The 54,901-nt window shown below is 65.1% G+C and carries 62 protein-coding genes (2 of these 62 only partly in view); 31 read left to right on the top strand and 31 right to left on the bottom strand.

From position 1 onward, the window contains the following. Nucleotides 1-279 carry the 5' portion of a DUF2690 domain-containing protein gene (locus tag CH294_RS26850; protein WP_141214649.1) on the bottom strand. 150 nt of this gene lie to the left of the window's left edge, so 279 of the gene's 429 nt are visible here — the first part of the coding sequence; it begins with the start codon at nucleotides 277-279; the stop codon falls past the left edge of the window. Between the two features lie 154 nt (nucleotides 280-433). Here CH294_RS26850 and CH294_RS26845 point away from each other — a divergent pair, with 154 nt between their 5' ends. After that, on the top strand, nucleotides 434-1,222 hold the full coding sequence (locus CH294_RS26845; RefSeq protein WP_094629900.1) for an NBR1-Ig-like domain-containing protein: 789 nt from the start codon (nucleotides 434-436) through the stop codon (nucleotides 1,220-1,222). 154 nt (nucleotides 1,223-1,376) lie between these two features. After that, the gene (locus tag CH294_RS26840; RefSeq protein WP_094629901.1) at nucleotides 1,377-2,120 is read left to right on the top strand and encodes an Abi family protein; all 744 of its coding nucleotides are present in this window, start codon (nucleotides 1,377-1,379) and stop codon (nucleotides 2,118-2,120) included. Between the two features lie 22 nt (nucleotides 2,121-2,142). On the opposite strand, the gene CH294_RS26835 is transcribed toward CH294_RS26840, so the two are convergent. Continuing rightward, complete coding sequence (locus tag CH294_RS26835) at nucleotides 2,143-3,396, bottom strand: hypothetical protein (protein WP_141214650.1); 1,254 nt, start codon at nucleotides 3,394-3,396, stop codon at nucleotides 2,143-2,145. A 173-nt stretch (nucleotides 3,397-3,569) separates the two neighbouring features. On the opposite strand from CH294_RS26835, the gene CH294_RS27330 reads away from it, so the two are divergent. Continuing rightward, the gene (locus CH294_RS27330; RefSeq protein WP_141214651.1) at nucleotides 3,570-3,761 is read left to right on the top strand and encodes a hypothetical protein; all 192 of its coding nucleotides are present in this window, start codon (nucleotides 3,570-3,572) and stop codon (nucleotides 3,759-3,761) included. A gap of 84 nt (nucleotides 3,762-3,845) precedes the next feature. Here CH294_RS27330 and mobF read toward each other — a convergent pair whose 3' ends face one another. Further along, nucleotides 3,846-8,408, bottom strand: a complete 4,563-nt coding sequence (gene mobF / locus CH294_RS26830; protein WP_094629903.1) for a MobF family relaxase — start codon at nucleotides 8,406-8,408, stop codon at nucleotides 3,846-3,848. Nucleotides 8,409-8,622: 214 nt separating this feature from the next. Between mobF and CH294_RS26825 the strand changes: the two genes are divergently transcribed. The 6 genes from CH294_RS26825 (at nucleotide 8,623) to CH294_RS26800 (ending at nucleotide 11,470) form a co-directional block, all read left to right on the top strand. After that, nucleotides 8,623-8,925, top strand: a complete 303-nt coding sequence (locus tag CH294_RS26825) for a hypothetical protein (RefSeq protein WP_094629904.1) — start codon at nucleotides 8,623-8,625, stop codon at nucleotides 8,923-8,925. Nucleotides 8,926-9,347: 422 nt separating this feature from the next. Beyond that, nucleotides 9,348-9,866, top strand: a complete 519-nt coding sequence (locus tag CH294_RS26820) for a hypothetical protein (RefSeq protein ID WP_094629905.1) — start codon at nucleotides 9,348-9,350, stop codon at nucleotides 9,864-9,866. Then, on the top strand, nucleotides 9,863-10,198 hold the full coding sequence (locus CH294_RS26815) for a hypothetical protein (protein WP_094629906.1): 336 nt from the start codon (nucleotides 9,863-9,865) through the stop codon (nucleotides 10,196-10,198). Before CH294_RS26820 ends, CH294_RS26815 begins: the two co-directional genes overlap by 4 nt. Further along, nucleotides 10,195-10,575, top strand: coding sequence for a hypothetical protein (locus tag CH294_RS26810; protein WP_094629907.1), 381 nt, complete (start codon nucleotides 10,195-10,197; stop codon nucleotides 10,573-10,575). Before CH294_RS26815 ends, CH294_RS26810 begins: the two co-directional genes overlap by 4 nt. A 19-nt stretch (nucleotides 10,576-10,594) precedes the next feature. Beyond that, nucleotides 10,595-11,107, top strand: coding sequence for a hypothetical protein (locus tag CH294_RS26805; protein ID WP_094629908.1), 513 nt, complete (start codon nucleotides 10,595-10,597; stop codon nucleotides 11,105-11,107). Nucleotides 11,108-11,257: 150 nt separating this feature from the next. Further along, complete coding sequence (locus tag CH294_RS26800; protein WP_094629909.1) at nucleotides 11,258-11,470, top strand: hypothetical protein; 213 nt, start codon at nucleotides 11,258-11,260, stop codon at nucleotides 11,468-11,470. Between the two features lie 84 nt (nucleotides 11,471-11,554). On the opposite strand, the gene CH294_RS26795 is transcribed toward CH294_RS26800, so the two are convergent. From CH294_RS26795 to CH294_RS26785, 4 genes are all read right to left on the bottom strand, one after another. Beyond that, entirely contained in the window at nucleotides 11,555-12,412 is an 858-nt protein-coding gene (locus CH294_RS26795) for a hypothetical protein (protein WP_094629910.1), read from the bottom strand. 85 nt (nucleotides 12,413-12,497) lie between these two features. Next, complete coding sequence (locus tag CH294_RS26790; RefSeq protein WP_094629911.1) at nucleotides 12,498-13,094, bottom strand: DnaB-like helicase N-terminal domain-containing protein; 597 nt, start codon at nucleotides 13,092-13,094, stop codon at nucleotides 12,498-12,500. 90 nt (nucleotides 13,095-13,184) lie between these two features. Continuing rightward, nucleotides 13,185-13,316 (bottom strand): hypothetical protein, encoded by a 132-nt coding sequence (locus CH294_RS28045; RefSeq protein WP_254924082.1) that lies wholly within the window; start codon nucleotides 13,314-13,316, stop codon nucleotides 13,185-13,187. 27 nt (nucleotides 13,317-13,343) lie between these two features. Then, entirely contained in the window at nucleotides 13,344-13,586 is a 243-nt protein-coding gene (locus CH294_RS26785; protein ID WP_008719967.1) for a glutaredoxin domain-containing protein, read from the bottom strand. Between the two features lie 481 nt (nucleotides 13,587-14,067). Between CH294_RS26785 and CH294_RS27680 the strand changes: the two genes are divergently transcribed. Further along, the gene (locus tag CH294_RS27680) at nucleotides 14,068-14,238 is read left to right on the top strand and encodes a hypothetical protein (protein WP_170944875.1); all 171 of its coding nucleotides are present in this window, start codon (nucleotides 14,068-14,070) and stop codon (nucleotides 14,236-14,238) included. A 183-nt stretch (nucleotides 14,239-14,421) separates the two neighbouring features. Here CH294_RS27680 and CH294_RS26780 read toward each other — a convergent pair whose 3' ends face one another. Both CH294_RS26780 and CH294_RS27675 read right to left on the bottom strand, forming a co-directional pair. After that, the gene (locus CH294_RS26780; protein ID WP_094629912.1) at nucleotides 14,422-15,432 is read right to left on the bottom strand and encodes a DUF4192 domain-containing protein; all 1,011 of its coding nucleotides are present in this window, start codon (nucleotides 15,430-15,432) and stop codon (nucleotides 14,422-14,424) included. 48 nt (nucleotides 15,433-15,480) lie between these two features. Further along, on the bottom strand, nucleotides 15,481-15,621 hold the full coding sequence (locus CH294_RS27675; RefSeq protein WP_155289314.1) for a hypothetical protein: 141 nt from the start codon (nucleotides 15,619-15,621) through the stop codon (nucleotides 15,481-15,483). A 555-nt stretch (nucleotides 15,622-16,176) separates the two neighbouring features. On the opposite strand from CH294_RS27675, the gene CH294_RS26775 reads away from it, so the two are divergent. After that, nucleotides 16,177-18,102, top strand: a complete 1,926-nt coding sequence (locus tag CH294_RS26775; protein WP_094629913.1) for an AAA family ATPase — start codon at nucleotides 16,177-16,179, stop codon at nucleotides 18,100-18,102. A gap of 118 nt (nucleotides 18,103-18,220) precedes the next feature. Here CH294_RS26775 and CH294_RS27670 read toward each other — a convergent pair whose 3' ends face one another. From CH294_RS27670 to CH294_RS26750, 6 genes are all read right to left on the bottom strand, one after another. Beyond that, nucleotides 18,221-18,385: a hypothetical protein gene (locus CH294_RS27670; protein WP_155289017.1), complete on the bottom strand. Its 165-nt coding sequence runs from the start codon at nucleotides 18,383-18,385 to the stop codon at nucleotides 18,221-18,223. A gap of 85 nt (nucleotides 18,386-18,470) precedes the next feature. Beyond that, complete coding sequence (locus CH294_RS26770) at nucleotides 18,471-18,815, bottom strand: hypothetical protein (protein ID WP_094629914.1); 345 nt, start codon at nucleotides 18,813-18,815, stop codon at nucleotides 18,471-18,473. Beyond that, nucleotides 18,812-19,663: a hypothetical protein gene (locus CH294_RS26765; RefSeq protein ID WP_094629915.1), complete on the bottom strand. Its 852-nt coding sequence runs from the start codon at nucleotides 19,661-19,663 to the stop codon at nucleotides 18,812-18,814. Before CH294_RS26765 ends, CH294_RS26770 begins: the two co-directional genes overlap by 4 nt. Before the next feature lie 86 nt (nucleotides 19,664-19,749). Continuing rightward, a complete protein-coding gene (locus CH294_RS27665) occupies nucleotides 19,750-19,914 on the bottom strand; it encodes a hypothetical protein (protein WP_157226197.1) in 165 nt (54 codons plus the stop codon). A 355-nt stretch (nucleotides 19,915-20,269) separates the two neighbouring features. Beyond that, nucleotides 20,270-20,527, bottom strand: a complete 258-nt coding sequence (locus CH294_RS26760) for a hypothetical protein (RefSeq protein WP_042940230.1) — start codon at nucleotides 20,525-20,527, stop codon at nucleotides 20,270-20,272. Between the two features lie 697 nt (nucleotides 20,528-21,224). Then, entirely contained in the window at nucleotides 21,225-22,067 is an 843-nt protein-coding gene (locus CH294_RS26750; protein WP_094739382.1) for an IclR family transcriptional regulator C-terminal domain-containing protein, read from the bottom strand. A gap of 365 nt (nucleotides 22,068-22,432) precedes the next feature. Between CH294_RS26750 and CH294_RS26745 the strand changes: the two genes are divergently transcribed. From CH294_RS26745 to CH294_RS26705, 9 genes are all read left to right on the top strand, one after another. Further along, the gene (locus tag CH294_RS26745; protein ID WP_170944874.1) at nucleotides 22,433-24,055 is read left to right on the top strand and encodes a bifunctional 3-(3-hydroxy-phenyl)propionate/3-hydroxycinnamic acid hydroxylase; all 1,623 of its coding nucleotides are present in this window, start codon (nucleotides 22,433-22,435) and stop codon (nucleotides 24,053-24,055) included. Between the two features lies 1 nt (nucleotide 24,056). Beyond that, nucleotides 24,057-25,193, top strand: coding sequence for an alpha/beta fold hydrolase (locus CH294_RS26740; protein WP_094739380.1), 1,137 nt, complete (start codon nucleotides 24,057-24,059; stop codon nucleotides 25,191-25,193). Beyond that, on the top strand, nucleotides 25,190-26,557 hold the full coding sequence (locus CH294_RS26735) for an amidohydrolase family protein (RefSeq protein ID WP_094739379.1): 1,368 nt from the start codon (nucleotides 25,190-25,192) through the stop codon (nucleotides 26,555-26,557). Before CH294_RS26740 ends, CH294_RS26735 begins: the two co-directional genes overlap by 4 nt. A 49-nt stretch (nucleotides 26,558-26,606) precedes the next feature. Then, nucleotides 26,607-27,809: a CaiB/BaiF CoA-transferase family protein gene (locus CH294_RS26730; protein WP_094739378.1), complete on the top strand. Its 1,203-nt coding sequence runs from the start codon at nucleotides 26,607-26,609 to the stop codon at nucleotides 27,807-27,809. Then, a complete protein-coding gene (locus tag CH294_RS26725) occupies nucleotides 27,806-28,657 on the top strand; it encodes a citryl-CoA lyase (RefSeq protein WP_094739377.1) in 852 nt (283 codons plus the stop codon). The genes CH294_RS26730 and CH294_RS26725 overlap by 4 nt, the downstream gene beginning before the upstream one ends. 48 nt (nucleotides 28,658-28,705) lie before the next feature. Continuing rightward, entirely contained in the window at nucleotides 28,706-29,566 is an 861-nt protein-coding gene (locus CH294_RS26720; protein ID WP_094739376.1) for an extradiol ring-cleavage dioxygenase, read from the top strand. Further along, nucleotides 29,563-29,928: a hypothetical protein gene (locus tag CH294_RS26715; protein WP_094739375.1), complete on the top strand. Its 366-nt coding sequence runs from the start codon at nucleotides 29,563-29,565 to the stop codon at nucleotides 29,926-29,928. The genes CH294_RS26720 and CH294_RS26715 overlap by 4 nt, the downstream gene beginning before the upstream one ends. 124 nt (nucleotides 29,929-30,052) lie before the next feature. Then, nucleotides 30,053-30,643 carry a 3-isopropylmalate dehydratase small subunit gene (leuD, locus tag CH294_RS26710; RefSeq protein WP_094739374.1) on the top strand — a complete coding sequence of 197 codons (591 nt, stop codon included), beginning with the start codon at nucleotides 30,053-30,055 and terminating at the stop codon, nucleotides 30,641-30,643. Nucleotides 30,644-30,662: 19 nt separating this feature from the next. Beyond that, the gene (locus CH294_RS26705; protein ID WP_094739373.1) at nucleotides 30,663-31,973 is read left to right on the top strand and encodes a helix-turn-helix domain-containing protein; all 1,311 of its coding nucleotides are present in this window, start codon (nucleotides 30,663-30,665) and stop codon (nucleotides 31,971-31,973) included. 70 nt (nucleotides 31,974-32,043) lie between these two features. On the opposite strand, the gene CH294_RS26700 is transcribed toward CH294_RS26705, so the two are convergent. Next, nucleotides 32,044-33,258, bottom strand: a complete 1,215-nt coding sequence (locus CH294_RS26700; protein ID WP_094739372.1) for an acyl-CoA dehydrogenase family protein — start codon at nucleotides 33,256-33,258, stop codon at nucleotides 32,044-32,046. Between the two features lie 268 nt (nucleotides 33,259-33,526). Here CH294_RS26700 and CH294_RS26695 point away from each other — a divergent pair, with 268 nt between their 5' ends. Further along, entirely contained in the window at nucleotides 33,527-34,072 is a 546-nt protein-coding gene (locus tag CH294_RS26695; protein ID WP_170944873.1) for a flavin reductase family protein, read from the top strand. Beyond that, the gene (locus CH294_RS26690) at nucleotides 34,069-34,476 is read left to right on the top strand and encodes a nuclear transport factor 2 family protein (protein WP_170944872.1); all 408 of its coding nucleotides are present in this window, start codon (nucleotides 34,069-34,071) and stop codon (nucleotides 34,474-34,476) included. Before CH294_RS26695 ends, CH294_RS26690 begins: the two co-directional genes overlap by 4 nt. Before the next feature lie 100 nt (nucleotides 34,477-34,576). Here the strand turns inward: CH294_RS26690 and CH294_RS26685 are convergent, their stop codons facing one another. Next, nucleotides 34,577-35,809: an IS110 family transposase gene (locus CH294_RS26685; RefSeq protein WP_094739400.1), complete on the bottom strand. Its 1,233-nt coding sequence runs from the start codon at nucleotides 35,807-35,809 to the stop codon at nucleotides 34,577-34,579. A gap of 770 nt (nucleotides 35,810-36,579) precedes the next feature. On the opposite strand from CH294_RS26685, the gene CH294_RS26680 reads away from it, so the two are divergent. Together CH294_RS26680 and CH294_RS26675 are read left to right on the top strand one after the other, a co-directional pair. Then, complete coding sequence (locus tag CH294_RS26680) at nucleotides 36,580-37,014, top strand: DUF6153 family protein (RefSeq protein ID WP_094626844.1); 435 nt, start codon at nucleotides 36,580-36,582, stop codon at nucleotides 37,012-37,014. 85 nt (nucleotides 37,015-37,099) lie between these two features. Then, on the top strand, nucleotides 37,100-37,726 hold the full coding sequence (locus CH294_RS26675) for a DUF305 domain-containing protein (protein WP_094626845.1): 627 nt from the start codon (nucleotides 37,100-37,102) through the stop codon (nucleotides 37,724-37,726). A gap of 106 nt (nucleotides 37,727-37,832) precedes the next feature. Here CH294_RS26675 and CH294_RS26670 read toward each other — a convergent pair whose 3' ends face one another. From CH294_RS26670 to CH294_RS26650, 5 genes are all read right to left on the bottom strand, one after another. After that, nucleotides 37,833-40,016 carry a heavy metal translocating P-type ATPase gene (locus CH294_RS26670; RefSeq protein WP_094739369.1) on the bottom strand — a complete coding sequence of 728 codons (2,184 nt, stop codon included), beginning with the start codon at nucleotides 40,014-40,016 and terminating at the stop codon, nucleotides 37,833-37,835. 34 nt (nucleotides 40,017-40,050) lie between these two features. Next, entirely contained in the window at nucleotides 40,051-40,281 is a 231-nt protein-coding gene (locus CH294_RS26665) for a heavy-metal-associated domain-containing protein (RefSeq protein WP_027494143.1), read from the bottom strand. 156 nt (nucleotides 40,282-40,437) lie between these two features. Then, nucleotides 40,438-41,370: a hypothetical protein gene (locus tag CH294_RS26660; protein WP_141216334.1), complete on the bottom strand. Its 933-nt coding sequence runs from the start codon at nucleotides 41,368-41,370 to the stop codon at nucleotides 40,438-40,440. Continuing rightward, on the bottom strand, nucleotides 41,370-41,702 hold the full coding sequence (locus CH294_RS26655) for a helix-turn-helix transcriptional regulator (RefSeq protein WP_170944871.1): 333 nt from the start codon (nucleotides 41,700-41,702) through the stop codon (nucleotides 41,370-41,372). The genes CH294_RS26660 and CH294_RS26655 overlap by 1 nt, the downstream gene beginning before the upstream one ends. Nucleotides 41,703-41,705: 3 nt before the next feature. After that, nucleotides 41,706-42,863, bottom strand: coding sequence for a site-specific integrase (locus tag CH294_RS26650; RefSeq protein ID WP_212709835.1), 1,158 nt, complete (start codon nucleotides 42,861-42,863; stop codon nucleotides 41,706-41,708). A gap of 100 nt (nucleotides 42,864-42,963) precedes the next feature. Here CH294_RS26650 and ligD point away from each other — a divergent pair, with 100 nt between their 5' ends. From ligD to CH294_RS27660, 3 genes are all read left to right on the top strand, one after another. Beyond that, nucleotides 42,964-43,890 (top strand): non-homologous end-joining DNA ligase, encoded by a 927-nt coding sequence (gene ligD, locus CH294_RS26645; RefSeq protein ID WP_048320467.1) that lies wholly within the window; start codon nucleotides 42,964-42,966, stop codon nucleotides 43,888-43,890. A gap of 87 nt (nucleotides 43,891-43,977) precedes the next feature. Beyond that, the gene (locus CH294_RS26640) at nucleotides 43,978-44,346 is read left to right on the top strand and encodes an Lsr2 family protein (protein WP_037174614.1); all 369 of its coding nucleotides are present in this window, start codon (nucleotides 43,978-43,980) and stop codon (nucleotides 44,344-44,346) included. Between the two features lie 6 nt (nucleotides 44,347-44,352). Then, nucleotides 44,353-44,493 (top strand): hypothetical protein, encoded by a 141-nt coding sequence (locus tag CH294_RS27660; RefSeq protein WP_170944870.1) that lies wholly within the window; start codon nucleotides 44,353-44,355, stop codon nucleotides 44,491-44,493. A 40-nt stretch (nucleotides 44,494-44,533) separates the two neighbouring features. Here CH294_RS27660 and CH294_RS26635 read toward each other — a convergent pair whose 3' ends face one another. Both CH294_RS26635 and CH294_RS26630 read right to left on the bottom strand, forming a co-directional pair. After that, entirely contained in the window at nucleotides 44,534-46,258 is a 1,725-nt protein-coding gene (locus tag CH294_RS26635; RefSeq protein WP_094739368.1) for a ParB N-terminal domain-containing protein, read from the bottom strand. 99 nt (nucleotides 46,259-46,357) lie between these two features. Next, nucleotides 46,358-46,645 (bottom strand): hypothetical protein, encoded by a 288-nt coding sequence (locus CH294_RS26630; protein WP_094739367.1) that lies wholly within the window; start codon nucleotides 46,643-46,645, stop codon nucleotides 46,358-46,360. A 532-nt stretch (nucleotides 46,646-47,177) separates the two neighbouring features. Here CH294_RS26630 and CH294_RS26625 point away from each other — a divergent pair. Beyond that, the gene (locus CH294_RS26625; RefSeq protein ID WP_125833447.1) at nucleotides 47,178-47,957 is read left to right on the top strand and encodes a hypothetical protein; all 780 of its coding nucleotides are present in this window, start codon (nucleotides 47,178-47,180) and stop codon (nucleotides 47,955-47,957) included. 389 nt (nucleotides 47,958-48,346) lie between these two features. On the opposite strand, the gene CH294_RS27655 is transcribed toward CH294_RS26625, so the two are convergent. The 5 genes from CH294_RS27655 to CH294_RS26600 form a co-directional block, all read right to left on the bottom strand. Beyond that, on the bottom strand, nucleotides 48,347-48,511 hold the full coding sequence (locus CH294_RS27655; RefSeq protein ID WP_155288773.1) for a hypothetical protein: 165 nt from the start codon (nucleotides 48,509-48,511) through the stop codon (nucleotides 48,347-48,349). Beyond that, a complete protein-coding gene (locus CH294_RS26615) occupies nucleotides 48,508-48,837 on the bottom strand; it encodes a hypothetical protein (protein WP_094739366.1) in 330 nt (109 codons plus the stop codon). The genes CH294_RS27655 and CH294_RS26615 overlap by 4 nt, the downstream gene beginning before the upstream one ends. Before the next feature lie 67 nt (nucleotides 48,838-48,904). After that, the gene (locus CH294_RS26610; RefSeq protein ID WP_048320401.1) at nucleotides 48,905-49,204 is read right to left on the bottom strand and encodes a hypothetical protein; all 300 of its coding nucleotides are present in this window, start codon (nucleotides 49,202-49,204) and stop codon (nucleotides 48,905-48,907) included. Nucleotides 49,205-49,256: 52 nt separating this feature from the next. Then, entirely contained in the window at nucleotides 49,257-49,493 is a 237-nt protein-coding gene (locus CH294_RS26605) for a hypothetical protein (protein ID WP_053068851.1), read from the bottom strand. Between the two features lie 370 nt (nucleotides 49,494-49,863). Then, nucleotides 49,864-50,613 (bottom strand): ArdC-like ssDNA-binding domain-containing protein, encoded by a 750-nt coding sequence (locus CH294_RS26600; RefSeq protein WP_230678344.1) that lies wholly within the window; start codon nucleotides 50,611-50,613, stop codon nucleotides 49,864-49,866. A 149-nt stretch (nucleotides 50,614-50,762) separates the two neighbouring features. On the opposite strand from CH294_RS26600, the gene CH294_RS26595 reads away from it, so the two are divergent. Together CH294_RS26595 and CH294_RS26590 are read left to right on the top strand one after the other, a co-directional pair. After that, nucleotides 50,763-51,086: a hypothetical protein gene (locus CH294_RS26595; RefSeq protein WP_048320402.1), complete on the top strand. Its 324-nt coding sequence runs from the start codon at nucleotides 50,763-50,765 to the stop codon at nucleotides 51,084-51,086. A gap of 148 nt (nucleotides 51,087-51,234) precedes the next feature. Then, complete coding sequence (locus CH294_RS26590) at nucleotides 51,235-51,699, top strand: VOC family protein (protein WP_212709834.1); 465 nt, start codon at nucleotides 51,235-51,237, stop codon at nucleotides 51,697-51,699. Between the two features lie 1,082 nt (nucleotides 51,700-52,781). On the opposite strand, the gene CH294_RS26585 is transcribed toward CH294_RS26590, so the two are convergent. After that, entirely contained in the window at nucleotides 52,782-53,618 is an 837-nt protein-coding gene (locus CH294_RS26585; protein WP_048320404.1) for a hypothetical protein, read from the bottom strand. Between the two features lie 262 nt (nucleotides 53,619-53,880). Between CH294_RS26585 and CH294_RS26580 the strand changes: the two genes are divergently transcribed. Further along, entirely contained in the window at nucleotides 53,881-54,672 is a 792-nt protein-coding gene (locus CH294_RS26580) for a hypothetical protein (RefSeq protein ID WP_141216548.1), read from the top strand. Between the two features lie 105 nt (nucleotides 54,673-54,777). On the opposite strand, the gene CH294_RS26575 is transcribed toward CH294_RS26580, so the two are convergent. Beyond that, nucleotides 54,778-54,901, bottom strand: partial view of a hypothetical protein gene (locus CH294_RS26575; protein ID WP_094739364.1) — the 3' end only. Its footprint extends 1,025 nt past the window's final position; only the last 124 of its 1,149 coding nucleotides appear in the window; its start codon lies beyond the right edge, outside the window; its stop codon occupies nucleotides 54,778-54,780.

The raw sequence follows: 54,901 nt of genomic DNA, 5'->3' as shown, positions 1-54,901 counted from the left end.
CCAACCCGAAGCCTGCGAGGCAATGCCGGCTTCGCTCTGCCGGCCGGCGGCGCCCGTGACGCGGACCCAGTTCGTACCGCAACTGGGGCTGTACCGAACCTCGACCTTTCCGGAGCCGAAATACGTGTTCTCCCAGATCGTCTGGGCACCGTTCGCGCACCCGGTCGAGAGCGGATCTCCGCTCGGGGCTGCCTGCGCCGTACCAGCCGCGCCGACAGTCAGGGCTCCGGCTGCAGCTCCTGCCATGGCCAGGGCTGCGATGTTCCTCTTGAGTTTCACTGGACTCTCCTCATCCCGAGAACACTGTCGGCAAAAGGCTTTTCACCGTTTCCGATCCCGTGGGACAAGACTGCACCCGCACATATTTATGACGCACCCGCTAAATTAATGGATCGCCTCGCGCACTCGCGCGACGCCAGGGGGGAGCACCGTCATGGACGAGGGTAAGAGCACGCGTGGGCGGGGTCGGCCACCGAAGAAGCTCGATCCACCCACCGATGCGCTCGGACGCTTCGCCAATCACGTGCGATCGGGACGTGCGATCGCGGGCTTGAAGCAGACCGAGCTCGCGGAGCGGGTGGGGTGTACACCAGGAAGCCTCAGCCAGATCGAACGCGGCATCCTGCGTCCGAGCCCAGCGTTGGCCACGGCGCTCGATCAGGCTCTCGGCTGGAACGGCTTGCTGCTGTCTCTGTTTCGTGATGCCCAGGAGGAAAAGGACCGAAAGACCGCTGACCGCATCGGCCGCTCCCACGACCCGACGACCGGAGCGCTGTCGACCGAGCTCACGCCTGCGGATCTACACCTCGAGCCCGGGGATGTGTCTCTGTGGGTCGCCGACATCACGATTCCGGACGGGACACTGATGGCTCCCGGCGAACGCTTCACGAAGATCTGGCGCGTCCGAAACGGTGGATCGGTCCACTGGGAAGACCGCTACATCAAACGGATGGGCCCTCTCGGCGGTTCCAGCCAGGTCGCAACCCCCAGCCTCACGCCGATCCCCGACACCGCACCCGGTGAACTCTGCGACATCGCAGTGGAATGCAAAGCCCACGTGCTGCCCGGGAGCTCGCAAGCCAATTTCAAGATGAGTGACGCGCACGGCCGCCTGTACTACCCGAACACCACCCCGGAAGGCGTCTTGTTGGCGATCACGGTCGTAGAGGGACTCACTCCCCGCTCGGCCGCCGATGGGTCACGCGACGTTCGGGGACTGTGAACCGCCAATTGCACCGTTCGAAAGAACTCAACCCCGCCACAGAGTGGCGGGGTTGAGTATGTTCAAGGGTCACGCAACTGCGGACGATTACCACCTTTAAGATAACCGATGATCCGTCAGCCTTCGGCGGAAATGCTAGCAGGCAGGAGCACGGGTGACAAGCACGGCCGCAGGCGAGGTGAACCTGGACTTCGTCTTCGAGTCGATGCCCCACGCTCGGATGCAGAAATACCTGGACGCAGCGGGGCACCGCAAGGTCGAGGGTGCGCTCGATCTGTATCGATGGAACCTCAAGGCGTCCACAGCGTTGTGGGAGGTGATCTGTCACGCCGAGGTGACACTTCGCCATGCGATCGACATCTCGCTCAGCGAGCGGCACGAGCAGCTGCGCAGGGAAGACGATTGGGTCTTTTACGCGCTGGAAGTCCCTGAGGGTACATCGGAAATGGGCAGTTGCTTCGAGGACCTGTCCAAGGCGTACGGGAAGCTGAAGAAGCGGGTCGGCAAGGGCAAAGGCGGGTTCGAGAGAGTCGCGGACATCGGCGCGGATGACGTGATTGCTGCTGTGGACTTCGGGTTCTGGAAGTTCATGGTTTCGGGAGACAAGGAAATAAAGTTCGGGACTCGAATCAGGCGAGGCTTCGACAACGCGCCGCGCGGCAAAACTAGCAACGACATGGCGTTTCTGCGTCAGGTGGTCAACCCACTGCACACGGTGCGCAACAGGATTGCCCACCACGAGCCCATCTGCTTCGAATCGGGCAATTTCATCAAGAACAAGTTCGACAATGCCATCGCGCTGATCGGCTACTTCGACGACAACCTTCGTGACTGGGCGAGAGATCAGTCCGCCCTCGACCAGATCCTCGAAACAAAGCCGTACATGCGCCGGAGATGACCTGGACCGCCTCTGGACTTCCTCATTTCCCCAACAAACGTTCGGCCACGCGGTCGTCGACCGGCAGATCCTCCAGCCAGAGCGGCACGGGGTACGCAAGGCGACTCAGGACGACGTCGACGGCATCGGTTGCGAAGGGTGCCGTCACCGAGTCCGGCGGCGGTGGATAGATCACTCGGTAGGGCACTTGCTCGTCGGACTCTTCACCTGCCGGAATCAGATTCCGCGAGGGATTCAACTTTCCACGTCGGCGGTTCGGCATCGGGTCGAATACATCGATCAGCCCGAACTCGTCCAGAGCATGGATCGCTTCCAGGTAGGTGTCCTCGCTGAGTCCATAGCGTTCCCATCGAATCGTTTCTCCGAGGGCCACGCCGATGTCTTTTTTCGACGAGCGCGGCTGCCCCTCCATACGCTGGGTGAATTCGACGATTGCCAGGAAGGTGGCTATCTCGCCCGGTTCGAGGACGAGGTGCCAGCCGCGGGCGAAAAATGCGCGCGGTACGCGCACGGTCTCGGGACTGCGCCTTTCCGCCGGCACTGTGTACCGTCGACCGTTTCCGGCCTCGGAGTTCAGAATCCAGTTCTTGAACCTTCCCGCCACCGGGTCCGATCCGGTGTGCACCAGCCCGACATCGTGCAGCACGGACAGCGCCCGGTTCAGCGCCCGACCTCGTTCGCGATTGATTCGAGCAGGTGAAGTTGGTTTGACATGAAGACCACAAAGCTTCCACCACGCCGCGAGCTCCGGTTCGCCGAACACGTTGGGGTGCTTGTTGACGAACGTCTTGCCGGCCTCGAACTCGAGGTGCGCTACGTAAATCGCCGACATCAGAACCCTCAGTGCCGAGTTCTTACGGTTGATCAAGCGGGTGGACGCAGGTCGGGTGTCCAGATCTGTTGAGCGAACATACTTCTCGCCGGGGGCGCGAAGAGGGCGTTTCGGATCGAGTCGGACGAACGGAGTCCGGATTCTGACGTCCTCGAACCTGACGTCTTCGTATTGGCTGCCGAGGCCGAGCAGGCTGTATTCCTTGGTTGCTGCTTTCACCGCGTCCTTGCGAGCCAGCAGGGCCTCGCGACGAGCGGTCCTGCGCGCCTCCCATCCCTCGAACACTGCTTTGTTGTACTGCTCCTGACGCGCGAGTTTCGCCTGTTGCTCCGCGGTGAACTTTTGAGCGAACACCCGTTTGGGGATTGCCGACGGCTCCCCGGTGTCGGTAACGTCGCTGTTCTCGGGCTCGCCGAGATCCTCCGATTTCGCCATGTCAACCATCAGATCTCCTCGAATTAGTACCGATGTAGCCGGTGCTGCGGGAACCGGACATTGCAACGTTAAAGTAGATAAGAGTAACGGGGCTATGTCCGGCCAGCCTAGACCCGGTGACCGGCCACCACGGTACTCCGAGCGGCGTGCGTGCAGCTCCAGAGCCCGCCACAGTTGTCTGCATGAACAACACACCGAACGGATCGAACGACGATCCTGACCAGGCCGGACGGAACCTCTTTCCGTCACTGACGACTCCTGCCGCATTTGCAGTTGCGGGACTTATGGGTGCGACCGCTACGTACTTCTCGCGGGACCCATCCATTGGAGCAACGATCTTCGCCGCCGTACTGGGTGCTCTGACGAGAAAGTAGCCCACGGCGTGTATGAGGCCGTCCGCGTGGCGGGCGGCCTCACACGCGGTCTCACCGATGGCCACGAGTGCGACCGGCCCGCGCTTACAGCCGCGGGCCGCGCCGCTGGTGTCCGTGTTCGATGTTCTGCTGCGCGATGGTGTGGTGGTGCTCGATGTTCTCGGCCTCGCGCTGTAGTCGCTGCTGTTCTTCGTGCTCGTCGCGTCGTTGCTGCTCAATGTGGTCGTGCAGGGTGTCGATGTTCGTGTGGACGGTGTTGTACGGCGCGTGCTCGGCCCGGTTCTCGGGTCGGTCGCCGGCGATCGAGGTGGTGTCGGTGATCTGGTAGCGGTCTCGGTAGGCGGCGATCTCAGCGGCGGTGCGATTCCATTCGGCCGCGAGGGCGTCGTCGTCGGGCCGCTGTTCGAGGTGGCGGGTGAATTCGAGGTCCGGGGTCGAGGCCGGGTCGGGGACGGCGGCGATGCGGTCGACGGCGGCGGCGTGCTCGGCGGCGATGTCGTCGTATCGGTTGTCGAGTTGCTCGCCTAGGACGGGATCGACGAGGTGGGCGTCGAGGTCCGGTGACGGCACCCAGTGCGGTGCGTCCTGGTCGACCGGTGTCCGGTGTGTGGGCGCGATGTCGTCGAGTGCGTCGACGATGCCTCCGGCGAGGACGCCGGGGTGTGTGGCGGTGTGGATGTCGCGGCACAGCTCGTCGAGGTCGTAGCCGCCGTGTGCGGTCAGTTCCCGCATTCGGGCGATAGCGGTGTTCCACCGGGGGTCGTCGCTACGTGCTGCGGTGGCCATCGCGATCGGGAAGTGCTCGCGCATCGTGTCTTCGTGCTCGGCGAGCCACCTGGTGTTCGCGCGTTCGGCCGCGTCGGTGACGGCGGGTACGAGGTCTTTGATGAGGGCGCGGGCGGTGACGTCGTCGCCGCGTGTGGTCAGTTGCTGGGCGTGCCAGGCGAGAACGTTCTCCGGTGACAGTCCCGCCAGCGCTGCGGTGCGCAGGTGTCGGCCGAGTCGGTGCACGCCGGGTTCGGCGATGAGGCGTTCGGCGGTCGCGGGTTCGAACGCGGCCTGGATGGGGCGCTGGACTCGTGCAGCGTCGAGTTCGGCGTGGGCAGCGTCGTAGTCGCGGATCCGTCGGCCGATGCCATCGGTTTCGGCGGGTGCCGGCCGAACGGTGGTGTAGCGGTCGGCGACGAGTCGGGCGTAATCGTCGAGCTCTTTGTCGGTGCCGGGTGTGCGCGGCGGGAGCGGGGGCAGCTCGTGTTCCGGTCGCCCGGTAGCGCCGGCCACCGTGTCGGTGGTGTCGGTGGTGTCGGTGGAGCTGCGTGCCTCGATGATCCGTGAGTTGAGCACTCTCGCGACGTCGCGTGCGGTGTGGAGCTCGCCGGCGGCGAGTGCGTCGACGAGGACGTGGCGGGCGCTGTCGCCGCGGTCGTGGATCTCGGCGAGGGTCGCGCGCAGTGCTGCGAGGCTTCCGGGGTGTTCGGCTTGCGCGGTCGCCAGAAGCGCTGCCGGGAGTGCCCGGTCGAGGACGGTGTCGAGCCAGTGATCACGAAGCCGGGTGTGGGCGGCGAGGTATGCCTCGCGGAGCCGGTCGGGGCTGTTCGCGTGTTCGGCGGCGTCGCGTATCGCGGTGATGGCGGCCTTGTGGCCGTTGTCGTTGGCGAGGATGCCGGTGAGGACCTCGCGGGAGTTCGGGGTGTCGATCTCCGAGAGGTGCATTCCCTCGGTGTCGAGTGTGACGCCCGGTTCGACGGGCACGTACAGCTCGTTGTTGGTGCGCCCGCGGGTGGCCGCGACATAGAGCCCGGCCCGGTCTGTGGTGGGGCTGAGCGCGGTGTGGGAGGTGTCGACGGTGATGCCTTGGCTGCGGTGCACGGTGGCGGCGTAGCCGAGTTCGGTCAAGCCGGACACGTAGTCGGCCGGCAGGGTGACCGTGCCGTCGTGGGTTTTGCTGCGGACGGTCAGCGAGCCGTCTTTGCCGACTGCGGTGACGGTCCACAGGTCACCGTTGCGGACGAACATGTTCCGTCGCCGACCACCCTTGGTGCGCAGCCACCGTGCGTTCTTGCGGGTGAGGACGGTATCTCCGACCCCTGCGGTGAGCTCGTCCGACAGCTCGGCGGTGCGGCGGGACTTCACCGTTCCCTGGCTACGGAAGTGCTCTTGGATGGCGAGGTTGACGGTGCGGACGTCCTCGCCGGTGGAGAGCATGACGAGCGAGGACTTACCGGCTGCGATGTCGGCGAGGTACGCCCCGGCGGCGGCGTCCTTCATCTCCGCGGCAGTGCCGGTGTGGACCCATCCGCGTTGGTAGAACATCTCGAGACTGGCCGGGTCGCCGTGCCGCAGATCGAGCGAATTCTCGGCCTGTTCGGTGTCGCTGCCGAACCGCACAACGGTGGTCAGTTCGGGCGCGCGAGTCTCTTCGGCGAGCAGCCGCAACGCACCGCCCGTTTCGACGGCGTCGAGCTGGTTCGGGTCACCGAGCAAACGCACGACCGCGCCTTTGGCTGCAGCGATCTCGGTGATGGCGGCGAGGTCTTTGGTCGAAGCGAGGGAGGCTTCGTCGACGAGCAGCATCGCACCGGGGCGAATGTCGATCCGGTCGGACAGGGTCAGGGGTTCGTCGCCGTTCTTGCCTCGCCACGGGTAGGTCAGGGTGGCGAGAGTGTGCGCGGTGACCCCGATTTCCTCACCGAGGGTTTCCGCTGCGACGGCCGACGGTGCGAGTGCGATGACCTGATATCCGGCCTTCTTCCACGTGTCGGCGACGGCCTTCATGGCGGTGGTCTTGCCGGTGCCGGCCGGTCCGATACCGACCGCAACAAGGGTGCCGCTACCGACGAAATGTTCCGCGAGTTCACGTTGCCCGGCGTTGAGAGTGCGTCCGTCCTTGCCTTTCGCGGCGGCGGTGATGACCTTGTCGAGCGCGGCCTGCGGAGCGATGTAGGCGACCGGGGTCTGTGCGGCGTCGAGCAGGGAACGTTCTGCGGCGAGGACGGTGTGCGAGGTGTGCAGGGCGGTGCCGGGGCGGGTGAGGATGAACTCGCCGTCGCGGCGGCGCAGCGCCGTCGGAGCTTCGGGCAGCTCTGGGAGCGGCATGTGTACCGATGTTGCGAGGACACGGTCGATCACGGCGGCAGTGGCGGCGCGCCGTGCGGTGTCGTCGGTGAACGCGACGGCGGCGAAGTTCGCATCGACGGCGGAGTGGACGTGGGTGATCGCCCAGTTCGATCGCTTGTCTTCGAGGCGTTCGAGCACGCGCTCGACCTCCTCGTCGAGGGAATCGAGGGTGCGCATGTGCTCGCCGACCTCGCGCACACCGGAGGCGTGCTCTCGTTGGACCTGTTGCCACCCCGCGGCGAGGGCGTCGACCTCGCGTGGGGTGCCGAGGATCTGCGCGGACCGGGTGAGCCAGGCGTTCTGCATCTCGCGCAACGTCTGCGGTTCCTGCTTGCCGGCGCGGGTGTCGAGGTTCGCCTGTTGGTAGAGCGAGTACATCGCTTTCGGGGACGGCATCCGGCCGTGTTCGGCGCGGTACTCGGCGACGAGCTGGTCTCTGCGCGTTTCGATCTGACTGCGGCGTGAGGAGAACATCTCGCACAGCTCACGCGGGACCTGCTCGATTTCGACGACGTCCTGCCGGCCGTGACCGGTGGAGCGGGCAGCGAGGGAAAAACCGAGTTCGGTATGCAGCTTGGACATGATGGTGGCGTTGTAGCGCTGCGAGGCCGGCACCGCGTACCGGTGCAGGATCGACCCGTCGAGGGCCCGCCATTTACCGTCGGATTCGGTGCAGACCTTGATCGAGACGACGGCGTGGGTGTGCAGGTTCGGATCCCCGGCGCGGGAGTCGTAATGGTCGTAGAGGGTCGCGACCAGACCGGTGGTGTCCTGGACTTCCTGGCTGGTGTTGCCGGTACGGGTGAAGCACGCTTCCTTCTCGATCCAGCCGAGGGCGTCGGTGACGGTCTCTTTGTGGATGCGCTCGATTTCTCGGCGGGTCCCGTCGTCGGCGAGCGCCCACATCACCGACACGCTTTTCGGTGGGGTGAACACCAGGTCGTAGCCGGCCACGGGCTGGCGGACGCGGGACTTCTGCGCGCTGATCCACGAACGGAGCTCGCGCTGATCTTCCGGCGGGCGGCCGTGGCCGTCGGTGAACAACCGGGTACCGACCTCGTCCATGATCTGCTGCGACTGCGCTTTCGACGGCGCGTGCCCGTGCTCCCTACGGAACTCCCCCACCGCTGCCTTGTGCTCGCGGAGCAGTTCGATGTCGTTGGAGAATTCGGGGAACTTACGGCCCAGGCGGGCTGCTTTGAGCGCGGCCTTCTCGTTCGCGCCCTTGGTAATTGAATCTTCGATCAACGCCGAGGCGTTCGGATGCAGCCCGCTACCGAACAACGCTTTCATCTGCGGCTCGGACACCTGCCCACCGCCGGTGATCGACGGCCCCGCAGTCGGGTCGATCCCGGCCTGCATCTGCTCCAGATTGTCCAGGCCCGCACCGAACCAGACACCCGGCGGTGTGCCGTGCGCGGTGTAGTAATCGGTCAGATCTTGGCCGTGCTCCCGTTCGCGGTCAGCGGTGGCCACCTGCTTGGTCAGGTACTCGTAGCCATCGCCCGCGTGCAGTACGTGGAGCGTCATCACACCGCCACCCTAGACGCCGCAGGCGGGCAGGCGGAAGGCCGGAACCCCCCAAAGTCTGAAATTCAGCAAGAGGTGTGTAAATCACCTAGGCTTTTGGCAGGCGAAGCCTGTGCAGTAAGGCCAAGCCCTCAGATGTCTTCGGCCAGGCCACAGACTTGGGGCGGTCGGAGCTGGGGTCGCGGGGGTCAGGAGATCGAGAGGCAACGGGGTCATGGGGTCGACAGGAGATCGGGTAGCCGCCCGTGAGCGGGGATGGCAGAAGGCCACCCGCCAGGCGGGTACAGCGGTGCGGGAGCGCGAGAGGGCGGCGCGGCGATTCGTTGCAGCGCGGGCACAACGGGACGCCGCCGAACAGGTGATGGCTGCCGAGTTGGAACGGCTGTCGACGTCAGAGGGATCTGTGCCCCGTGCGGCGGAGCTAGTCGGCGTGGATCTGGTAGAGGCCGAGCGGCTGATGTCCGCACGTCAGATCGTCAGAGCTGTTCCTGAGAGCGATGACTCGACGTCGTCGTGAACACCCCACTGTCGGAACCTCGACGGGACCACCGGACGAGCCCTCGCCCGCCGGTCCCACGTGAGCACCGTATGGGTGCGATGTCCCCTATCTGTGTGTCCGGCCCCGATTGTGGGTGCCTGAGATCGAGCGGAGCGGTGGGAGGAATCTCGGGCATCCACATGAGGATGAAGGCCGGTGCACAGTTGGGGGCACCGCACCCGATCCCCTCCCTCGTCGATGACTCCCCCGCCGGGCCGTGCACCGGTCGGGCAGGTAGGTCGTCTCGTCCGTCCGCTGTCGTCTGCGACGCCTGGGCGGTAGAGTTTGCAGTGCGTTCTGGCGGTGCCGTGTGGGCCCTCCGCCGAACGTTGATCACGTGCACCCTCACCGACTCTCCCCGTGTCTGCGGGCGGTCGGTTCGACGAGAAAGGCCCACACACATGACTGTCACCCCGTTGGACAAGGACGCGATCCGCGCGGCCGCCGAAGCGGCGATCAACGAGCGCATCGCGAAGGTCGAGGCGATCACCGACGCACAGCAGAAGGTCGTCGAGGCCGAAGCAGACGACGCGAAAGCGCGTACGGCCGCCGACGCGGCGATCAAGGAAGCCCAGGCCGCGAAACGGTCCTCTGCCAAGTCCGTCGAGAAGGCCAAGGACGCGGTCACTACCGCGTTGCGGGCCGCGCTCGACGGTGGATGGACGGCGCAGCAGTTGCGGGAGATGGGGTTGACGGTGCCGACCTCTGTCATCGCGTCCCCGAAGCCGGCCTCGACAGGATCGGGACGCAAGAAGCGGCCGGTGCGCATCGGTGTTGCGAGCACCGCCACCGACGCGGACAAGCCCGGTTCGGGCGAGTCGCCCGACGCCGCTACTCCCCCGCATACCGACCCCGCACCGAACTCCGAGACACCGCCTGCGGCGCAGGAGTTCGCCTCCGCCGGGCAGGGTGCGCAGTGAGCGCCCTCGGCGCGCTCGGCGTCGTCGTCTCGAACTCCGTCGGGCCCGACCCGTCGACGTTCGCCGCGTCGATCGCCTACGCCGACAGTGCCGGTGAGCCGGGAGCACCGGTTGCGTACGGCGAGTTCTTCACCTTGCTCGACGCAACCCAGTTCGTCGTCACGCAATGCTGGGTACTGGCGATCACCCGCGAGCAGGAGCACCTCGCCGCGACGATCGTGCGCGGCGGTCCGGTCGACACCGGACTGCACCTGCTCGATTCGGCCGGGACGCCGACGGAGATCTCCGACGCCGTCGGACAGCTGTTGATGGATCAGGCGGGTGCGCGATGACCGGCAACCACCCTGAGACGGACCTGAGCGAGTCCGATGTGTTGGAGCTCGACATCCTTGCGCTGCTGCAAACCGCGGAGGCGAACGAGGCGTTCGACACCTACGGCCCTCTCATCACCACGCGGACCGCGCCGCAGTTCGCGGACCTGTTGCGGATGATCAACGCTCTCGCGGCCGGCGGCGACTTCGAGTCGGCGATCGACGCGGAAGTGTTCGCGGCCGTGCGCTCCCCCGTCGACATCTCGCGGTTGGAGAAGTTCGGAGTGTTCGACACCTCGGACCCAGTCCTCAAACTCACCGCCGTGCAGACGCTCCGGACGATCCACGACGCCGAGACAGAACCGGTAGAAGCACAGTCGCCGGGAGACGTTAGGTGATGGTCGGCGGGCCGGGTCGGTGCCGGAACCGTTAGGTATCGGCGGGGCAACAGAACTCACGCGGTTCGAGCGCTACATCGTGCGCGGCCCGCACGTTGATTCGTGTGCGATCTGGGTCGGCGCGGTAGCCGATGACGGGTACGGCCGGTTCTGGTTGATGCGCGATGGCCGGCAGCGGGTGGTGCGCCCGCACCGGTACGCGTTGGCGCGTGCGCTCGGTGTACCGCTCACCGACGAGGTGACGGCATTGCACCTGTGTGACAACCCGATCTGTGTACGAGTCACTCTCGACGAGGACACCCGCGTTGGCGGGGTGCGTCACGTCGTCGACGGGACGCAGTCACAGAACCTGCTCGATATGGGAGCCAAGGGCCGCGGGGGTGGCCGGCGTCAGCGCGGGCTTTGGTACGGGCCCGATCGGGTCGCGAGAGCGGCGCGGTCGCGGCGGCTGCGCGATGCGGTGCGCGGTGGGTGGGACGAGGGCGCTGTGCGTACTGCGTTGCTCGATGAGGCTTCCCCGACGCTGTTCTGACTCCCGAACGTGTGTGGGCGGTGATGGCCGGTCGGTTGTGGCACCGACTGTGTCGGTGGGTGGGTGTGTACTGACAGCCAATCGAAGACCGGTCGCGTCGAAACGTCTGCGCGAGTGAAGGACACGAGGAACGAAAGGGGTGGGCTGGAGATGGCTGTGTATCTCGTGGCCGCTGCGATCCTGGCGTACGTGGTGTTGCGGTCCGGACAGCGAGCGGACGGCACGTGGAAATTCGCGCCGTTGCGCGCGACGGGAATGCTCGCCAGTGGTGTGTTCCGGATCGTGGTGTTCGTGGCCGTGTTCGCGTTCGCGTTCGCGCTCGGTGCATTGTTCAGCTCCGGTCGCAGTACGTTCATGCCCTAGCCTGCGTCCTTCTCGGCGACAGCGACTGCCCGACAGATGAACCCCCGCCATATTGTGGTCGGGGGTTCGATCGTTCCAGGGGTTCTACTGGTGGGGCCAGCCGCGGACGAGCTTGTCGGTGCTCGCGTGCACGGCGTTGAAGGCGTCGACGAGGTACGTCAGCCACGACGCTGCGGTCTCCGGGTTCGGGACCAGTGTGGAGGGGACGGCGTTCTGTTCCTCGTCGGAGAGTTCGTTGAAGTCGGCGGGGTAGTCGGTGGTGTCACCGTCGACGATGTTCGGTGCGCCGTCGATCTCATAGGTGATCACGAATTCGAGCTCGTGCCGGTTCGGGGCGGTGAACTCGGCCGACAGTGCGAGCTCGCCCCACAGTCGCCGGTCGTAGGTGACGGCCCCGGAGTTGATCGCGGCCTGCAGCAGCCAGTGCGGAGTCCACAATGCCTGCGCGCTGCCCGGTTCGGGCCACTCGAAGTCGTCGTCGAGCACGTCGGCTTTGGCGAGGTCGAGGGTGAGCAGCGGCGCGGCGGCCGGCGCGCGGGTTCCGTCGGCGGTGGGTGCGGTCATGGCCGGTGCCTCCAGGGTGTCGGTGTGGGTGTGGGTGACGATGAGGACACCGAGGTCGGTGCCGATGTTCGCACTGTCTCCGAGAGCGTCGAGCAGCCGTTCGGCCAAGGTTGCGGCGTCAGCGGCGCGGTAGGTGCCCAGGGTGCTCCACGTCGCGGCGTCGTACGAGGTTTCTGATGCCGAGCACACCTGCACAGTCAGCGCGCCACTACCGGTGGGGACGCGCTCGAGGTCGCCGGACGCGTCGACGACAGCAGCGATCTGCTCGCGGACGTGGACGGGCAGACCCGCATCGACAGCGGCACCGGTCGGGGGTGCGTTCGTGCGGTCCGGCGCGCCCTGTGGCGGCCGTTCGGCGTGCTCACCTGTCTCTGTCACGGTCCTCGTCTTTCGGTTGTGGCCAGCTAGCACCGTAGTGCCCTCGGCGTCGTCGATGCGCCCACCGGTGCCCGCGCGGGTTCGTTCAGGATGTCGGTGGTTGCCGAAAGCTGTTGAGCCTTTTGAACGCTGCCCGCTGCCGGATGCCGAGTTCGACCATGTAGTCGAACAGGTCGGCTTCGGGTGCTTCTTCGGCGGCCTGAGCCAGTCGTTGGCCCGCGATGTGGAAGCTGCGGCGGTAGGACTGGGACAGGACGTTGTCGGCGTAGTGCACGGCCGCGACGGAGTGTGCGCCGGCGGTGACGATGCCCATGAGGCGTTTGCGTAGCGGGGCGTCTTTGGCTCCGTCGGCTCCGGATCGGATGAGCGCACCGGTGACGGAGGCGAAGTCGTGGGGTTGGCCGGCGGTGATGAGGTCGACGATGTGGCCGTACATACGCGCGTGCGCGGGATCCTCGAAGTCCGCCGCGGTGAGCGTCCTGGTGATCCGCTCGACGTCGCTTCCATCGGCACTCTGGTTGCGCACATCCATCAAGGCGCACAGGAGCATCGCTTCGGGGTCGGTGGCCGGGTCGTACCCGGGTTCGACCGCTGTGTCGAGGTCCTCGACGGGTGCGAGGTCCGCGCGTGCCTGCGCTGCCGGGTCGTCGCCGGGTGTGGGGACTGCGCGTAGTGCGTTCATCGTCGGGCCTCGCGTTCGTGTCGGTGTCGGGTCAGAAGTCGTCGTGAACGGATATGGGATTACTAGCGGCCACGCCTTCGGGGGTGGTGGTCACGATGCGACTTGCTCGGCGTCGCCGTATGGGGTGTCGTTCTGTTCGGTGTCGCGCTCTGCTGCGAGTTCGGCATCGATCTGGCGGTCGATGTAGTCGGCGTCGGGGATGTAGGCGGGGACGAGGTGCATGGCGGTTCTCCTGTGTCGGTGGGGGTGTCAGGCTGCGAGTGCGTCGAGTCGGCCGATTCGGAAACCGGACCAGTCTTCGCGGTCACCGTCGCTTCGGTCGACGACCACGACGGGCGCTTGGAGGTAGCCGAGCTCGGAGGTGACGAAGTGGCGGGCGGTGTCGTCTTCGGTGATGTCGACGATTCGGTATTGGAGACCGTGCTTGTCGAGCCGTCGTTTCGTTGCATCGCATTGGTCGCAATTCGGTTTCGTGTACACGGTGATCGACATGGTTGCCTCCTTCTCGGAATTGTTCTATTGGCTTTTATTCTACGTCAAAAATGCCGTTTGCACCAGGTGTAGATATAGTCATTTACGTTGCGCTATAACGTTTTTCGGTGTTTTTCACTTACCCATTTCGATACCCGATGGGCCCGTCGAAAACGGGTGCGGATACGTGTATCGGGCTTCCTTTATTGCGTTCTTTTCGCTTCCGGGTGGCGCGGAGAAGAGACGGCGGCGCACGGCGTCGATGGTCAATGCCTGGCCGGTGCGAGTGTTCGCCGGGGAGCGCAGCGAGTGCGGGTCGGGCGAACAGTCGTGCTGGGCCCTGTGGGCCGGAGCGTGAGCGGAGTGAAGGGGTTGATCCGGGAGAGGACGGGTGATGCATTCTCGTTGCGCAGTCAGACGGATCGAAAAGAACCTCCCTCTCTCGGTGTCGCTGCACTCGTGGCGGTGGCTGTGTTCGTGCTGGTCGGTAGGGTGCTGGGGTATGGAGCGCTCGCGGATCGAACATGCCTTGTCCAAAGCTGTGGTGAACGCTGAGCCGCCGCCGTCGGATCTGGCGCTCGATGCGATCGTGGCCGGTGTTCGGGTCGAGGACACTCGTCCCGCCGCCGCCGAGGTCGATATGGTGTGGCCGGCCGATCCGACGTCTCTCTGAGCGCTGTTCCGCTCTTCCTCTGCCACGCCACCTCGCCGCACCCGCCGGCCCTCCTGTCGTTGCTGCGGGTGGTGCGCGTTTGTCGGTGTGAGGGCTCGATGCCCGATGCACCGGCCCCGCGCCCGCGACCTGGATTGCCGGGCGTGGCCACCTCGAACCGGTGGCCACGCTCGGCAGCGATCGTCAGGTGTAGCTCTGTACTGTGCCGATGTGGGCGGCGACGTAGTCGGGGGTGATGACTGCGCCGATCCCTCTGACCTGTTCCGGCGGCATTCCGGCGTTGAGGACGCGCAGGAGAATTCCCGTCAGGCTGGGCAATGGCACGTTGGCTCGTTCGGTGGTGCGCTCGGCGGCCTGCAGTGCTGCGTGTGCTGCTGCGCCGTCGCCGGTGCAGTACAGGAAGTAGGCGGCGATGGTGAGGGCGTTCGCGCGGGCGGTGCCGCGTAGCGGGGCGGCGATGCGGGTGAACGCGTCTGCTGCGTCGGCGTCTCCGTGGACGGACAGGGCCAGGAACGCGTCTCGGACTTCGAGGTGGCCGGTGGCCAGTGCCAGGCCGACGCGGGCGGTGAGGTCGGCGCTGGGGATTTCGCGGGCGTGGATGACGGCTGCGAGCTCGTCGAAGGTGACGGGTAGGAAGTCGGTGCCCATCGTGGCGGCGGCGGCGAGTGCGAGGGATTCGGGAATCTCGGTGGTGGGGGCGTATCGGGCCTCGAGGTCGGCGCGTGATGGGGCGATGACGGCTCCGTCTGCGGTGCGGGCGGTCGCGAGTTCGGTGGTGGCGGGGTCGGGGATGGTGCCGTCGGTGAAGCGGTCGAGGTCGGTGAAGGTGGTTCCTGCGGTGAGGCTGTAGGTGTGCAGGGCGCGGATGGTTCGGATTCCGACTGCGGCGAGCGCGTCGCGGATGGCGTCGAGTCCGAGCAGGGCTGCGCCTGCGTGGGTGGTGTCTGCGATGGCGGCGAGGATGACGGCGGTGACGGGGGTGTCCTGCCGGGTGAGCGCGTCGGTGATGATGCCTGCGGCGGCTTCGGCCTGGTGGGCGTCGACGCGGGCGGTAGGCGCGACCAGGTGCGAGCCGTTCCCGTCGTCGGCCAGGGCGATGATGACGACAGAGTTGTCGGGGGTGAAGCCGAGCAGGGCGGGGATGGCGGCGAGGGTGTCGGCAGCGGTGGCGAGGGACATGCGGTGTTGGGTCATGGCGAAAGCCTTTCGGTGTGTGCGGGTGTGGTTGGGGTAGCGCGGTTTTCAGTGGCGGAGTTCGCGGCGGGCGGTGCGGCGGTCGCGGCGTGCGCTGGCGCGTTTGACGGTGCGCCGGACTTTGCGGCTGCCGTTTCGGTGGACGATGATGTCGATTTCGTCGGCGGTGGTGGGGTGCTGTGCTCGCATGGTGACCTGTTCCTCTCGACTGGTGGCCGGACCTTCGCCCTGCCAATTTCTTTCGCCGTGGTGGCTGGGGAGAGAAACCAGCGCACGGGAACGACGGGGCAACCCTTCGGCCGGACAGTTTTCGTGGGAGCGCAGCGACTACGGGACGAAAAGTGTTCGGAGCCTTGGCCGTAGCGCAGCGGAGCGAGGGGTTGAGCCGGCGGGCACGGGTGATGGATGCTCGGAGAAGCCACCTACGTCGAAAGAAATTGATTCTTTTCGCTCTTTTGAGTGCGGAGCGAAGCGGAGTTCGGTTCGGTGCAGTCCGTAGGGGTGCGTGTGGCCCGCCAGGGCCTGCTTGTGAACGTGGCCGGCTTCGGGTGGTGGGACGCGGAACGCCGCCGGAGCTGGTGCTCTACGGCGGCGTGGTGTGGGGTACGGCTGTGAAGGTGATTGTGCGGGAGCGACGGAGGGTGACGACGCTCGGTGTCGCGGTAGCTTTAGTTTTGAGGTTGCCCCTTACCGGGGTCGACTCTGGGTAGCCTTGAGCACACTAATCGAGGAAGTGAGACTTGGGTGCGATTGAAGTCGGTCCGTATCAGAAAATTCAGGAACATCGTCGATAGCGGCGAGCTGCTTTTCGACGACTCACTCACGTGCTTGGTGGGTTTGAATGAGGCTGGCAAGACGAGCTTTCTTCAGGCGCTTCTCCGTATCAAGCCTCACGGCAAAGCGGAATTGGTAGTGAAGGACGACTACCCGAGGTGGTTGTGGAAGAAGGACCAGCGCGAGGACACTATCGGGTCTGAAAGTGCGATTTCGGCCGTTTTCGAGCTGGACGACGCCGACGTAACAGCCATGGAGGACAGGTTCGGCGCAGGTGTCATGGCATCGAGGACGGTAACCGTATCGCGTTGGTACAACGAGCCCCAAGCCTTCGTTACCAACCCGGCAAACGGGTCCGTCCTGGTCGCGGCGGCGCTGTCGAAGTTGGACATCTCAAACGAGGCCCGCGAAGCGTTCGGGCAGGCCAATAGTCTCGCCGCGGTACGGAAGGTCCTCGCAGAACTCGAGAGCAAAGACGGGTGGCAAGACGACGTCGCTGAAGTCAAAGCGGTGTTTGACGGCGACAAGAACCCGTTCGACCGGAGTCGTAACGCCATCTGGGCCCGGGTTCCGACCTTCTTCTATTTCGACGAGTATGCCCTGCTACCCGGCCGAATCAACATCGCCAGCTTGAATGGAGCCGATGCGATCGCATCCACCGGCACCCAGACCGCGCGGGCTCTGCTCAACCTTGCCAATACTTCCCCCGAGGAACTGGTTTCTGATGACTATGAAGACCGAAAGGCAGAGCTGGAAGCGGTCAGTGCAGATCTGACCGACGAGATTTTCACGTACTGGAAGCAGAACGCGAACCTGAGAGTGGCGTTCGATCTGGACAAGGACGTGCGACTCGTACCGACGAACAACGGGTACCCCGACAGCACTAGGGCCGAGATCGATCACTATCTCGAGATCCGGGTGGAAAACACCGAGCACCGATACACGTCGAACATCGACCGCCGGTCCCACGGATTCCAGTGGTTTTTCTCGTTCCTTGCGGCGTTCACCGAGTTCGAGGCGAAAAGTAAGGGCACAAATTTCATTGTCCTGCTGGACGAGCCGGGTCTGAGCTTGCATGGTTTGGCTCAGCGCGACCTGCTGACGTTTCTCAACGATCGTCTGGGTTCTGCAGTGCAGGTCGTGTACACCACGCATTCGCCATTCATGGTCGAAACCGATCGGATCGAGCGGATACGCATAGTGGAAGACAAGGGCAAGAGTGTGGGAGCGAAGGTCACACAAGATGTCCTAGGGGTCAATGACAACAGCTTGTTCCCGCTCCAAGCGGCCCTTGGGTACGACGCGACCCAGCACCTGTTCGTGGGTAAGGACAACGTTGCTGTCGAGGGTGCTAGTGACGTTGTGTTCCTGACTGTGTTGTCTGCTCGGATGGCCGCGACTGAACGCACGCCGCTCCATGCCAGGTGGAGTCTTCTGCCGACCGGCGGTGCGTCGAATTTGCCTGCATATATCGCCCTGCTCGGAGCCAGGACAGATCTGACCGTCGTGATGGATTCCGGTACCGAAGGTGGAGGCCGGATACAGGCAGCCTTGGACGCCGGGCGGATACATCGCAACCGTTTGATCAGAGTTGGTGAAGTAGTTTCGCGCACCCACGCGGACATCGAAGATTTATTCACTGTGGCTGACTATTTGACGCTATTCAACAAGGCCTACAACACCTCGATCACAGAAGCGAACCTTGAGGATCAAAAGGCATCACGGATTGTGGAGAGGCTCAAAGCACACCATGGCTCGTTTGACCACTATGGCCCCGCAGACGCTCTGATGCGCAACCCAGACCTCGTTGATGCCTTGAGTGCAGAGACTCTCGACAATTTCGAGGAGTTATTCAAGAAGATCAACAGTTCGCACCGCTCTCCCCGATCCCGTTGAGCCAGTTCGAGTCCACGCGATGGTGGCACCGGTGCGCCATTGATTAGGACTGAGCGAGAGTGGATTCACCTGCTGGCTGCCCGTTTGTTGATGGGGTGGCTGCTGCAGGGTTGGCCGTTCAGGTGGTGGCGGGTACGAGGGTGTCGGGTTTGACGAGGTAGGGGTAGACGCCGGGGCCTGGTGTTTCGTTTTCGACGAGGATGAGGCCCTCGGGTTGGATGTCGCGTACGACGACGATGCCGGGTGCTCCGGGTGCGAGGTGGTAGCGGTCGCCGATGTTCACGGTCTCTCCTGTGCTGCTGCGGTGGTGTGTGTTGATTGTCGGTGGTTGAGGTCGATCCTGATGGCTTCTTCGGTGGTGGTGTCGGTCATGTGATGGGTGTGATGGCGGCGGCGGGGCACCATTGTCGGTCGAGGTCGAGCCGTCCCATTTTGTTGCCGGTGGGGATCGAAAACGACACGCTCGCAAGCCAATCGCCGGTACCGGTCCGTGCCCAGGCGTACAAGGTTCCCTCGACAATGCTGTCCATGGCCAAGCCCTCGGCCCGGACTTTCAAAGGTGTGGTGTCACGGAATCCCCCGCCTCCGGATCGTCCGATCGCGAGCGCGACGTTCACTTTCACTGACCTCGGTGGGTCGACGATGCGGCGGGTGGGTGGCTCGAAGGTGGTGGGCCAGGAGTCGAAGATGCCGGCGGAGTTGTCGGTGGTCATTGCGCGGCCGCGAGTGGCCGGTGGACGGTGAGGTCGGCGGGTGCGGGTGTCCAGCGCAGACCGTGCTCGCCGAAGCTCGGGGCGGTGAGGGTGTAGCGGCCGGTGCGGTGTGGTGTTCCGCGGCCGTGGACGGCGGTTTCGAGGGTGATGGACTTGATGCGCCCACGGCCCTGTTCGATTCCGCCGTAGCCGCAGACGGTGGAGGCGATCGTGAGATCGATACCGGGCATGTGCCCGTCCGTCAGCAGCAGCACATTGGCGTGACGACGGTTGCGTGCGAGCAAAGCTCTTGCGCGCGTCGGTGGTACGTCTCGTCCGTGCACGGTGGTGACGACCAAATCCAGCCCGTCGAGACAGATCGAGGCGGCGTCGAGAGGATCCCCGGCCCCGGGATCGACGAGGTGGACTTTCGCGAGATCGCCGCCGTGTTCGTGGACGGCGAGCAGGCTCAGGCGTGGTTGGCCGATGAGGGCGACGTGGTGGCCGGCGGCGGATGCTTCGGCGACGAGCGCGATGAGCATGGACCCGGCGCCGGTGACGGTGATGGCGGTTCCACGGGCCAGGGCTCGGCGTGGGAGCAGTGCGGCGAGCGGCGGGGGTACGGGCATGGTCCGCAGGGTTTTGCCGCGTACAGCGCCGCTGAGTGGTTCCGGATCGTCGGCCTTGCCCGTGAGGTCCGTATCGCCTGCGATGGGCGCCGCTGGTTCGGGTGCGGTGATGGTGGGGAGTTCGGTGGGTGCGTGGTCGCGGCGGCCGCCGGGCACGGTGGCCATGCGGCGGCGCAGGACATCGAGTTGGGTGGCCTTGTCGAGTCCGGTCAGGTCGGGGATGGCGTCGACGGTGGCCATGGGGATCGACCTTTCGCCGTGCCGGTGGGAACTACCGTCAGACTATCGAACGCGTGTTCGACTGTCGAATGTGCTGGTGAGCAGGTTCAGCGGGGAACGACGCTGCCGTCGAGGTCGGCCGCGGTGAAGGTCCAGGCGAGGTGCCGATATAGCCGGAGGTCGCGTTTCACCTGGTCGAGGGCATGGGGCACAGCCGGGTGGTCGGGGTCGTGGCCTTCCGATCGGATGGCTGCGCGCTCGTCGTCGTCCATGTCCTATTGGACGCACGGGGCGGCGCGGCGGTTCCGGCAACAGTCATTTACTCGAATGACTGGACGAGAAGGTTCGGAGGCGCGGCGGTGGCCGCGTCGACGGGTCGTTTCGAACGAGCCAGGGCCACGCATCTGTGATGCGTGGCCCTGTTCGATGTTGGGTGACGGTGTTCGCCAGTGCGCCTCTCGGCAGGTGGCCGCTCGTAGCGGCTGATGGTTGGTACCCGGGGCATTGGGATCGAACGCCGTCGAGTCCTACAACGACAGTGCTGTCGGTGGTATTCCAGCCTGTGCGGGAGACAAAAAAAGGGGGGCCCGGCCCCGTGGTGGGACCGGGACCCCGGAGGGCCTGTGCTCAGTGGATGCACCAGAAGGACCCGACCGGGATGGCTGCTCCCGGCTGCCCGGCGCACCACCGGCAGGTGGTGTCGTGCTCGATCCGTCCGAGCACTCCTTCGGCCTCCTCGATGAGGAGGGGCAGCTCTGCTGCGCTGGCGAGCGCGAGCGCTTCGGTGGCCCACCGGGCCGCGCGCGGATCTTCGGCGGGGAGCTGAGCGGCATTGCCGATGAGCTCGGTGATGATCTGGTGATCGTTGAGCAGGTTCTTGTTCATGGAAGGCTGCCAACGCACCCTCGGCCGAGACGTCCCCGATCGACATGACGAGTGCTTCTATCAACTTCGCAAGGTGTGCGACGGTCTGCTCTGACCCGTCAAATCTGCGTTCACCTGGGCTTTTGTCGCATATTTTGGGCAGACTTCTCCCCCGGAAGATGGGGGCGGTTTTCGTTACTTCTTCGGCCGACGCTTGGCTTTGATGATGGCGAGTCGGCGTCGGTGCGCCGGTTCCCATATCGAGGCCAAGAGGCGCTCAACGGCGCAGGTGAACACCGTGGCGTACGCCAGCAGCCGAGTAACGTCGTGGACTAGGTCCATTGACGCCACCTCCGCTTCCGGGGTGATGCCCACCGTGGTGGGCGACTGTCCTGCTCCGTTGTCGGGCAGGAGTTTTGAGGACCTTATGCAGGCATGAAAAAACCCGACTCGCACAGATGCGGATCGGGTGTCATGAAGAGTGCAGAGCAGCGTTTCACTCGGATGAAGATGTGCACCTGAAGCCTGCTATCGGCTTGTTTTAGGCGCACGAACAGCGCGTGTCACACCTTACCCTGTGGATAACGGCACGGCGTACCGAGCGGGCCGCGTCACATCGGCAGCGAGTCGAGCTCGCGATTGCCCGCCCGCCATCGTCGGATTCTTTTGCGCGACAACCGATCGTGGCCAAATGCTGAGCGCCTCGCAGCTCAGAGCATCAGCGGACTGCGAAGCCGACATCCTTGTGGCCGGACTGTCCACGAGCTGGAGCTGGTTCGATCGGGCGGTTCTGCCACGCACTCCAGTCGGCTGATGTGTCCGCAGCGGCAGCAAGAAGCCGGGGTAGGTACCTCTCGCGTAGCAGGTCGACGGTGGTTTCGGCGGCATGGACGGTGATGTTCATGGCTGCGCGTGCAACTCCGCGGCCGTCGCGGACCGGTACTGCGATCGAGCGGACGCCCGGCGCCAGATCCTGATCGGCCAAAGCCCATCCACGTTGTGCTGTCTCGTCGAGTATCTCGTCGATCTGCGCGATCGTGAAATCTTTCGCTGCGAGCCCCGAGCGACTCGGCTCGGACAGGCGCTCGTGTGCCGAACCCCGGTCCATCGCCGAGAGAAGAGCCCGCCCTTGGGAAGTCACCATCGCGGGAAATCGGGTCCCGATGTCGACTCGCAGCGAGATGAGCTTGGGTACCGCCACGCGTGCGACATAGACGATGTCGGAACCGTCGAGCTGGGCCATCGACGACGATTCGCCGGTGAAAGACACCAATTCTTCGAGGTGGGGCCTCGCCATGTCCCAAAGGTTGAGGGCACCGATGTACGCCATTCCGAGTTCGAGCACCCGCGGGGTCAGGGTGTAGCCGGCGTGGCCGGACCTGACGTAGCCGAGTTCCTCGAGCGTGAGCAATATCCGCCGGGCTGTCGGCCGTGCCAGCTCGGCACCGGAGGCGACCTCGGTCAACGACATGGCCGGCTTGTCTGCCGAGAAGATGCGAAGTACGTGCAGCCCTCGGGCCAGCGCTTCGATGAAGTCCGGTCCCTGTCCGCGTTCAGCCACTGAACCGCCTCTTCTCTCATGTCGGTGCTGCACCTTCAGTTGTAGCCGGTCGCCGATGAACTTCGTCGCGCGGATGCCGACACGGCTGTGCGCTGCACAACGCCGATCCGCCCATATGACGCTTGACACATCGAAAGTTGGAAGGCATTCTTGAACCTACACGAACGGACCACTGTCCGCTAGACGGACAATAAATGCTTGAGCTGCAGAAATAAAGCGCAAGGGTCCGATCGAGTAGCTCACCGGGATGTCCGGCCGCGAACAGCCTGCGACCGCGCCGACGGTCGAGGCCAGACCGGAACACCGCACAGATGCACCCCGCCCCACCGGCGGCAGACAGAAGTACTCGAAAGGACCCACCAGCGATGAAGAACTACGACGTTGTAGTCATCGGTTTCGGACCCATCGGGCAGATGCTCAGCGCCCAGCTCGGGCAGGCAGGGCATTCCGTTGCCGCGTTCGAGGCCTACGAGACCCTGTACGGCCTCTCCCGCGCCGGCCACATGGACGACGAGATCGTCCGCACGCTGCAGAAGATCGGCATCGACGAAGAATTCAAGTCCGACGCGGTGCCGTGGGACATGTACGACATGCGCACCAAGGCCTTCGACGGCGAGCTGCTGTTACGCATGGACTGGTCCCAGGTCGGCCCCCACGGTCACCGTGGCCATTGGATCTTCTACCAGAACTACCTCGAGCTGGCGATGCACCGGGCGGTCACCGAAACCGGCAACGTCGACATCACCATGGGCACCAAGGCCGTGGCCTTCGAGCAGGACGACGACGGGGTGACCATCACCCTCGAGCACCGCAAGAGCGGCGAACAGACTCAGGTGCGGGCGAAGTACCTCATCGCTGCGGACGGCGCGAACAGCTCCATCCGCGAGAGCCTGGGAATCAAGACCTGGGTCGGCAACTGCGACTACAACCAGCTCGTCGTGGACTGCCGCGAGAAGCACAAGCTCAACTTCGAGTTCGACAACGGTCAGTTCGCCGACCCCAAGCGGCCGGGATGCCTGTTCCAGCTCGGTGCTCACCACCACCGGTGGGAGTGGACACTGCTGCCCGGCGAGAAGCCGGAAGACTTCACCGAAGAGCGGGTATGGGAACTGTTGAAGCCCTGGGTGGGCCCTGACGATGTCGAGATCCTGCGCCGTCCGGTCTACAACTTCCGGGAAGTGGTCGCCGAGCATTGGCAGGACGGTCGAGTGTTCCTCGCCGGAGACTCCGCCCACGTGTTGTGGCCCTTCGCCGGTGAGGGGATGTGCAACGGCATCCGCGACGCCTCCTCGCTCGCGTGGCGGCTGAACCTGGTGCTGCGCGATCAGGCATCGCCGCAGATCCTCGACAGCTACACCGCCGACCGCAAGCCCATCTTCGTCGCATGGATGAACCTCTCCCGCGAAATCGGACTGCCCTGCGTGATTACCGACCCCGAGATCGCAGCCATGCGAGATCAGGGCCTCAAAGCTGCGCTCGCCGACCCGTCGCTGATCCCCCCGATACCCGAGATCCCCGGCCCGACGTCGTTCGTGCGTCCGAACGACCCCACCGCCAGCACGGTCGGTGTGCAGGGCATGGTCGAGGTCGACGGCACGAAGGGCCTGTTCGACAATCTCGTCGGAACCGGCTGGGTGCTGCTGACCACCGACGCCGACGCTCTGACGTCGCTGTCCGAGCAGCAGCGTGACTTCATCGACCGCATCGGCATCATCACCGCACATGTCGGGGCACCCGGATCGGGCGCGAAGATCGTCGACGTCGACGGCACCTATCTGCCGTGGCTGAGCGGCCTCGGTGCCACGACGGTGCTGATCCGACCGGACTTCTGGCTCTTCGGATCCGCCGCACAGGCCTCCGAGACCGGTGCACTGCTCGACTCGCTCGCCGACGGCCTCGCCGGCCGCTTCCCCACCCCCGCCCGTGTCCCCCAGCCCGACGAGGCTCAGTCCGATCGCGCCGTCGACGCTGCGCCGGCAGGTGTCTGACGTGGCAGAGACCACCGACACCGACGCCACACCGCCGTGGGCGGCGGAAGTCGCGGCCCACAAGCGGGCGATGCCGCTGCAGCGGCTGATCGGCAACGGCCTGGACTACGCCGACGTCACCGAGCTCTACGCCCTCGCCGACTCCGGCATCCCGTGGGCCGATGCCGGCGCACAACTGGGCGAGCGCATCGCAGCTTCGGCTGCCGCGTCGAAGTCCGAGGGACACCTGGTCACCGCTCGCAGTGACTACCTCCGAGCCAGTGCCTGCTACCGAGTCGGGCAGGTTCCCCTGCCCGATTCGGACCCGCGCAAGAAGCCGATGTACCGCAAACTCATCGAATACTACGGCGCAGCAGGCGAACTGGCCGATCCACCGGTCGATCATGTCGAGATCCCCTACCGCGGCGCACGATTGTGCGGATGGCTGCTGCGGCCCGCCGGTGTCGACACTCCACCGGTGGTGATCGTCATGGGCGGGTTCGACGGGTGGCGCGAGGAATACCACGTGGGCGCAACGTATCTGCTCGCCCGCGGGATCGCGGTGTTCCTCGTCGACGGACCAGGTCAGGGCGAGAGTCGGATCCTGCAGGGCCTGTATCTCGATGCCGATGTTCCCGAAGCGTTTTCGGCCATGGTCGATCATCTGCAGACCGATGACCGTCTCGCCGACAGAATCGGGATCTGGGGCAACAGCATGGGCGGTTACCTCGCAGCGCTCGTCGCGGCAAGCGATTCCCGTATCGCTGCGTGTGCGGTCAACGGCGGCACCGTCCGCCCGGCGGAAATCCTCGACCGCTACAAGCGCTTCGTGACCAAAGTGCAAGCGCTGCTGGGGATCGACGACCCCGACAAGGCCGTCGAGACGATGAACACCTTCGTGCTCACCGACGACACCCTTTCGGGCCTGACCTGCCCGCTGCACGTCATGCACGGCACACCCGATCAGATCTTCCTGATCGAGAACGCCCGGGCGCTCCACGACGGCGCAGCGTCGTCGGACAAGACGTTCAGCGAGTTCCTCGACGGGGACCACTGCATCTACAACCACTCTCACGACAAGCACACCCGGCTCGGCGACTGGTTCGCCGACCGCCTCGGTGTCACCGACCGACCCAGTGCAGAAGGAGATCACCGATGACCACCCCCACGAGCTCAGCAATCCCCGAGGGCCGCATCCTCATCCGCGGCGCGCATCTGCTCACTCAGGACGATGCTCTCGGCGACTTCGTCGGTGACGTCCTCATCGACGGCGGCAAGATCGTCGAGGTCGGCACCGATCTCGACGCCGCCGGTGCCACCGTCATCGACGGCACCGATCGGGCCGTACTGCCCGGCTTCGTCGACACCCACCGCCACACCTGGCAAGGGGCGATCCGCCAGGTCGGCACCGGATGGGACTTCCCGAAGTACCGCCAGCACATTCAGCTCACCTGGGGCCCGGAGTTCACGCCCGACGATGTCTACATCGGCAACCTCACCGGCGCACTCGGCGCGCTCGACGCCGGCATCACCACCCTGCGCGACGAGTCGCACATCCAGAACAGCACCCAGCACACCGATGCCGCCATCGCCGCACTGCGCGATTCCGGGATCCGCGGAGTCTTCGCGTTCGGTTGGCCCTCGATCGATTCCAACAAGTGGATGCTGCGCGGTGAAGCCACCCACCCCGAGGACATCCGCCGCGTCCGCTCCGACGTTCTCGCCGACGACGACGCCCTGGTCACCCTGCAGGCCATGCTCCGTGGACCGGAACTGTCCACTCTCGATGTGACCAGCAAGGACCTCGCGATGGCACGTGAGCTGGGCATCCGATCCTCGATGCACGTCGGGAACGGCCCGTGGGGTCCGGAATTCCGAGGCATCGGCTCGCTGGGCGATGCCGGCCTGCTCGCCGAGGATCTGCTGTTCATCCACTGCTGCACCAGCGACGACGACGAACTGAAGATGCTCGCCGACTCCGGCGCGCACGCCTCGGTCTCCGCCGCGGTCGAGGCAGTCCTGCCCGGCCTCGGTGCCCCCGCCACCGGACGCCTGCTCGCCGCCGGTATCCGCCCCAGCCTGAGCATCGACACCGAAGCATCCGTCGCCGGTGACATGTTCAACGTCATGCGCGCGGCGTTGACGGCGCAGAACGTCGGAATCAGCATCGACCCCGCCACCTACGGCACACTCCCGGCGTTCACCCCGGCCGATCTGCTCGCCATGGCGACCATCGAAGGCGCACGTGCGTCGGGACTCGATCACAAGAGCGGATCGATCACCCCCGGCAAGGACGCCGACCTGATCGTGATCCGTCTCGACGACGCGAACCTGTTGCCCGCCAACGACATCGCCGCCAGCATCGTCGGAGCCGGACATCCCGGAAACATCGACACCGTCTTCGTCGCCGGCCAGGTCCGCAAATACGGCGGCCGACTCGTCGGATGCGACATCGCCGACATCCGTGCCCGCGCCGAAGCCTCCCGCGATCGACTGTTCTCCTTCGACCTCGTCGAAGGCTGACCGGTGCACGCCGCGCCCACTGACACTCTGCTGGAAAGGATCTGACCTCGTGGCTCCCACAGGCACCTCCCCCGCCCGACCCCTCGACGGCATCGTCGTCGCGGATCTCTCCCGCGTCCTCGCCGGGCCCTACGCGACGATGCTGCTCGCCGACATGGGTGCCGAGGTGATCAAGGTCGAAAGCCCCGGCGGCGACGACACCCGCTCGTGGGTTCCGCCCGTGCGCGAGGACGGCGTCTCGACGTACTACGCCGCGATCAACCGCAACAAGAAGTCGATCGTCCTCGACTTCAAGAACGACGACGACCTCGCCGTCGCCCACGCCCTGACCGGCCGCGCCGACGTCGTGGTGGAGAACTTCAAACCCGGTGGCCTGCGCCGATTCGGCCTGGACTACGACACGGTGAAAGAACGCAACGACGCGATCATCTACTGCTCGATCAGCGGCTTCGGCTCCGCCGAAGGTGCATCGCTGCCCGGCTACGACCTGATCGTGCAAGCGATGTCGGGCCTGATGAGCTTGACCGGCGATCCGGACGGACCGGCCTACCGCGCCGGCATCAGTGTCTTCGACGTCATGGCCGGACTGCACTCGACCATCGGCATCCTCGCCGCGTTGGCGCACCGGTCCGCGACCGGAGAAGGCCAGCACATCGAAACCTCGCTGCTGGCATCGGCGATGAGCGGGCTGGTCAACCAGACCTCCGCGTACGTCGCCGGTGGGGTCACCCCGCACCGGATGGGCAACGCGCACCCGAGCCTGTTCCCGTACGAACCGCTCCCCACCGCCGACAACGACCTGATCGTCACCGCCGGCAACGACGCCCAGTTCCGCAAACTGGTCGACGTGCTCGGTGTCCCCGAGCTCGCCGACGATCCCCGCTTCGCCAAGAACGCTGACCGCACCGAACGCCGCGAAGAGCTGCGGCCGCTGCTGGTCGAACGCCTGCGCACCGAGTCGGCGACCCATTGGTTCGACAAGCTCAACGAGGTCGGTGTCCCGAACGGCCCGATCAACACCATCGCCCAAGGGGTGCAGTACGCCGAGAAACTCGGCCTCGAACCGGTCGTCCAGGTAGGGCCACCCGGAGCCACCGTCCCCGGGGTGCGCAACCCCATCACCTTCAGCGGCTTCGCACCCCGCTACGACCTCGCACCGCCGACCCTCGGCCAGGACAGCGACGAGGTCCGCGCCTGGCTCTCCGCAGCCACCACCACCGCGCCGCCGACCGCTGGGCAGGGACAACGATGAGCAACGCCGACTACACACCGCGTACGGACTTCCCGACCTCTCTGGGCACATCGTCGGCCACCGAGATCAAGCTCCTCGGCCAGGACCTGGCCGGCGACCTCATGGGCAAGGTCGGCTTCGGAGAACTCGCCTTCTGGATGGTCGCCATGCGCCGACCCACCCCCGGCGAGGTCCGCGTCTTCGAATCCGTCCTGGTCGCCCTGACCGATCACGGGTTCACCCCGACCGCCATCGCCGCCCGCGTGACCTACCTCAGCGCCCCCGACTCACTGCAGGGAGCGCTCGCGGCCGGGCTGCTCGGCGGAGGATCGCGATTCCTCGGCGTCACCGAAGACTGCGGACAGTTCCTGGCCGATTCCTTGGCCGCGCACGCCGCCGGCGGCGGAACCCTGCCCGACAGCGACGAGGGCTGGGATCAGATGGCTCTCGATGCCATTGCCCGACAACGCAAGTCAGGAAAGCACGTCCCCGGCCTGGGGCACCCCAACCACAAGGGCGGCGATCCACGCACACCGGTGCTGATCGGCATCGCCACCGAAGAAGGCCTACGCGGACCGCACCTGCAGCTGTTCGAGGCCATCGGCCGGATGTCCGAGCGCGGCGTCGGACGCCACCTGCCGCTCAACGGAGCCGGGGTGTGCGGGGCCGCGCTGGCGGACCTGGGTCTGCCGACCGAGATGCTGCGCGGTTTCGCGTTGCTCGCCCGATGCGCCGGCCTGATCGGACAACTCACCGAGGAACGCCGCAACCCCATCGCCAACGACATCTACATGAACGTCGACCGCGGTGCCTACTACGTCGATCCCACCGACACCGATCCCGCCGACACCGATTCCCCCGCAACGTAAAAGCTCCATCACAGCCCATCCGCTACCTTCACCGAGGAGACTCTTTTCATGGCGACACTGGCGGCAGTGCTCGGCACTACCCATCACCCGTTCTATTACAAAGCCACCACCGGCCCGGTGGAGGAACAGCCCCCGTTCGCGGCGGAGTGGAAGCGAAAGGTCGAGGCCTACCGCGAGACGCTCACCGCGGCGAAGCCGGACATCCTGGTGATGGTCGGAGCCGACCACTTCCACCAGTTCTTCCTCGACAACTACCCGACCTTCCTCATCGGGAAAGCGCCGCGCTACGACGCCACCTTCTACAACGAAGAACGCGAATTCGGCATCCCGAAATACGTTCTCGAAGGCCACGAAGAGCTCTCCGGTTTCCTGCTCCAAGGGCTGATGGACCGCGGTTTCGACTTCTCGTTCAGCAACGAACTCAAGATCGACCACTCGATCATCTGCCCGATCATCACCACTCGCCCCGAGGCCGACCTGCCGGTGGTGCCGATCTACACCAACATCTTCGCCCCGCCGCTCCCGTCGCCGAAACGGTTCTGGGATCTCGGCCGCGCGATCCGCGAGGTCATCGACGAGTACCCCTCCGATCAGCGCATCGCGGCCATCGGCAGTGGGCATCTTTCCCTCGAACTCGGCGGACCACGTCAATTCGGTGAACACGGACCCGACCCGGAATTCGACGCCAACGCCATCCGCTGGCTCTCCGAAGGCAACATCGAGGCCATCTTGGAAAACGTCACCCTCGAGACCCTCGCAGGCCACGGCAACGCCACCCACGGTTTCATGGATCTGATCTTGATGATGGGCATCGCCGGACCCGAAAAGGCCGCGTACGTAGACAATTTCGATCTCTATCACACGATGGAGGCCTACTTCACCTGGTACCCGAACGGAGATCCGGCATGAGCAAGTACTACGTCGACAAGTTCCTGTTCACCGTCGACCGCGACCCCGACTACCTCGACGCCTACGCCAAGGACCCGAAAGAGTTCGTCGGCCGCTGGGAGGAAGAAATCGGACCCAAACTCTCCGACAGTGAACGCACCACCGTCAACGAGCTCACCGACGAAGAGCGCGAGGCTCTGATCAACCACGACTACGTGGCACTGTTCGAGATGGGCGCACACTTCTTCCTCAACCTCACGCTGTTCATCGCGATCTACGACGAAACCTGGGCACTCGAGAAGGGCCCACTGTCCTTCCAACGCGAATTCGGCGCTCAGCTCCAGCACTGGCTCGGCAAACCGTATCCCTCGGTCGCGACCTGAGTGCAGATCTTCTACTGGCCGACCGATCGGCCGAGTAGAACAGCCGGGACCGGGGTGACCGTACGCGCGTGCCGCCCCGGTCCCGGCAACCCAACCCCGCGCCGCACCGGAGGTGCACCCACCCATGCAGGCCTTCACCACCGTCACCGGAATCGCTGTCCCCCTGCGGCGTAGCGGAGTCGACACCGATCAGATCTGCCCTTCGGAATACATGAAGCGCGTCACCCGCACCGGCTACGACGACGCACTGTTCGCGACCTGGCGGGCCGACCCGGACTTCATTCTGAACCGACCACCGTTCGACACCGGACAGATCCTGGTGACCGGACCCGACTTCGGAATCGGATCCTCCCGCGAACACGCAGTGTGGGCGTTGTGGGACTTCGGCTTTCGCGTCGTCGTATCGTCGCGGTTCGCCGACATCTTCCGATCCAACGCCGGCAAAGCCGGCCTGCTCGCCGCCGAGGTCACCGAACCCGACCTCGAACTGCTGTGGAAACACATCGACTCCCACCCCGGTGAGAACATGACCGTCGACCTGCACACCTGCACCATCACCGCCGGCACCCTGACCGTGCCGTTCGGAATCGATCCCACCACCCGCAGAAAGCTCCTCGCCGGACTCGACGACATCGCCTCGACGCTCCAATACGACGACGACATCGCCGACTTCGAGCGTCGACGACCATCCCGAATGCCCCGCACCACCGCATGACCATCGAGCTGGTGCCGCGGTGACCGGCACACCCGAAGTGGCCGGGTCGGGGTGGCTCCGCAACCTGGTGCCCACCGACCCGCAGACCCCCGCGCCTGCCAGTACCGCGGCCACCATCGCCGATGCCGCAGAGCGGATCGGCGGCGGTCCGGTCGCGTGGGCCTGCGAGGTGGGTTCGGCGATGGCGACCACCATCGTCGAGGAGATTCCCGAGATCGGCGGCGGAGCCGAACAAGTCGACACGCTGCGGATGGGGACCGAATCCTCCGCCATCCGCGCACTGCTGCGGATCGCCGAACTCGACGACGCCATGCCCGCCATCACCGACGAAGCGCTGCGCGGGGACCGTGAATTCGTCCGCCGCGGTGTCGCACTCGACCGAGTGCTGCGCGGTGTTCGCCTCGGTCATGCAGCCCTCTCCCGCGCCTTCATGGCCGCCTGTGCCCGCTATGTCGACGCCGAGCAGCGCGTGCCGCAGATGCAGCGCATCTCCGAGCTTCTCTTCACATACATCGACGAATTCTCCGGGGCCATGGCCACCGAGTACGTCGCCGAACGCGATCGATGGATGGCCAGCGCCGCGGCCACCCGCGCCGAAGCGGTGCGCGCGATCCTCGCCGGCGAGCTCGACGACCCGGCCGCGGCCAGCGCGGCACTGGATTACGACGTCAGCGTCGAGCACATCGCGCTGACCCTGTGGTTCGAGCCGGCCCGCCGCAAAGCCGACACGACCGATCTGCACGCTGCCGCCCACGACGCGCTCACCGCCGCCGGTGCCACGCAGCGGCTCGTGCTTCCCGTCGGTGCCGCGAACGTCTGGGCCTGGGGCGGGCGCCGCCGCTTCCCGGCTCTCCCCCTCGTCGACCACCAGCCCTCCACCCGGGACATTCGCGTAGCAGTCGGTGCCCGCGGAACCGGGTTGGCAGGATTCGAGCGGTCTCACCGCGAGGCGGCCATGGCCGAACGCTCGGCCCGCATGGCGCAGCGACCGACGCCGCTCACCTCCTACACCGAGGTTGCCGTACCGGCGATGTTGACCGAAAACATAGACGCGGCAAGTGTTTTCGTCGCCCGGGAACTCGGACCACTGGCCGAACGGACACCGCATGCAGCGGACCTACGGAGCACGGTGCTGCAGTATCTCGCCGACGAATCCAGTCCCCACGCGGCAGCGCGAATCCTGCACGTCTCCCGCAACACCGTCGCGTACCGGGTCAAACGTGCATCCGAGCTCCTCGGGTACGACGTTGCCGATCGCCGGTACCCGCTGCACACCGCTCTGGTCCTGGTCGATACATACGGCAATCGTGTTCTGCCGCCACAGAACTGAACCTGGTCTCCACGCGCCTGTGGGCCGGCGTTCTCGCCGGCCCACAGTAGAATCGTTCAGTGCTCGAGCGTCAGATCAGCGGCGTGACCTGCTCTGCCACTCCCAACAGCGCACGGCCGTACGCTTCGGCTGCGATCGCGGGATTGACAACGGCGTGCCGCGAGCCGGTCTCGAGGTCGCGCCACATCCGCTGTAGGGGAGAGACTTCGGCGAAGCTACCCGCGCCTTGGACGGTCAGCAGTAGATCCATCGCTTCGCGGGCACGGGTGGCGACCACGCCGACATCCATGCGCACTCGTGCCCGGTTGCCGAAGTCCATGTAGTCGGGTGATGCTGCTGCGGTGTCGATGTCGGCGGCCGCGCGGAAGCAGTGCAACATCGCGGTGTCCACCAGCGAGGCCGCGTTCGCCATGTTGATCTGAGTCGATCCGGCGTCGACGGACTTCTCGTAGAACGTGTACGAGATTCCCCGGCCCTTCGCCAGCGAGGCCTTCACCGTCTCGAGCGCGCCCTGGGCGAGTCCGAGTTGCGGGCCGACCAACACCAGGGCGAGCACCGGTACGAACGCAGACCGGTACAGCGCTTCGTCCTTGTGCTCGGTCGGGTACGACCCGTCGATTGCGGCGGTAACGGACAGAATGCGGTGCGCCGGCACGAACACATCGTTCGCGATGATCGTGTTGCTGCCCGTTCCCCGCATACCCGCCACGTACCAGGTGTCCTCGATCGTCAACTCGCTCATGGGGATCAGCGCCATGCCCTGGTCGATCTGTGTGCCGGTCTCGTCGACCACGGGCACGCCCAGCATGGCCCACTGCGAGTGCAGCGACCCGGAAGCGAAACCCCACTTGCCGGTCACACGCAGACCACCCTCGACGGCCACCGCGGTCGAGTTCGGGGCGACGACACCGCAGATGCGTGCATCGGGGTTGTCGTCGAACACATCTCGCTGCGCCTGATCCGGGTACAGCCCGATCAGCCAGCCGCACACGTTGATCAGCGTGGCCGCCCACGCTGTGGAGCCGCATGCCTGTCCCAGCGTCGAGGTGACCTCGAGGAATGTCTTGAAGTCTGCCTCGTGCCCGCCCAACCGCTTCGGAACGGAGATTTTGAACAGCCCGGCAGCGGCGAGGGCATCGATGTTCTCCTGCGCGACCCGGCGATCGTCCTCGGTGCGTGCGGCGTTCGAGCGGAGGAGGTCGAGCAACTCTGCCGCTCGTGCCGGCAACTCGACCGAGGGATCGGTCACGGTGTCGGAAACGGGGCGGTCGGCGGTGATGGTCATAGGTGGTCCCTTCCAAGGTTTCGCACTGATGCGGCGTAGGTCACATAGTTCAAGTGATCGATGCCGTCGTTCTCGTGCTGAGCCACCAAAGCCGCTGACGCCGGTTGTGCGTGCAGCGCAGCGGTCGCTCCTAAGTGCGCGATCTGCACTAAGTGACCCGGATCACTGCGGCAGTCGGCGCAAGAAGCACCCCCACCGACTGGTGTCCACTTCGGAGGCAGCGCCTCACGGGCGCTTCCCTGATCCGTCGATCCGAAAGTCTCCCCACATGGAAACGAACACCCAGGTGCGTACCGAGCTGGACCCGTCGCGTCTACGACGTGCTCTCGGCCGCGTTCCGACCTCGGTCGCAGTGGTGACCGCACTCGTCGGCGGGCAGCCTGTCGGCATGACCGTGGGGTCGTTGACCTCGGTCTCGTCCGATCCCCCCATGGTCGGGTTCTTCGCTGCCGCGGGCTCGCATACCTTCTCGATCCTGCGGCAAGCGCGCCACCTGTGCGTGAACGTTCTGTCCGAGTCACAGGGCGATGTCTGCTACGGCTTCGCTTCACGCACGGGAGCGAAGTTCGAGTGCGGGGACTGGGACACCGAGTCCGGTTCAGCACCGAGGTCGGCAGCGGCCAGTGCATGGATCGACTGCGCGCCGCAGTCGGTATTCGAGGCCGGCGATCACGTCGGGATGCTCGCCAATGTCACTGCAGTCGAATACTGCGATCAGCGTCCCCTGGTGTTCTACCGAGGGAAGCTCGCACGGCTGCATCCCAGTGTCACCCACCACCCGGCCACGACCCGGCTCGACTGGTGGTCGCTGTGAACGCGCTGCGGCCAGCGGACGCGCGGCACGAAGTCGAGAACCTTCTGGGACGTTATGCCGAGGCGGCAGACGGACGCGACGCCGACACCGTCGCCAGCCTGTTGGGCAGAGCCGTACTTTCTTTTGCCGGAACCGATGTCGTCGGCCGCGACGCCATCAGGACGCATTACGCCCGGTTGTTCGTATCCGCACCGCTCAGTCGGCACTTGATCACCAACGTCATCACCGAAACCGACAGCGGTGACGACGGCGTCAGATTCCGGTGCCGATACACCCGATGGCAGATCGAACCGACAGCGGAATTACTCGCAATAGGCGACTACACCGGGACATGCGCGACAGGCGACTCATGTTCGTATATAACCTCATTCGCCGTCAATCGATCCTGGCAGAAGGCACTGTGAACTGACATTTGCGTACCCATGAGCGACTTCCGCGCGGCCCAACGCGAGGCGCGCCCCGTAGATGTCAGGTGCGTGGCCTCTCGACTTGCACCCGGCCGCGTTAAGCCGCGTCGACTCGGTCTTGATCGCGGCTTTCGCTCGGGCCCAGATTCGCCATCGGCTGGTAGTGGGTGTTCGAGCGGAGCATCGCGTGGAGAACATCGATGCGGCGGCGGGCCAAACAGATAAGTGCCGATCGGTGGTTCTTACCTTCGGCTCGTTTGCGGTCGTAGTACGCCCGCGAGACGGGGTCCTTCAGCGCGGCGAACGCCGAAAGATACATCGCGCGCTTGAGTCTGGCATTACCACTGTGTTGTCGGTGCTCGCCCTTGATCGAGGTACCGGAACGGTGTGTCCGCGGCGCGACCCCGGCGTAGACCGCGAGGGACCCTCCATCGCGGAATCGGCCGATGTCGGTGATCTCGACAAGCATCGTCACCCCGGTACGGACCCCGACACCGGGCAGCGAGGACAGAATAGGGCCTGCCGGGTGCACGGTCAGGGCCTGCTCGAAGTGCGCGGCCAGGTCTCGGCGGGCAACGCGCACGTCGAGAAGCTGCCCGGCGAGGTGTTTGATGACGACATCGGCTTGTGCGGTACCGGGCACGCTCACGGTCTGTTCGGCGAGTGCTGTGAGGATGCTGTCGACGATCTTTTTCCACAGCCGTGGAGCGAGAACCTCTGCTTGCGACTCGATGTCGCGCCGTGATGCGGCAGAGAAGCCCACCGGTCCGCCGAATTTTGCGAGCAGTCCAGGTCCGATCGGGCGATGCATCTGCGCGCCGATGGCGCGTTCGAGCGCGGGGTGAACCGACAGCAGGACCGAGCGCAGGCGGTTGATCAGCCGGTTCTCGTCGACGGCAAGATCTGCGTCGAAGCCAGCCAACATGCGTAGACCTTCGACGAGGTCGTTGTTCTCACCGATCGGCAACAGCGTGTCCGGGAGCGTGCGGGCAGCGTCAGCGATGATGAAGGCGTCTTTGGCATCGGTCTTTCCGTTGCCGGGATACAGGTCGGCTATACGTCGCATCCGCAGTCCCGGCAGGTAGGCGACGTCGATGCCACAGTCGCGGGCTACCGCCACAGGAAGTGCGCCAATGTTGCGTGGTTGGTCAACGATGACCAGCACCTTCCCGTGACGGCTCAAATCGGCGAACAGTCGCCGCATGCTCGCTTCATCCTGGTGTACGTCGGTCCCCGCGAGTCGTTCCCCGTCTCGGTTCAGCGCGACCGCATAGTGGCTGGCCTTACCGACGTCTATACCGCAGAACACCTGGTAGCTAGTGTTGTCCAACTTCACTGCCGCCCTCCGGGTTGAGGTGGTCGTGACACCGTTCCCGTCACCCACGTTATGCAGACCCGTCGTTGCAGCCATGCCTCTATCAGCGGTGAATCGGTGCCTACCGATCCGGCGGCATCACTCGCCGAGACCTGAAGTCGGCCGGTGGCCTGTAAGCCATACCGGATCGGTCGACCGGCCCCCACTGGTCAGGGGTTGGGAAGAAGATAACGGGTGGCCTGTCAACCCCGAAGAGCGGAGCCTGCGGAGCGTGGGTTGACTGGTCGGGGTCCCCGGCATGTCAGACTCGGGCGACTCGTACGACCAAATTGGTGACCCATATGGGGCGGCCCCGGAGGGGACGTGCGACCGCCTGCGGTCGGCTTTCGATGGTTCGCCGATCCCCTACGCGGGCATCCGTCGTCGATGCCCCCGAATCCGTTGTCTCCGATGCTCGCCACTCCTGGGCCGCTCCCGTCCGGACCGGCCTGGGTGTGGGAATGGAAGTGGGACGTAACTGCGCGGGTTCGCAGAAACCTGCGGACTATAGCGTCGTAACCCGCGTGTGCGTAGAGCATTAACCCCTGCGGGACAACCGCATTCGCAGGCCGGGCAACCACCGGACGATCTCTTGCGCTACGCCGCCGCATCGACGACGGACAATGGGTCGTCGACCTTCGGGCGCGGACCGTCTCGACACCACGAAAGTCTGACAAAATGCATCGAAGACCGAAGCGCAGAGACGAATGTACCCCCAGGGGGTATCTCTTGGTATCGTCGAGGGCATGCACTCTGTGAGCCGGCGCGGTCGACGGGGCCCAGCTCCGATGGTCGGTTTGCTGATTGCACTGACGGTGTTCGGTGTGCTGTTGATGCATTCGGTGACACCGATGTCGATGCCTGTGACCGGCTCGATGTCCATGTCCATGTCGATGAGCGGCGGCCATGCCTCGATGGCAGCGCCGTCCCGCATGGCCAACTCGGTGTCGGTTCCGGTGATGACCGGGGAGCACGACTGCCCGTCGGCACACCAGATGATGCACCCCTGTGTGGGCACGACAGCGTCGTGGCCCGCGCTGACGGTCCCGGCGACGAGCGCAGCCATCGACCCGGTACCGATGCTGGTCAACCGGATCGTTGGGCGCACCGACTCCGCGTGGGGGCGTGCGCCGCCGTGGACGTTGTGGGAGTTGGACAGATCGGTGACCTTGCGAGTGTGACAGGAAGCCCGACAGACGCGTGTCTGTCGGCGGATCGAACGACATCGAATCCTCTGTACTACTCACTCTTGCAAGGAGTTTCCTCATGCGTACCAAAGTCATTGCCTCGATCGCTGCTGCTGCCGCGAGCGCGTTCCTCGTCGTCGGCTGTAGCGACAACGGGGCCGATTCGTCGATGGATGGCCATTCGATGGGATCGATGTCCTCGACGCCGGCATCGTCCGCGCCGGCGGGTTCGACGGCGCAGTTCAACGATGCCGACGTGATGTTCGCGCAGATGATGTACCCGCACCACGCGCAAGCAGTCGAGATGGCCGACATGGCCGAAGGCCGCACCGACAACACGGAGGTCCTGTCACTGGCATCGGCGATCGCATCCGCGCAACAGCCCGAGATGGACCAGATGACGGCGTGGCTGGCCGAGTGGGGTAAGCCCGCGCCCTCGGCTGACATGAGTCAGATGGGCGGGATGGACCACAGCTCCGGCAGCGGCATGATGACCGCTCAGGACATGGACGCGTTGATGGCAGCGTCGGGACCGGAATTCGACCGCCAGTGGTTGACGATGATGATCGCCCACCACACCGGTGCCATCGAGATGGCGAACACCGAAATCGCGGACGGTTCCAATCCTGACGCCCTGGAGATGGCACGCGCCATCGTCGCCACTCAGCAGCAGGAAATCGAGACCATGCAGCGGCTGCTCGGCTGACCCGGCCCGCTATACACAACGATGGCCGCATCCTCTCCGGCGGAGAGGGTGCGGCCATCAGCGCTTCGCAGTCGTCAGGGCTGCGTTTCCGGTACGAGATCAGCTCTCACAGTGACGGTGTGCGCTGCGACGGAGAATTGGAACTCCCCTCGTTCACCGCTCCGGTGATGGTGTCGGGCGCGAGGTCGAGTCGCCGAAGCAGCTGCGCGTTCGCGGCGACGATGATCGTCGACAGCGACATCAGGATCGCGCCGATCGACATGGGCAGCACGAACCCGACCGGTGCGAGCACCCCTGCCGCGAGCGGGACAGAGATCAGGTTGTATCCCGCTGCCCACCAGAGGTTTTGCTTCATCTTCCGGTACGAGGCGCGCGAGAGTTCGATCACCGACAACACCGACCTCGGATCGTCGCTGGCGAGGATCACCCCTGCCGACGCGATAGCGACGTCGGTGCCGGCCCCGATCGCGATACCGACATCGGCCTGTGCCAACGCTGGGGCGTCGTTGACTCCGTCGCCGACCATCGCCACCGTGCGTCCTTCACTCTGCAGTTCAGCGACGTTGTGGGACTTGTCTTCCGGTTTCACCCCGGCGAAGTAGCGGTCCACACCGAGCTCGGTGGCGACGGACTTCGCGACGGCATCGGCATCACCGGTGATCATCACCACCGCGACTCCGCGGGCGTGGAGCGCGTCGATTGCCGTGCGTGATTCGGGCCGGATCTCATCGGCGAGCGCAAGGGCACCGATCACGGCACCGTCGGCGAGGACGTGCAGGATGATCGCCCCGTCGCCCCGCCACCGGTCGGCGACAGCAAGTTCGGATCCGTGTTCCTGCTCGAGCAGCGCGGGCCCGCCGACCTGCACGCGGGTGCCGTCGACGTCCGCAGAGACCCCGACGGCGGGAGACGACTGGAAGTCTGCTGCAGCCGGGACGGTCAGGTTCCGCGCGCGTGCGGCCGCAACGATGGCCCGTGCGAGTGGGTGCTCTGAGTCGGCTTCTGCGGCAGCAGCCAAAGCGAGGACATTGTCGGCGGTGCGCCCGTTCGTCACCTCGATTGCGGTGACGGTGGGTTCACCCTTGGTGAGGGTCCCGGTCTTGTCGAAGAGCACGGTGTCCACCGTGCGCATGGTTTCGAGTGCGAGCCGGTCCTTGACCAGAACCCCGCCGCGGGCGGCACGTTCGGTGGCGATGGAGACCACCAGCGGGATCGCGAGTCCGAGTGCGTGCGGGCAGGCGATGACCAACACGGTGATGGTGCGGATGACGGCGTCGTCGGGCATCCCGAATAGCGTCCACACCAACGCGGTGATGATCGCAGATCCGAGAGCGAACCAGAACAGCCAGCCGGCGGCGGTGTCGGCGATGCGCTGAGCGCGCGAGGTCGAGTTCTGGGCGTCGGCGACCAGGCGGCCGATGCCGGCGAGGGCGGTGTCCTCCCCTACTGCGGTGACCTTGATGCGGAGACCGGAGTCGGTGGCGACAGTGCCGGCGACGACTTGGTCGCCGTCGCTGCGGCGGACGGTGCGTGATTCGCCGGTGATCATCGATTCGTCCATGCTCGCCGATCCGGAGACGATGGTGCCGTCGGCCGGTACGCGGCCGCCGGGGCGCACGACGACGACATCACCGAGCTGCAGCTCGGACGGGGGCACCGGCACCACATCGTCGCCGTCGACGCGTTCGGCGGTGTCCGGAAGCAGCGCCGCCAACGAGTCCAGAGCGGAGGTGGTCTGCGCGAGGGATCGCATTTCGATCCAGTGCCCGAGCAGCATGATCACGATCAGCAGGGCCAGTTCCCACCAGAAGTCGAGCTGATGATCGAGCAGGCCGAGGCTTGCTCCCATCGACGCGACGAATGCGACGGTGATCGCGAGGGCGATGAGCAGCATCATTCCCGGTGCACGTGAACGGATTTCGCTGACTGCTCCGGAGAGGAACGGGGAACCGCCCCAGGCATACATCACCGTTCCGAGCACCGGGGAGACCCAGGCGATCCACGATGAGTCGGGCAGTGAGTATCCGAGGAGCATCGCGAACATGTTCGAGGCAACGATCACCGGAAGGGCGAGGACCAGCATGATCCAGAACAGACGACGGAACATGCCGACGTGGTCCCCATGACCGGCGTGGCCACCGTGACCGGTATGGCCTTCGTGACCGGTATGGCCTTCGTGTTCCTTCTCGCCATGGCCGGAGTGGGCTGCGCTGTGTTCGGATGCATCGTGGCCCGGCAGCGTGCCCGCTGTCTCGGCTCCGCCAGCGTCGGCATGTGTGTGGTTGTTCATCGCGGGAAATCCTTCTCTCCACCAGGTTCAGCGGTTACGCGGTGCGCGAATCTTTGGGTTGCGGTTCGACTGTGTATCCAGCCTCGCGGACAGCTGCGATGACACCGGCGTGGTCGGGCACGTCAGCACTTGTCACCGTCAGAGTTCCCGCAGCTGCAGATGCCTCGACCGTGTCGACTCCTGCAACGGTGCTTACTTCCTCCCGGACTGCCGCTTCGCAGTGACCGCAGGTCATGCCCGTGACTTTGTAAACCGTGGTGATCATGTCGCGCTCCTCTGGCTGCTTAGATACCCCCTGGGGGTATCTCGATGACATGTCGACCATACCCCCTCCCCGTATGTTTCGGAAGGCCGTTGGCTGCGTCGAGTGGCTTACGAACCTGCGGCGAAGACCAGTCCGTTGGCCGAACTTCGGATCGAGTCATGGTGCGGTGGGGTCTACGTCGAATCGGCCTGGGTGCGCAGTCCTGACATAGCGGACCGCAGTGGTGGTGCCGATACCGAACACGGTCATCAGGGCAACTGGGTCGCCACTGTGGGCGGCCTCGTCGAGGATGCGATCGACACGCAGTTCGCGGGCGGTGATGCCGAGGTCACGGAATGGCCGGGTGATGTAGTGGCGACTGCCCGGCAGTGCGGTAGGCGCAGTTATCCGGGTGATCAGCAAGTACGGATTCGTGCTGGTCGGCCACCGCAGCTGACGGTAGATCAGCCAGTCGCGGAGCACCTCAGCGGTGAACTCGTCCAACCAGAACGTGTGGCGGGTGTGCGTACGGGTGACGGTTGCTCGTCCTGCCGAACGGTCGAGATGGTCGAGTCGGAAGCCGATGACCTCTTCGATCGTCAGCGCGTGGACCGCGACGAGCGCCAGAATCACCCGGTCATCGGGCCTGCTCAGCTGATCGAACAGCCCATGCACGCGGTCGGACGGCAACGGTCTGAGGATCCTGCGGCTGTACCGACCAGCGACCTCTCGGGCAGGGTCGGCGAAGATGCGACGTTCGCGTTTGAGTCCGCGGAAGAGCGACCTCAGGGCCGTGTGCACGTTGTGTCTCGACTGCCCTGAGTGACGGCTCAGCGCGCGCTCGATGTCGACAGTTTCGACAGATCGCAGGCTTTGGTGTGTCTCAGCCCATTCGTGCAAGACCGGTTGCGCGAAATTGAGATAGAGGGCAATGGTCACTTCCGTGAGCGGTCTGGACTTACGTCGACCGCGGCCGCCGAGCGCAGTGACCCACGCCTGCACGTCGTCGCGGAACTGCGCGGGTGTTTGCTCGATCATCCGTATGGTGCGCTCGGTGTGCCGGGCGGCATTGCTTGCCGCCACCCCATCGGCAGGGTTTCGTTCCGACATCAGTTGGGAGGTGGGACGCGGCGGGCTCCGCGCTTCCTGGTCCCGGTAGCGGGTGCGGCCGGGCCCGACCGATCACCGATTGCGCGTGCTGGAGCTGCGTCGAGATCCACGCTGTGAACGAATTCCGCCAGCATCAGATCACCGACAGTGCAGTTCAACGCCGCACAGATCTTGTCCAGGTCATCGAGACGGATCGTGACCGGCGCCGAGGACCACAGGGCCGCAGTCTTGCTCAGTGACGGGTGGAAGTCGACCTGCTCGAATGCTTTGAGTAGCTGCGTCGGACGCCAGATGTCGCGTTGCGCCGCGACCATGCGCAGGTTCCATTTCATCTTCTAATTCTCCGTACTCAAGCGCCGCACGGCGCGTTGTGTCGACTCGATGACAGACCGTTCCGGGTCGGCTCCGGCCGACGCCAAATAGCCCACAGTGGTGCTCGCCCATTCGTGGCCGAGCATCTTCTGCACATCCCACAAGGGCATGCCTTGTTGGTAGTTGTGGGTGGCGCAGGCGTGACGCAGCAGATGGGGGTAGAGCTCGCGCACCGGGCCGTTCAGATGAAGGTGCGACGCAGCTTTAAGATTGCGGCGGAAAGTCGAGGGCTGAATCGCGGGTGCAACGGCGAGGTTGAGCGCCGCGACGGCGGTCGGCAAGCGTTCCGATGGCCACAACGGTGCGCCCGCGTCAGTCGGGTCGTCGCTGAACTCGCCCCGGATCTGTTCGAGATACCACCACAGCAGCTCTCTCCCCTCTTCGAAGAGAAACGCTTGCCGTTCGCGTGGACCTGATCCGCGAGCGCCCTTACCCACGACGACGAAGCGGCCCCACTGTCCCGCTTCCCAATGAATGTCGCCGATCCTCACCGCACACAGCTCCGACGCGCGCGCACCGGACAGGTACGCAATCTTCGCCATGGTGTAGTCGCGCGCGCTCACGTGGTACTTGCGTGAGCGCGGCAGGGCCTCTCTCCACTCGGCGAAGAACGCTGTCATCGCTCGTCGAGTGGGAGGAATCCGCAGCGCGAAATCACCTCTGTGTCTCGGCCGGTTGAACGGGTCGACCGGTGACTCGACACCGACACCGAACGCTCGGAGCAGCTCGCCGGCGTAGCGGTGCTCGAGGAATCGGTAGTAGTTGTCAATCTGAACTGACTTCTTGCGGATGGTTGCGTGACTGCGCTTACCGGGACCGGCAAAGTACTGATCGAACTGCTTCTGGGTCAATCGCCATGGCACACAATCGAAGTAATCGCATATCTCGATCACGGGATACATGATTCTCTGCAACGTCGCCGGGCTCAGACCCGCCACATCTCTGGCCCATCCGTATTCGACCAGCGTGTTACGGAAAAAGTCGTGTTCGTCGTCCCCCGACGCCGACGCCAGCCGCTGCAGCGATTCGACGTCCGCAAGTTCCCCGCTGCCGACCCGCGCGGCACTCGATGCGCCGTCGGCAGCGATACGTCGCTGCCGACGAGTAGCGAAATCTGACACGAACAGTGAACTTATGCGAGGAACTCGCAGAATTCACGAGTAACTGATGAAATTTGAGCGACCACGGAATGAAGAAGAATCGTTGCTCTGACCAGGGAACTTGGGCTTACACCGGTTCCTGGCAGCCGATCGAACCCGTGCGGACTCCAGTGGCCAACGCGGGGTCAGCGTTGTCGACGGCACATCGCGGGTGAAGCTGTTCTCGCGCAACGGAAACGACATCTCCGCCTCGTTCCCGGACGTGGCGGCGGCGTTGGCGGACACAACGGCGGGTCGATCGGTGACCCTGGACGGCGAGTTGGTGGCACTGGATTCGGGCGGTCGGCCCGATTTCGGGCTGCTGCAACGCCGAATGCATGTCGCGCGGCCGTCGGCGGCGTTGTTGCGGTCGACCCCGGTGACGTATTTCGTGTTCGATGTCCTCGACGTCGACGGCGAATCGGTCCGGACGCTGCCCTACACGCAGCGCCGTGCGCTGCTCGAGGGCCTCGGCGTGGCCGACGGGCGTCGGGTACAGGTGCCGCCGACCATGACGGGAATCGACGGGGAGACGTTGATGGGCATTGCCGCCGACAACGGCATCGAGGGGGTCGTGGCGAAGAAAGCGGAGTCGGTGTACCGATCGGGGATCCGGTCGCCGTCGTGGATCAAGGTACCTATCCGGAACACACGCGAAGGCGTGATCTGCGGATGGGTTCCAACGGGCGGGCGAGCCGGTGGGACACTGGCGGCTCTGCTCCTCGGAGCGTACGACGAGGCGGGCGAGTTGGTCTACATCGGCCGTGTAGGAACGGGTTTCACCGATCAGATGCGCCGAGAGCTGCGGAGCGCGCTCACCGAGCGCACCCGTACCGGCAGTGCGCTGCACGGTCCGGTTCCGCGCACCGACGCAGTCGGAGTGTCCTGGGTGACACCGGAATTGGTGGCGACCGTGGAATACCGCGAACAATCGGCAACGGGACGTTTACGGCATCCCGCATTCAAAGGAATCCGATCCGACATCGCACCCCATGATGTCGTGACATGAAAGGGTGCAGCTCATCGCCACATTCGTTGGTTACGCTGGCCGGTAACCGAGTCCCTGACATTGCGTGTGATCGAAAGGTTTCCGGCTGTGGCCAAACGAGTGACAACCCAATTGGTGGACGATATCGACGGGTCGGTCATCGACGACGAATCCGGCGAGACCATCGAATTCGCGGTCAACGGCGTCGAGTACGTGATCGACCTGAAAGCGAAGAACGCCACCGAGTTTCACAGGAAGCTCGACTACTACATCGAGCATTCCACTCGGGTCGGTGGCCGCAAGCGTAAGCCCTCCCCCGCCGGCGCGACGACGCCCGCTAAAACCGGGACACCGGCCACCCGTGACCCGGCGCAGACACGCGCGATCCGGCAGTGGGCCGCCGACGAGGGTTACGAGATCAGCGATCGCGGCCGCATCCCGGCCGCCATCGAAGAGGCCTACAACGCCGCGCACTGACCTCTCGTGAGCCGCCTGGCCGTCGTGGGCAGTGCGGTGGTGGGGCGTCGAGCGGGGGAGCTCGAGGGCGGCGGCAGCCCCCTCGACCCGGGCCGGGGACGCTTCCCCACCTGCGCTGTGGGGCCGATACTGTCCGGCGATGGATGAGGGGTGGCGGGCACCGAATGTGCCCGCCACCCCTACTCCGTTACTGGTCGGCGGCGTTGTCCTCACTGGGCGCGGTGAGGGCGTCGTACGCCTGCTCGGGGGTGAGCATTCCGGCTGCGGCCTGCTCGACCACGGTCAGCACGTGGCCGTGCTGGTCGAGGAAGCCCAGGTAGTTGTCCTGGTTACCCCAGGACGTACGACGCCAGGAGTCGTTGCCCTTGCCGCTCACTCGTGCTTCGTAGGCGGCGAGGATCTGCGCGAGCAGGATCACCTGCGCGCGGGTCTCGCTGGGCGTCTTGTCGATCGTGGCGGCGAGCGCTCGCCGCGCGGCCTTGTCCGCGACACCGGGGTACCCGGCGCTGGGGCTGGTGTCGACAGGCACGGTGACACCGAGCAGCTCCGTGAGGTACTGCGGCGCTTTGTTCTCGGTCAACAGTCCCGGCTCGTCGACGAGGGTTTCGGTGATCCACTTCCCTGCCCCCTTCGGCAGGGTCTTGCGGGTGAGGAACTTCGTCAGCCATTCCTTGCGGACGATCGTCGCGGCGGCGCTGGCCTTGTTCAGTGCGACGGTGCGCCGCCGAGTGGCCTTCTCGGCTTCCTTCTCCGCGAGCGCTGCCTGCGCTGCTTTCTTCTCGCGTGCCTTCCTCTCGGCTGCGGCCTGGTCGTCGGCCTCGTCGGGTTCGCTCGACGCTGCGGCGAGGATCGGCCCCAGTTTCACACCGGCCGCGTCGGGGTCGGCGGTGAAGTACTCCGGCACCCACACCTGGGCGACGGTGACGTCCTTGTGGTGGTGGTAGCCCTCTGCGGCGACGGCTTTCGGGGCTCCTTCGGTCGCCCAGTCGATCGACTCGGACTCGATCACCTCGCCGCTGGCGGTGAGGGTGATCTGCTCATCGGCAGTCAGCCACACCGCCCAGTGCTCGGCCGCGCCGTCGATGACGGCGTCGGTGACCGGCTCTCCGTCTGCGGTCACCAAGTCCTCAGCGGCGACGTAGGGGCTGTCGTAGTCGGGCTCGTCTACGAGGACGGTCACACCTTTCTCGGCATACGGGGTACCGGCTTCGGCGCGGGCCTTGCGTTCGGCGCGGTCCGCGATCAGCTCCTGCGCCACAGAGTGGAACCACGACCCGGCGTCGAGCAGCCTCTCGACGGCCTCGGTGTCGCCGTCGGCGTCGAACACGGCCACGATCGCGGCCTGCTCGAGGTCGAGCTGCCCGGCGTCGAGCGCCTCGCGAGCTGTTTGCGAGCGACCCGCTGTCCCTGCGGCTTTGGCGGTGTCCCGGTTGTCGTACTGCATCGTCTTGGCGATCTTGGTAGCCGACAGACCCAGCTCGAACATCGCGGTCACGGCCTTCGCGCGTTGACCGTCGGTGAGCGCGATGCGGCGGTCGTTGGTGTTCACCTGCTGCGTGAGGCGTTCGATTTCGCGGTCCTTGGCCTTGCTCGCAGTCGGCCGGATCAGCACCGGCACACTGTCGACCCCGGCTTCGAGAGCGGCGAGGGTGCGGACCTGGCCGTCGATGACGACGATGCGGTCCTCGTCGCGGCGCGCGAGGATCGGCAGGAGCACACCGTGTTCGGTGATGGAGGCGACGACGGCGCGGAACTCGTCCGAATCGGTGTCGACCTCGTCGCGGACGTTGGGGCCGACTTCGAGGGCGGTGGGGTGCAGGCGGGCGAACTCCTCGCCCGCCCCCACGACCGGCGTGGTGCCGGTCGTGGGGGCTTCGGTTGCGGCGGTGGTGGTTTCGATGCTTGCGGTCATGGTGGTGTCTCTCCCTGGTAGATTCTTCGGTTGGAGACACCGGGCAGTTAGGAGCTGTCCGGTGTTTTCTTGTTTTCCGGGCCTGTACGGGCCTGGGGGTTATTGCTGAGCGGTGGCTGCCTGGTGGTGGCCTGCCTGGCGTGCGGCGTGGATTTCGGCCTCACTGGCTCCGTTTTCGCGGGCGGTGCATGCCCAGAACGCGGCCCGCTCGAGGTGCGCATCGACGGTGGTCGAATTCGCATCCTCAGCAGCTCGGTTGACCTGCTCGGTGTAGGCGGTGACCTGCGCGAGTGCGTGGGTCTTGACCTGCGCCGGTACCTGACCGATCGCGGCCATGATCGCCGTGTGCAGTCCCACCGTCCTCGGTCCTGTGATGGTGTCGTGCATGACCTGACGTCCCTTCTCAACTGGTGGCCGGACCCTGTTGCCCTGCCACGTTTTTTCGCCGTTTCTGGCGTGAGGAGAGAAACCAGCGCACGGGAACAACGGGGCAACCCCTCGGCCGGACAGTTTTCGTGGGAGCGCAGCGACTACGGGACGAAAAGTGTTCGGAGCCTTGGCCGTAGCGCAGCGGAGCGAGGGGTTGAGGCGGCGGGCACGGGTGATGGATGCTCGCCGGTAGCCAGAACCGCAGTGAAAAAACGTCTTTGCTCTTCCACGGTGCGGAGCGCAGCGGAGCTCGATTCAGGGGACGCCCGCAGGGTGGCCGGCACCGCCGACAGGCGGAATGCACGACTACCGGTCGACGCCGGCGGCGTGGCCACCTCCACCTGTGGAAATCGCGGCGTGATTGTGCGGGAGCGACGGAGGCCGGCCCCGCTCGGTGTCGCGGCAGCACTGGGCTGAATTCGGTGGTCAGCGGCGCGGAATGTTGACAGACCAACATGGGCGATGTCGGGGCAAGGCATGATGCCGAGTCATGAAGTGGGTTCGTGGTGTGGCGCTGATGTTCGGTGGCCCTGTTGTGTTGATCGTGGGAGGAACTGTGTGGGGTCCGTTGATGGAGTGGGATTTGACTCAGCCGCAGGCGACGTTGATCGCGGGGTTGGTCGCTGGGCCGTTTCTGATCACTGCGGCCTATATCGCGTTTCATGGTCAGCGGGAGAACATGAGGACCGAGCGGGCAAAGTTCAACGAGCAGATTAAGGTTCAGAAGGAGCAGGCGCGGGATGAGTTGCAGCTCAAGCGTGATCAGTGGGTGGCGGAGCAGCGTCTGGTAAATGCACGGAACGTGCGCGATCGGGACAGTGCATTGTTTGCCCGGATGCTGGCGTTCTATGCGGAGTTCGCCCGTGCTGTGGGGCGGACCAAGAGAGCAATACCGCGACCCGCGGTTGTCGATCCGGAGGGTAGTTGGGCTTTGGTCGACTCGTATCTGGTCGATGTCATAGCGGCGAGCAACAGCGAGAACAACTTCTTGTCTGAGTTGCGTCTTGCTGGCTACGACCCGACTCGAATGCCGCTGAGCCCAGTCCACGGGGCGATGAGACTGGCTCGGGAAAAGCTTGAGCAGGCAGTTCGAATGCGGCTGCAGGGCGCGGCACTACGTAATTTTGCGGATTCTGCGATCAGCGAATTCGATACCGCATTCAACGATCTGACGGCGAGGGCTGTCGCGGCTCTCGACGATCGCGATAGGGCCGTCGAGGTTCTCGCGGACGCATTGGAGTCAGTGGACCGGCCTACAGGTGGTGCTTGATCGACCCCGATCGGCTGGCTCATTGCGTGCTTGGTCGATTGTTTGCAGGGCGGTGAGGACGATTGCTCGGGCCGCCTGTTCGGCGATTTCGGCGGGTAGTGGTGGTCCGTCGATGGTTCGGATTCGCATGGCTTCGAGTGTGGCATCGGGTACCGACAGATTGTGTTGCGCTGCAACGGGTTGAAGTCCGAACCGCACGTGCACGGGCGGCCTGTCTGCGCTGCGGGTCGGGGTGTAGCAGTGCGGAGCGCAGCGGAGTTCGATTCGGTTGGACGCCCGCAGGGTGGCCCGATCCTGCTCCCTCACGTTTTCCTGATCCCAGGCAATGGAGAAGGCCCGCACCCGGTGTCGGGGTGCGGGCCTTTCGGTCTGCAGGCTGTGGGCCTGTGTCAGGGCTGTTCGGCTGGTGGGGTGGTCGGGCGCCCTTCGGCGGCGTCGCGGATCCACTGGGGTACCTCGAGGCCGTCGCGTTCGTACAGTGCGACCGATGCCCGTGCTGCGGCCCGTGCGACCTGTGGTCGGGCTGCGGTGGTGCGCTTCTCGGTGGTGGTCATCGTGGGTCCTCCTGCTCGTTCTGGTTGTCAGTGTCCTCGGTTTGTGCCGGTGACGCCAGTGCTCGCCACAATGCCCGGGTCGCGACGGCGCGCAGGACGTCTCGTTCGGTTCGGGTGATGAGCGGCGAGTCGGTCACCGGTGTGTAGATGTCCCAGCCCAGTGCGGCTTCGGCTTCGTTGTCGCTGGTGGTGCGTTCGAGGCACCAGGTGATCCGTTGCCAGGCTTGGGCGCGTTTGTCGGCGACGGTGCGTTGGCGGACGGTCAGGGCGACGCCGACGACGGCGAGGACGCCGACGAACAGGGTGACCCAGGCTTGAGCGGGCATCAGGGGCGTTCCTTCCAGGTGGTGCGAGGTTGGTTGCCCCGGTGCCGTCAGACACCGGGGCGGGTGGTCACAATCGTGAGGTTCCGCGGACGATGTCGCCTTCGATGTAGGTGAACCCGTCTCCGCGGCCGTCACGGAGCGCGAAGTGGTAGTCCGCGTGGACCCAGACGGTATCGAAGTGTCCGGCGTCGGTGAGTGTGCCGAGTAGGTCTCGGTCGGCTCCGTTGGGGAAGAACGCGACTCCGGACGAGGGCGGGTAGTAGCGGTTCAGGGTGTCGATCAGCGTTTCGACGCTTCGGCATTCTGCGGCCGCGTCGAGGGCCTTGTCGTAGGTGGTCCAGTAGTCGTCGTGGTTGCTGGCGGTCATGGCTTGTGCTCCTCGGTTGGTCGATCGGTTGGGGTGTGGTGAGCGGGCCTGGTCAGTAGTCCTCGTCCCAGTGCTCGCCTGCGTAGGTGGGGTCGAAGTCGGCGGGTGCGTGGGCCGGGTAGCGGCGTCGGAGGTCGTCCTCGAGGCCGAGCCGGTCTTGCCAGTGCTTGTCGCATCTCGGGTGCGCTACTCCGGTTCCGGACAGTGCGTCCCGGTATTCGACGTCGCCGGTGCAGTCGGGTCCGTCCGCGATGCAGGTAACGGTCTCGGTGTTCGTGGTCTCGGTCATAACTGTTGCTGCCCTTCGGAACGGTGCCGGGTCGGTCTTGCGTCCTCCCCCACGTTTTTTCGCCGTTTCTGGCGTGAGGAGAGAAGGCAGCGCACGGGAACGACGGGGCAACCCCTCGGCCGGACAGTTTTCGTGGGAGCGCAGCGAGCACGGGACGAAAAGTGTTCGGAGCCTTCGGTCGTAGCGCAGCGGAGCGAGGGGTTGAGGCGGCGGGCACGGGTGATGAATGCTCGCCGGGAGCCAGAACCGCTGTGAAAAAACGTCTGTGCTCTTTCGAGTGCGGAGCGCAGCGGAGCTCGATTCGGTGGACACCGCAGGTGGCCTGTCCGCCGGCCGGAACATTTCGGCCGGCGGACCCTCCCCCGACCGGCTACGCGGCCTCCCCGGTCCCGGTGTCCTCGCCGTCGTCCGACTCGGCGGCGGCCGGGTCGAGGGCGTCGGCCAGCTCGTGGACGGCGGTCAGTACTGCTTTCGCGGTGGCGGTGACCTGCTCGAGGTCTCCTGCGGCCCATCCGGCGATGTAGCCGACGCTGTAGGCGCTGGTGTCGAGTCCGAGCATCCCGGCCAGGACGTAGGCGACGGATTCGGCTTCGACTTCCATCCGGCCCCGGTGCAGGTCCTTTCGGGCCTCGGGGCCGATGAGGTCGGGTGCGTGCATGATCGCGTGCGCGGCCTCGTGGATCATCGTTTTTGCGGCCGCTGCGGGTTCGAGGGCGGCGTCGACGACGATCCGGTGGGAGCCGTCGGTGGTGGTGTAGCCGTTCGCGCTGCTGGTGATCGCTTCGCGGGTGACGGTCCATCCTCGGCCGGTCATGACCGCCGCTACGCGGTCGTAGATCGCGTCCGGATCGGCGCCGGTGAGGAGCCGGGTGATTTCCTCGGGCTGGGGGTGTCCCTCGATCGGGTCGGTTTGGGAGTGGTCGAACACCGACAGAATCGGGAAGGTGGGCACCTTGCGGGTTTCTTCGTCGCCGGTGTCGGGGTCGGTCTCGGTGATGGTGCGGGAGCTGTAGCCGTAGATCCGGATCGCTTTCTCGCCCTTGCGGACTTGGCGTCCGCGCTGCTGCCACGCGCGGAATCCGGCGACCTGCGTTGCCTCTGGTTTCTGGCTGAGGATCAACAGGACATTATTGAAAAAGGATGCGGAATAGCATCAGGTGCACGATCTCCGCCTCGCCTGGTCCAGGCGACACGATCTCACCACGTCGTCGACGCGCTTCGTCGTGGCTGCATTGGCACGCCAACCGATTGGAGGGCAGACTCGCTCGTATGAAGGTGGAGATCTTGTACTTCGACGGGTGCCCGAACTGGCAGGAGGCTGCGGACCGGGTTCGTGCTGCGGCCAGCCTGATCGGACAGTCGGACATCGAGATCGGGCACCGGTTGATCTCCTCCGACGCCGAGGCAGCGGCGTCGGCCTTCGCAGGCTCACCGACCATCCTCATCGGCGGCGTCGACGCCTTCGACGATGCCGTGCAACTGACCGAACTCGCCTGCCGCGTCTACTCGACCGACTGCGGCCTGGCGGGTCTGCCGACCGTCGACCAACTCGCTGCGTCTCTGCGATCCAAAGGCGAAGCGTCGCAACGATGAACGCAGCGAGACCCCTCGTCACACCGCCCCGGAAGAACGCTGAGCGGTAGCGCCCGCCCGGCGACCAGCGCACCTCGGCCTTCACGCGCTCACCGAAGGCACGGCAGCGTTCGCTCCCTCGTGTCGTTCACCGGCGTTAGTGTTGCGCATGGGTATGTCCAAAGCGGTCCCCGCGCTGCCGGTACGACACATCGAGACAGCGATCGCCGTCTACACCCGCTCCTTCGGCTTCACGGCGCAGTACTCCGATCCCACCTTCGCCAAGCTCACTCGAGACGACGTCGAGATCCACCTGTGGGCCGCCGACGACGACAGCTGGAACAGCCGACCCGACACCGCACCCTGGCCGGTGTGCAGCGGAGCGGAGACCTTCCTCGCCGGAACGGCCAGCTGCCGCATCACCGTCGACGAGATCGCGGAACTGTACGACGAACTCTCGCGCGCGGGCGTCCTGCACCCTGCAGACGCCGGCCACCCCGTCGCGACGGACTGGGGAACGACGGAGTTCGCGACCGTCGACGGCGACGGAAACCTGATCACGTTCTCCACGAGCACTGTTCGGACCCAAAGCCCAGTCGTCGACGGTGACGGAAACGCTGTCACCACTTCCTGACCGGCGGAGCCACCGATCGCCACGGATCCCCTCGACACCATCACGGCCCTTGCATGTCGCGGCAGCTCGTAGACCCTGGATACATTCCTTTATCGAACATTTATCTATTCCGCGCAATTAATCGCGAATATCCGGAAAAGAATCAGAGATATCCACTGCTTAATTCCGGTAATAATTCACGATCTATAAGTACGCGATTAAACTTATAAACCGGCTTTGACCTGGCGATACGTGTCGACCGTGCATTCTTCGAGAGGGTTGCGGAAAGGCCCTCGATGTGGGACTCTGATGGAGGCGAAGCAACCGCTGAGCCAAGATATCGAGAATCCAACCGAAAGGCCGATATGCCACACGTGTGCGCAAATCACCCCAACAACGGGACGGAATTTCACTATGAAGGGAGAGTATTATGGCTGCAGAAAAGAATGATGGGTCCGAGACCGGGCGAGCAGGCTGGAGAGGATGGTTCACCAGGTTCAGGGGTTCACGACCCGTGAGGACCTTGTCGACACTGAGGCAGGTGCACGGGTGGGCACATCTGGTGTGCCATGTGTTCGGTGTGGAGATGCCGTGGCCAGGCGACGAGGTTTCGTCTCCTGTGTGGGCAATGCTGATGGCAGTCTGGGATGTGGTGGGTCCGTGGGTTCACGGGGCCGTTGACTTGCTGATTGCTGTGTTGCAGTTGTTCTATGGCTGATAGGTAGAAGCACCAGGAGCCGGTGGCCGTTCGCGGTCACCGCGCTTTTGGTTGTAGGGAAAGTCGAGTCGGCCACATCGGGCCTTCGAGGCCAGGCCGGCAGGCCAGTTTTACGCACGAGAAAGGCACCTCGCGGGGGTTGGAATCCCGTTGAGGTGCCTCTCTGCAACATACCCACCTGAATGAGGGAACCAATATCGCGTCGAGACTATTGGTTCGGCCCCTCACTCCTGGCCCTCCGACGTTCCGGGTTTGGACCCCGATGCCGTTAGGTCGTGGTCGGCACTACTGCATTGCCGCCGCGTCGCTTCCCGGTATGAAGCACAGGCCAGGCCTGCCGCTCTCAGACTATCAGAAGCATCGTCGAGAGGCCCGCGGATTGGCCTCAGGTCCGCACGGTCGAGGTACTCGACTTCGCCGCTGCTGGTCCACCTGAGGTCGCTTGACCCGCGTCGGGCGATACCCACGGGGCCGGCTGCTGGAACGGCTGCGCGAGCCGATACCGGTTGCGTCGCACCGTTCGGAAGGTGACGGAGTCCTGACTCTCTGTCACGTCCACTGTGAGGACGCCTCGTTCGACTAGCTCGGCTAGTCCTCGTTTTCGGCTCGATCGGGAGATCCCGTAGCGGTCGTCGAAGTAGCTCCCGACGATGAAGAATTCGGGATCCTCGGCTCTGGTCATCGCGAGCGAGCATAAGTACATCGCCACGCCGGCCCCGGAGAGGTTTGCGGCCAGCCCTTCGGTCCAGAATGCACGCGGGATCGGCAGGTAGGGCTCGGTGTTGTAGGGCGGCTTATAGGGAACAGGTGCGCCGCGGCTGTCGATGGGGCGCGATTCGTTGTGGAGCTCGATCAGCGTTTTGGGTCCGATGGTATGCAGTCCCACCAGGCGTCTATCGGCCAGTTCGTGCAGGGCGTCCCGCACAGCTCGGGCACCGTCTCCTCGTGGGTCGTCGCTACGACCGATCAGTTCGGCCCAGTAGGCGGCGACACGGCTGGTCGTGTAAGGCTCCCGCGCTGTAACCCAGATCAGCGAGAGTAGGAGCGAAATCCTGAGCGCGCCTCCTTGCCCACCTGCTGCACCTCGTGTGCGCAGCAGGCTCGCAAGTGGAGTGAGGTCCTGGCTGCCGAGCTCGCGTTCGACGAAGGAACGGCGAAGTGGACAGGTGTCGCGCTTGACCGCCGCTGCCGGGGATTCTCGCCGGACGGTTGATTCGACCACTGTCTTCGTCCTTTCCGAATTAAGCCTCGGTGCGGTAGCCTGATGGTTCCGCGAGCGTACTGACGCGCCGACGGGGAGTACCTCTATTGGGGTTCCGTTAAGGCTATCACTAGTGTCGCGTTAACGTTGCCTATGCGGTTCAGTGGTTTTCTGGTCGTTCAGAATGCTCCACCCAGGGCCGTGTCCCACGACGCGGGACCGGCTATCGCGCCGCTTCGGCGTGCGCGAAGGACCCAACGGACCGAGTGGTATGAACATCGCTATGAAACGTGTCGTGTTGGCTGCGTTGGTTGTGGGCCTTATTGCAGGTTGTTCGGGTTCCGCAGATGACGCCGCGGTGGACCGAGCCGATTCACCGTCCGTGACCGTGTCACCGACGCAGGCAGCAACGCCGTCATCGACCGCCGCTACGCCTGAACCAGGGGCCGGAAGCATCTCTTTCGACTGCTACTCGGGTGCTGGGTACGACACGAAAGGGACCTACAGGATCTATCCCAAGGATGGCCTGTTGGACTTCAGAGCGTTGTGGGCGACCAACCCGCATTCATGCGATATCCGCGCCGATGCCGTCATGGCCACCACCGATGCCGAGAAGGCCGCCTACGCAGCGTCCGGATACGACAATGGCGGAAGCATCAAGACTCTCTACACGATCTGCGCAGAGAACGATCCCGACGATGTACGTGCGCAGCCGGGGTTTGTGCTCAGCGGTCCGCAGGCCAAAGAGGTGCAAGCTGCGCTGATGCTTTGCCCGGGACACCCGCAAGCGCCACTTTGGACCGCTGCGCTGGGCGACGCCGCAGTGAACACCGAGCTGGAAGCGTCCGGTCAGCGATTCGGTAACGGTACGCATCTCGTCAATGCCGAGATCGCTCCCGGCACTTACGTAATCGAGGGAGAGATCGAAGGCTGCTACTGGAGTCGACAGGACTCCAGCGGGAACACGATAGACAACGATTTCATCCCCAACGCTCGCCGCGTTCAGGTCACCATCGACCAGTCGGATTACGCCTTCGACTCCAAGGGATGCGGCACGTGGTCGCCGGAATCGTGACCCAGCGAAGCAGTCGCACATCTCGTTGCGACAACCCGTCGAGCTTCGAGGCCGAGGACGCGACTTCGTCTTCTCGGACCCGCGCAAGGGCAGGGAAATCAGGGCCTAGTCTTCGCCGCGCTGCTGGTCGTCGATGACGTTGTTCGTGAGCTCGATCGTGGCGAGATAGAGCCAGAAGATCCAGTCCAGGTAGTAGTCGGGGTAGTCGGCCTTCTGGTCTTCGGTGTGG

The sequence above is a fragment of the Rhodococcus sp. 14-2483-1-1 genome (assembly GCF_002259335.1).
In the GTDB taxonomy this organism is placed as follows: domain Bacteria; phylum Actinomycetota; class Actinomycetes; order Mycobacteriales; family Mycobacteriaceae; genus Rhodococcoides.
Note: the sequence above shows the minus strand (reverse complement) of the source record. Positions and strands in the feature narration are given on the sequence as shown.

Excerpts from the sequence above, each read along its gene's own strand:
- CH294_RS26845 (WP_094629900.1), top strand. The coding sequence starts at position 434 with ATGGACGAGGGTAAGAGCACGCGTGGGCGGGGTCGGCCACCGAAGAAG.
- CH294_RS26835 (WP_141214650.1), bottom strand. The coding sequence starts at position 3,396 with ATGGTTGACATGGCGAAATCGGAGGATCTCGGCGAGCCCGAGAACAGC.
- CH294_RS27330 (WP_141214651.1), top strand. The coding sequence starts at position 3,570 with ATGAACAACACACCGAACGGATCGAACGACGATCCTGACCAGGCCGGA.
- mobF (WP_094629903.1), bottom strand. The coding sequence starts at position 8,408 with ATGACGCTCCACGTACTGCACGCGGGCGATGGCTACGAGTACCTGACC.
- CH294_RS26825 (WP_094629904.1), top strand. The coding sequence starts at position 8,623 with ATGGGGTCGACAGGAGATCGGGTAGCCGCCCGTGAGCGGGGATGGCAG.
- CH294_RS26820 (WP_094629905.1), top strand. The coding sequence starts at position 9,348 with ATGACTGTCACCCCGTTGGACAAGGACGCGATCCGCGCGGCCGCCGAA.
- CH294_RS26810 (WP_094629907.1), top strand. The coding sequence starts at position 10,195 with ATGACCGGCAACCACCCTGAGACGGACCTGAGCGAGTCCGATGTGTTG.
- CH294_RS26800 (WP_094629909.1), top strand. The coding sequence starts at position 11,258 with ATGGCTGTGTATCTCGTGGCCGCTGCGATCCTGGCGTACGTGGTGTTG.
- CH294_RS26790 (WP_094629911.1), bottom strand. The coding sequence starts at position 13,094 with ATGAACGCACTACGCGCAGTCCCCACACCCGGCGACGACCCGGCAGCG.
- CH294_RS28045 (WP_254924082.1), bottom strand. The coding sequence starts at position 13,316 with ATGCACCTCGTCCCCGCCTACATCCCCGACGCCGACTACATCGACCGC.
- CH294_RS26785 (WP_008719967.1), bottom strand. The coding sequence starts at position 13,586 with ATGTCGATCACCGTGTACACGAAACCGAATTGCGACCAATGCGATGCA.
- CH294_RS27680 (WP_170944875.1), top strand. The coding sequence starts at position 14,068 with ATGGAGCGCTCGCGGATCGAACATGCCTTGTCCAAAGCTGTGGTGAAC.
- CH294_RS26780 (WP_094629912.1), bottom strand. The coding sequence starts at position 15,432 with ATGACCCAACACCGCATGTCCCTCGCCACCGCTGCCGACACCCTCGCC.
- CH294_RS27675 (WP_155289314.1), bottom strand. The coding sequence starts at position 15,621 with ATGCGAGCACAGCACCCCACCACCGCCGACGAAATCGACATCATCGTC.
- CH294_RS26770 (WP_094629914.1), bottom strand. The coding sequence starts at position 18,815 with ATGACCACCGACAACTCCGCCGGCATCTTCGACTCCTGGCCCACCACC.
- CH294_RS26765 (WP_094629915.1), bottom strand. The coding sequence starts at position 19,663 with ATGGCCACCGTCGACGCCATCCCCGACCTGACCGGACTCGACAAGGCC.
- CH294_RS27665 (WP_157226197.1), bottom strand. The coding sequence starts at position 19,914 with ATGGACGACGACGAGCGCGCAGCCATCCGATCGGAAGGCCACGACCCC.
- CH294_RS26760 (WP_042940230.1), bottom strand. The coding sequence starts at position 20,527 with ATGAACAAGAACCTGCTCAACGATCACCAGATCATCACCGAGCTCATC.
- CH294_RS26745 (WP_170944874.1), top strand. The coding sequence starts at position 22,433 with ATGAAGAACTACGACGTTGTAGTCATCGGTTTCGGACCCATCGGGCAG.
- CH294_RS26735 (WP_094739379.1), top strand. The coding sequence starts at position 25,190 with ATGACCACCCCCACGAGCTCAGCAATCCCCGAGGGCCGCATCCTCATC.
- CH294_RS26725 (WP_094739377.1), top strand. The coding sequence starts at position 27,806 with ATGAGCAACGCCGACTACACACCGCGTACGGACTTCCCGACCTCTCTG.
- CH294_RS26720 (WP_094739376.1), top strand. The coding sequence starts at position 28,706 with ATGGCGACACTGGCGGCAGTGCTCGGCACTACCCATCACCCGTTCTAT.
- CH294_RS26715 (WP_094739375.1), top strand. The coding sequence starts at position 29,563 with ATGAGCAAGTACTACGTCGACAAGTTCCTGTTCACCGTCGACCGCGAC.
- leuD (WP_094739374.1), top strand. The coding sequence starts at position 30,053 with ATGCAGGCCTTCACCACCGTCACCGGAATCGCTGTCCCCCTGCGGCGT.
- CH294_RS26700 (WP_094739372.1), bottom strand. The coding sequence starts at position 33,258 with ATGACCATCACCGCCGACCGCCCCGTTTCCGACACCGTGACCGATCCC.
- CH294_RS26695 (WP_170944873.1), top strand. The coding sequence starts at position 33,527 with ATGGAAACGAACACCCAGGTGCGTACCGAGCTGGACCCGTCGCGTCTA.
- CH294_RS26680 (WP_094626844.1), top strand. The coding sequence starts at position 36,580 with ATGCACTCTGTGAGCCGGCGCGGTCGACGGGGCCCAGCTCCGATGGTC.
- CH294_RS26675 (WP_094626845.1), top strand. The coding sequence starts at position 37,100 with ATGCGTACCAAAGTCATTGCCTCGATCGCTGCTGCTGCCGCGAGCGCG.
- CH294_RS26670 (WP_094739369.1), bottom strand. The coding sequence starts at position 40,016 with ATGAACAACCACACACATGCCGACGCTGGCGGAGCCGAGACAGCGGGC.
- CH294_RS26665 (WP_027494143.1), bottom strand. The coding sequence starts at position 40,281 with ATGATCACCACGGTTTACAAAGTCACGGGCATGACCTGCGGTCACTGC.
- CH294_RS26660 (WP_141216334.1), bottom strand. The coding sequence starts at position 41,370 with ATGTCGGAACGAAACCCTGCCGATGGGGTGGCGGCAAGCAATGCCGCC.
- CH294_RS26655 (WP_170944871.1), bottom strand. The coding sequence starts at position 41,702 with ATGAAATGGAACCTGCGCATGGTCGCGGCGCAACGCGACATCTGGCGT.
- CH294_RS26635 (WP_094739368.1), bottom strand. The coding sequence starts at position 46,258 with ATGACCGCAAGCATCGAAACCACCACCGCCGCAACCGAAGCCCCCACG.
- CH294_RS26630 (WP_094739367.1), bottom strand. The coding sequence starts at position 46,645 with ATGCACGACACCATCACAGGACCGAGGACGGTGGGACTGCACACGGCG.
- CH294_RS26625 (WP_125833447.1), top strand. The coding sequence starts at position 47,178 with ATGAAGTGGGTTCGTGGTGTGGCGCTGATGTTCGGTGGCCCTGTTGTG.
- CH294_RS27655 (WP_155288773.1), bottom strand. The coding sequence starts at position 48,511 with ATGACCACCACCGAGAAGCGCACCACCGCAGCCCGACCACAGGTCGCA.
- CH294_RS26615 (WP_094739366.1), bottom strand. The coding sequence starts at position 48,837 with ATGCCCGCTCAAGCCTGGGTCACCCTGTTCGTCGGCGTCCTCGCCGTC.
- CH294_RS26610 (WP_048320401.1), bottom strand. The coding sequence starts at position 49,204 with ATGACCGCCAGCAACCACGACGACTACTGGACCACCTACGACAAGGCC.
- CH294_RS26605 (WP_053068851.1), bottom strand. The coding sequence starts at position 49,493 with ATGACCGAGACCACGAACACCGAGACCGTTACCTGCATCGCGGACGGA.
- CH294_RS26595 (WP_048320402.1), top strand. The coding sequence starts at position 50,763 with ATGAAGGTGGAGATCTTGTACTTCGACGGGTGCCCGAACTGGCAGGAG.
- CH294_RS26590 (WP_212709834.1), top strand. The coding sequence starts at position 51,235 with ATGGGTATGTCCAAAGCGGTCCCCGCGCTGCCGGTACGACACATCGAG.
- CH294_RS26580 (WP_141216548.1), top strand. The coding sequence starts at position 53,881 with ATGAAACGTGTCGTGTTGGCTGCGTTGGTTGTGGGCCTTATTGCAGGT.